The sequence below is a fragment of the Rhizobium sp. J15 genome (assembly GCF_002531825.1).
Taxonomy (GTDB): Bacteria; Pseudomonadota; Alphaproteobacteria; order Rhizobiales; family Rhizobiaceae; genus Rhizobium.
In genome coordinates this window covers 1-54,990 of the sequence record NZ_NWSX01000035.1, presented here as the reverse complement: position 1 = coordinate 54,990, position 54,990 = coordinate 1, and the positions used below count along the sequence as shown (strand labels likewise).

Annotated in this window: 57 protein-coding genes, 1 pseudogene and 1 riboswitch (1 of these 59 only partly in view); of the genes and pseudogenes, 27 read left to right on the top strand and 31 right to left on the bottom strand. The window is 64.0% G+C overall.

The genetic code is table 11. The features are described 5' to 3' along the window. Positions 1-836 carry the 3' portion of a chromate efflux transporter gene (gene chrA / locus CO670_RS24135; protein WP_097592535.1) on the top strand. The gene continues 586 nt to the left of window position 1, outside the view, so the window shows 836 of its 1,422 coding nt (coding positions 587-1,422); its start codon lies beyond the left edge, outside the window; the stop codon is at positions 834-836. Here chrA and CO670_RS24130 read toward each other — a convergent pair. After that, positions 833-2,164, bottom strand: coding sequence for a hemolysin family protein (locus CO670_RS24130; protein ID WP_097592534.1), 1,332 nt, complete (start codon positions 2,162-2,164; stop codon positions 833-835). The genes chrA and CO670_RS24130 overlap by 4 nt on opposite strands. Positions 2,165-2,589: 425 nt before the next feature. Here CO670_RS24130 and CO670_RS24125 point away from each other — a divergent pair, with 425 nt between their 5' ends. Beyond that, positions 2,590-2,916: an RcnB family protein gene (locus CO670_RS24125; protein WP_097592533.1), complete on the top strand. Its 327-nt coding sequence runs from the start codon at positions 2,590-2,592 to the stop codon at positions 2,914-2,916. A 329-nt stretch (positions 2,917-3,245) separates the two neighbouring features. Here the strand turns inward: CO670_RS24125 and CO670_RS33075 are convergent, their stop codons facing one another. The 3 genes from CO670_RS33075 to CO670_RS24115 form a co-directional block, all read right to left on the bottom strand. Beyond that, positions 3,246-3,422, bottom strand: coding sequence for a hypothetical protein (locus CO670_RS33075; RefSeq protein ID WP_176539011.1), 177 nt, complete (start codon positions 3,420-3,422; stop codon positions 3,246-3,248). Continuing rightward, complete coding sequence (gene zigA / locus CO670_RS24120; RefSeq protein WP_097592532.1) at positions 3,419-4,624, bottom strand: zinc metallochaperone GTPase ZigA; 1,206 nt, start codon at positions 4,622-4,624, stop codon at positions 3,419-3,421. Before zigA ends, CO670_RS33075 begins: the two co-directional genes overlap by 4 nt. A 113-nt stretch (positions 4,625-4,737) precedes the next feature. Next, positions 4,738-5,673: a zinc ABC transporter substrate-binding protein gene (locus CO670_RS24115; RefSeq protein WP_245425977.1), complete on the bottom strand. Its 936-nt coding sequence runs from the start codon at positions 5,671-5,673 to the stop codon at positions 4,738-4,740. A gap of 206 nt (positions 5,674-5,879) precedes the next feature. Between CO670_RS24115 and znuC the strand changes: the two genes are divergently transcribed. The 4 genes from znuC (at position 5,880) to CO670_RS24095 (ending at position 8,764) form a co-directional block, all read left to right on the top strand. Then, positions 5,880-6,815 carry a zinc ABC transporter ATP-binding protein ZnuC gene (gene znuC, locus CO670_RS24110; RefSeq protein ID WP_097592531.1) on the top strand — a complete coding sequence of 312 codons (936 nt, stop codon included), beginning with the start codon at positions 5,880-5,882 and terminating at the stop codon, positions 6,813-6,815. Then, positions 6,808-7,620 carry a zinc ABC transporter permease subunit ZnuB gene (gene znuB / locus CO670_RS24105; protein ID WP_088673387.1) on the top strand — a complete coding sequence of 271 codons (813 nt, stop codon included), beginning with the start codon at positions 6,808-6,810 and terminating at the stop codon, positions 7,618-7,620. The genes znuC and znuB overlap by 8 nt, the downstream gene beginning before the upstream one ends. Beyond that, entirely contained in the window at positions 7,617-8,015 is a 399-nt protein-coding gene (locus tag CO670_RS24100) for a Fur family transcriptional regulator (protein ID WP_088673388.1), read from the top strand. Before znuB ends, CO670_RS24100 begins: the two co-directional genes overlap by 4 nt. A 350-nt stretch (positions 8,016-8,365) precedes the next feature. Beyond that, positions 8,366-8,764, top strand: a complete 399-nt coding sequence (locus CO670_RS24095) for an ester cyclase (RefSeq protein WP_097592530.1) — start codon at positions 8,366-8,368, stop codon at positions 8,762-8,764. Positions 8,765-8,779: 15 nt separating this feature from the next. Here CO670_RS24095 and CO670_RS24090 read toward each other — a convergent pair whose 3' ends face one another. After that, positions 8,780-9,148, bottom strand: coding sequence for a hypothetical protein (locus tag CO670_RS24090; protein ID WP_097592529.1), 369 nt, complete (start codon positions 9,146-9,148; stop codon positions 8,780-8,782). Between the two features lie 290 nt (positions 9,149-9,438). Here CO670_RS24090 and CO670_RS24085 point away from each other — a divergent pair, with 290 nt between their 5' ends. Next, positions 9,439-9,840: a hypothetical protein gene (locus tag CO670_RS24085; RefSeq protein WP_097592528.1), complete on the top strand. Its 402-nt coding sequence runs from the start codon at positions 9,439-9,441 to the stop codon at positions 9,838-9,840. A 113-nt stretch (positions 9,841-9,953) separates the two neighbouring features. Continuing rightward, positions 9,954-10,654 (top strand): annotated as a pseudogene (locus CO670_RS24080) (isoprenylcysteine carboxylmethyltransferase family protein). Between the two features lie 350 nt (positions 10,655-11,004). Here CO670_RS24080 and CO670_RS24075 read toward each other — a convergent pair. Together CO670_RS24075 and CO670_RS24070 are read right to left on the bottom strand one after the other, a co-directional pair. Then, positions 11,005-11,535, bottom strand: a complete 531-nt coding sequence (locus CO670_RS24075) for a gamma carbonic anhydrase family protein (RefSeq protein WP_097592527.1) — start codon at positions 11,533-11,535, stop codon at positions 11,005-11,007. A 10-nt stretch (positions 11,536-11,545) separates the two neighbouring features. Further along, positions 11,546-12,241, bottom strand: a complete 696-nt coding sequence (locus CO670_RS24070) for a fumarylacetoacetate hydrolase family protein (RefSeq protein ID WP_088688324.1) — start codon at positions 12,239-12,241, stop codon at positions 11,546-11,548. A 272-nt stretch (positions 12,242-12,513) separates the two neighbouring features. Here CO670_RS24070 and CO670_RS24065 point away from each other — a divergent pair, with 272 nt between their 5' ends. Continuing rightward, positions 12,514-13,266 carry a nucleotidyltransferase domain-containing protein gene (locus CO670_RS24065; protein WP_097592547.1) on the top strand — a complete coding sequence of 251 codons (753 nt, stop codon included), beginning with the start codon at positions 12,514-12,516 and terminating at the stop codon, positions 13,264-13,266. A 39-nt stretch (positions 13,267-13,305) separates the two neighbouring features. On the opposite strand, the gene CO670_RS24060 is transcribed toward CO670_RS24065, so the two are convergent. Then, positions 13,306-14,286 carry an SDR family oxidoreductase gene (locus tag CO670_RS24060; RefSeq protein WP_097592526.1) on the bottom strand — a complete coding sequence of 327 codons (981 nt, stop codon included), beginning with the start codon at positions 14,284-14,286 and terminating at the stop codon, positions 13,306-13,308. A 161-nt stretch (positions 14,287-14,447) separates the two neighbouring features. Beyond that, positions 14,448-15,005: a DUF308 domain-containing protein gene (locus CO670_RS24055; protein WP_097592525.1), complete on the bottom strand. Its 558-nt coding sequence runs from the start codon at positions 15,003-15,005 to the stop codon at positions 14,448-14,450. A gap of 137 nt (positions 15,006-15,142) precedes the next feature. Here CO670_RS24055 and CO670_RS24050 point away from each other — a divergent pair, with 137 nt between their 5' ends. After that, the gene (locus tag CO670_RS24050; protein WP_097592524.1) at positions 15,143-15,730 is read left to right on the top strand and encodes a TetR/AcrR family transcriptional regulator; all 588 of its coding nucleotides are present in this window, start codon (positions 15,143-15,145) and stop codon (positions 15,728-15,730) included. Between the two features lie 331 nt (positions 15,731-16,061). On the opposite strand, the gene CO670_RS24045 is transcribed toward CO670_RS24050, so the two are convergent. The 3 genes from CO670_RS24045 to CO670_RS24035 form a co-directional block, all read right to left on the bottom strand. Further along, the gene (locus CO670_RS24045; protein ID WP_097592523.1) at positions 16,062-17,210 is read right to left on the bottom strand and encodes a hypothetical protein; all 1,149 of its coding nucleotides are present in this window, start codon (positions 17,208-17,210) and stop codon (positions 16,062-16,064) included. Positions 17,211-17,519: 309 nt separating this feature from the next. Next, on the bottom strand, positions 17,520-19,487 hold the full coding sequence (locus CO670_RS24040) for an adenylate/guanylate cyclase domain-containing protein (RefSeq protein WP_097592522.1): 1,968 nt from the start codon (positions 19,485-19,487) through the stop codon (positions 17,520-17,522). Beyond that, positions 19,487-23,248, bottom strand: coding sequence for a FecR domain-containing protein (locus tag CO670_RS24035; RefSeq protein ID WP_097592521.1), 3,762 nt, complete (start codon positions 23,246-23,248; stop codon positions 19,487-19,489). Before CO670_RS24035 ends, CO670_RS24040 begins: the two co-directional genes overlap by 1 nt. A 128-nt stretch (positions 23,249-23,376) precedes the next feature. Here CO670_RS24035 and CO670_RS24030 point away from each other — a divergent pair, with 128 nt between their 5' ends. Beyond that, positions 23,377-23,916, top strand: a complete 540-nt coding sequence (locus tag CO670_RS24030; RefSeq protein WP_097592520.1) for a Pycsar system effector family protein — start codon at positions 23,377-23,379, stop codon at positions 23,914-23,916. A 51-nt stretch (positions 23,917-23,967) separates the two neighbouring features. On the opposite strand, the gene CO670_RS24025 is transcribed toward CO670_RS24030, so the two are convergent. Together CO670_RS24025 and CO670_RS24020 are read right to left on the bottom strand one after the other, a co-directional pair. Continuing rightward, positions 23,968-24,456, bottom strand: coding sequence for a RidA family protein (locus CO670_RS24025; protein WP_097592519.1), 489 nt, complete (start codon positions 24,454-24,456; stop codon positions 23,968-23,970). Then, positions 24,450-25,175, bottom strand: a complete 726-nt coding sequence (locus CO670_RS24020) for an SDR family oxidoreductase (RefSeq protein ID WP_097592546.1) — start codon at positions 25,173-25,175, stop codon at positions 24,450-24,452. The genes CO670_RS24025 and CO670_RS24020 overlap by 7 nt, the downstream gene beginning before the upstream one ends. Before the next feature lie 189 nt (positions 25,176-25,364). Here CO670_RS24020 and CO670_RS24015 point away from each other — a divergent pair, with 189 nt between their 5' ends. Together CO670_RS24015 and CO670_RS24010 are read left to right on the top strand one after the other, a co-directional pair. Then, a complete protein-coding gene (locus CO670_RS24015; RefSeq protein WP_097592518.1) occupies positions 25,365-26,267 on the top strand; it encodes a LysR family transcriptional regulator in 903 nt (300 codons plus the stop codon). Between the two features lie 189 nt (positions 26,268-26,456). Continuing rightward, positions 26,457-27,230, top strand: coding sequence for a DUF1194 domain-containing protein (locus tag CO670_RS24010; protein WP_097592517.1), 774 nt, complete (start codon positions 26,457-26,459; stop codon positions 27,228-27,230). Positions 27,231-27,264: 34 nt separating this feature from the next. Here CO670_RS24010 and CO670_RS24005 read toward each other — a convergent pair whose 3' ends face one another. Beyond that, positions 27,265-28,200 (bottom strand): LysR family transcriptional regulator, encoded by a 936-nt coding sequence (locus CO670_RS24005; protein WP_097592516.1) that lies wholly within the window; start codon positions 28,198-28,200, stop codon positions 27,265-27,267. Positions 28,201-28,311: 111 nt separating this feature from the next. Between CO670_RS24005 and CO670_RS24000 the strand changes: the two genes are divergently transcribed. Beyond that, the gene (locus CO670_RS24000; protein ID WP_097592515.1) at positions 28,312-28,830 is read left to right on the top strand and encodes a polyketide cyclase; all 519 of its coding nucleotides are present in this window, start codon (positions 28,312-28,314) and stop codon (positions 28,828-28,830) included. A 70-nt stretch (positions 28,831-28,900) separates the two neighbouring features. Here the strand turns inward: CO670_RS24000 and CO670_RS23995 are convergent, their stop codons facing one another. After that, positions 28,901-29,590: a VOC family protein gene (locus tag CO670_RS23995; protein ID WP_097592514.1), complete on the bottom strand. Its 690-nt coding sequence runs from the start codon at positions 29,588-29,590 to the stop codon at positions 28,901-28,903. Positions 29,591-29,737: 147 nt separating this feature from the next. After that, positions 29,738-30,172, bottom strand: a complete 435-nt coding sequence (locus CO670_RS23990) for a 6,7-dimethyl-8-ribityllumazine synthase (protein ID WP_097592513.1) — start codon at positions 30,170-30,172, stop codon at positions 29,738-29,740. A gap of 80 nt (positions 30,173-30,252) precedes the next feature. Then, a riboswitch (FMN riboswitch) is annotated at positions 30,253-30,397 on the bottom strand. 572 nt (positions 30,398-30,969) lie between these two features. Between CO670_RS23990 and CO670_RS23980 the strand changes: the two genes are divergently transcribed. Next, complete coding sequence (locus CO670_RS23980; protein ID WP_097592511.1) at positions 30,970-31,416, top strand: SRPBCC family protein; 447 nt, start codon at positions 30,970-30,972, stop codon at positions 31,414-31,416. A gap of 184 nt (positions 31,417-31,600) precedes the next feature. Next, complete coding sequence (locus tag CO670_RS23975; protein WP_097592545.1) at positions 31,601-31,936, top strand: hypothetical protein; 336 nt, start codon at positions 31,601-31,603, stop codon at positions 31,934-31,936. A gap of 84 nt (positions 31,937-32,020) precedes the next feature. Here CO670_RS23975 and CO670_RS23970 read toward each other — a convergent pair whose 3' ends face one another. After that, a complete protein-coding gene (locus CO670_RS23970; protein ID WP_088673407.1) occupies positions 32,021-32,245 on the bottom strand; it encodes a hypothetical protein in 225 nt (74 codons plus the stop codon). A gap of 308 nt (positions 32,246-32,553) precedes the next feature. Between CO670_RS23970 and CO670_RS23965 the strand changes: the two genes are divergently transcribed. The 3 genes from CO670_RS23965 to CO670_RS23955 all read left to right on the top strand — a co-directional run bounded on the left by CO670_RS23965 (position 32,554) and on the right by CO670_RS23955 (position 35,616). Further along, positions 32,554-33,645: an adenylate/guanylate cyclase domain-containing protein gene (locus CO670_RS23965; protein WP_097592510.1), complete on the top strand. Its 1,092-nt coding sequence runs from the start codon at positions 32,554-32,556 to the stop codon at positions 33,643-33,645. 64 nt (positions 33,646-33,709) lie between these two features. Then, positions 33,710-34,351, top strand: a complete 642-nt coding sequence (locus CO670_RS23960; protein WP_097592509.1) for a helix-turn-helix domain-containing protein — start codon at positions 33,710-33,712, stop codon at positions 34,349-34,351. After that, complete coding sequence (locus tag CO670_RS23955) at positions 34,348-35,616, top strand: MFS transporter (RefSeq protein ID WP_097592508.1); 1,269 nt, start codon at positions 34,348-34,350, stop codon at positions 35,614-35,616. The genes CO670_RS23960 and CO670_RS23955 overlap by 4 nt, the downstream gene beginning before the upstream one ends. Here the strand turns inward: CO670_RS23955 and CO670_RS23950 are convergent. The 4 genes from CO670_RS23950 to CO670_RS23935 form a co-directional block, all read right to left on the bottom strand. Continuing rightward, on the bottom strand, positions 35,579-36,484 hold the full coding sequence (locus tag CO670_RS23950; RefSeq protein ID WP_097592507.1) for a LysR family transcriptional regulator: 906 nt from the start codon (positions 36,482-36,484) through the stop codon (positions 35,579-35,581). The two genes, CO670_RS23955 and CO670_RS23950, sit on opposite strands and share 38 nt — an antisense overlap. Before the next feature lie 270 nt (positions 36,485-36,754). Beyond that, positions 36,755-37,777, bottom strand: coding sequence for an LLM class flavin-dependent oxidoreductase (locus CO670_RS23945; RefSeq protein WP_097592506.1), 1,023 nt, complete (start codon positions 37,775-37,777; stop codon positions 36,755-36,757). Positions 37,778-38,143: 366 nt separating this feature from the next. Then, positions 38,144-38,401, bottom strand: coding sequence for a hypothetical protein (locus tag CO670_RS23940; protein WP_097592505.1), 258 nt, complete (start codon positions 38,399-38,401; stop codon positions 38,144-38,146). 5 nt (positions 38,402-38,406) lie between these two features. After that, entirely contained in the window at positions 38,407-39,204 is a 798-nt protein-coding gene (locus CO670_RS23935; RefSeq protein WP_097592504.1) for a DUF899 family protein, read from the bottom strand. Positions 39,205-39,318: 114 nt separating this feature from the next. Between CO670_RS23935 and CO670_RS23930 the strand changes: the two genes are divergently transcribed. The 4 genes from CO670_RS23930 to CO670_RS23915 all read left to right on the top strand — a co-directional run bounded on the left by CO670_RS23930 (position 39,319) and on the right by CO670_RS23915 (position 43,658). Continuing rightward, positions 39,319-40,539 carry a helix-turn-helix domain-containing protein gene (locus tag CO670_RS23930; protein ID WP_097592503.1) on the top strand — a complete coding sequence of 407 codons (1,221 nt, stop codon included), beginning with the start codon at positions 39,319-39,321 and terminating at the stop codon, positions 40,537-40,539. 27 nt (positions 40,540-40,566) lie between these two features. Continuing rightward, positions 40,567-41,196, top strand: a complete 630-nt coding sequence (locus CO670_RS23925; RefSeq protein ID WP_097592502.1) for a PQQ-binding-like beta-propeller repeat protein — start codon at positions 40,567-40,569, stop codon at positions 41,194-41,196. Positions 41,197-41,548: 352 nt separating this feature from the next. Then, the gene (locus CO670_RS23920; RefSeq protein WP_097592501.1) at positions 41,549-43,246 is read left to right on the top strand and encodes an ATP-binding protein; all 1,698 of its coding nucleotides are present in this window, start codon (positions 41,549-41,551) and stop codon (positions 43,244-43,246) included. Positions 43,247-43,256: 10 nt separating this feature from the next. After that, on the top strand, positions 43,257-43,658 hold the full coding sequence (locus tag CO670_RS23915; protein WP_088685310.1) for a response regulator: 402 nt from the start codon (positions 43,257-43,259) through the stop codon (positions 43,656-43,658). Between the two features lie 261 nt (positions 43,659-43,919). Here the strand turns inward: CO670_RS23915 and CO670_RS23910 are convergent, their stop codons facing one another. Beyond that, a complete protein-coding gene (locus tag CO670_RS23910) occupies positions 43,920-45,347 on the bottom strand; it encodes a PLP-dependent aminotransferase family protein (protein WP_097592500.1) in 1,428 nt (475 codons plus the stop codon). Positions 45,348-45,517: 170 nt separating this feature from the next. Between CO670_RS23910 and CO670_RS23905 the strand changes: the two genes are divergently transcribed. Beyond that, positions 45,518-46,381, top strand: coding sequence for a DMT family transporter (locus tag CO670_RS23905; protein WP_097592544.1), 864 nt, complete (start codon positions 45,518-45,520; stop codon positions 46,379-46,381). A 159-nt stretch (positions 46,382-46,540) separates the two neighbouring features. Further along, on the top strand, positions 46,541-46,993 hold the full coding sequence (locus CO670_RS23900) for a DUF4168 domain-containing protein (RefSeq protein ID WP_097592543.1): 453 nt from the start codon (positions 46,541-46,543) through the stop codon (positions 46,991-46,993). A gap of 93 nt (positions 46,994-47,086) precedes the next feature. Here the strand turns inward: CO670_RS23900 and CO670_RS23895 are convergent, their stop codons facing one another. The 5 genes from CO670_RS23895 to CO670_RS23875 all read right to left on the bottom strand — a co-directional run bounded on the left by CO670_RS23895 (position 47,087) and on the right by CO670_RS23875 (position 50,454). Then, positions 47,087-47,701, bottom strand: a complete 615-nt coding sequence (locus CO670_RS23895) for a 3'-5' exonuclease (RefSeq protein ID WP_097592499.1) — start codon at positions 47,699-47,701, stop codon at positions 47,087-47,089. A 56-nt stretch (positions 47,702-47,757) separates the two neighbouring features. Then, positions 47,758-49,188 carry a hypothetical protein gene (locus CO670_RS23890; RefSeq protein WP_141502366.1) on the bottom strand — a complete coding sequence of 477 codons (1,431 nt, stop codon included), beginning with the start codon at positions 49,186-49,188 and terminating at the stop codon, positions 47,758-47,760. Between the two features lie 275 nt (positions 49,189-49,463). Further along, complete coding sequence (locus tag CO670_RS33070) at positions 49,464-49,616, bottom strand: hypothetical protein (RefSeq protein WP_176539010.1); 153 nt, start codon at positions 49,614-49,616, stop codon at positions 49,464-49,466. A 263-nt stretch (positions 49,617-49,879) separates the two neighbouring features. Then, entirely contained in the window at positions 49,880-50,179 is a 300-nt protein-coding gene (locus CO670_RS33255) for a hypothetical protein (protein ID WP_210202693.1), read from the bottom strand. A 74-nt stretch (positions 50,180-50,253) separates the two neighbouring features. Continuing rightward, positions 50,254-50,454 carry a hypothetical protein gene (locus CO670_RS23875; protein ID WP_097592497.1) on the bottom strand — a complete coding sequence of 67 codons (201 nt, stop codon included), beginning with the start codon at positions 50,452-50,454 and terminating at the stop codon, positions 50,254-50,256. Positions 50,455-50,911: 457 nt separating this feature from the next. Here CO670_RS23875 and CO670_RS23870 point away from each other — a divergent pair, with 457 nt between their 5' ends. Both CO670_RS23870 and CO670_RS23865 read left to right on the top strand, forming a co-directional pair. Then, positions 50,912-52,546, top strand: a complete 1,635-nt coding sequence (locus tag CO670_RS23870) for a globin-coupled sensor protein (protein ID WP_097592496.1) — start codon at positions 50,912-50,914, stop codon at positions 52,544-52,546. 247 nt (positions 52,547-52,793) lie between these two features. Further along, positions 52,794-53,600, top strand: a complete 807-nt coding sequence (locus CO670_RS23865; protein WP_245425975.1) for a dienelactone hydrolase family protein — start codon at positions 52,794-52,796, stop codon at positions 53,598-53,600. Positions 53,601-53,615: 15 nt separating this feature from the next. Here the strand turns inward: CO670_RS23865 and CO670_RS23860 are convergent, their stop codons facing one another. From CO670_RS23860 to CO670_RS33250, 3 genes are all read right to left on the bottom strand, one after another. Further along, a complete protein-coding gene (locus CO670_RS23860; RefSeq protein ID WP_097592541.1) occupies positions 53,616-54,002 on the bottom strand; it encodes a cupin domain-containing protein in 387 nt (128 codons plus the stop codon). A 120-nt stretch (positions 54,003-54,122) separates the two neighbouring features. Further along, positions 54,123-54,389 carry a DUF2277 domain-containing protein gene (locus CO670_RS23855; RefSeq protein WP_097592494.1) on the bottom strand — a complete coding sequence of 89 codons (267 nt, stop codon included), beginning with the start codon at positions 54,387-54,389 and terminating at the stop codon, positions 54,123-54,125. Positions 54,390-54,501: 112 nt separating this feature from the next. Then, positions 54,502-54,990: hypothetical protein (locus CO670_RS33250; RefSeq protein ID WP_210202692.1), on the bottom strand; the 489-nt coding region annotated here is incomplete at its 5' end.

Below are 54,990 nucleotides of genomic sequence, written 5' to 3'. Positions count from 1 at the left end.
GTGGCCGCCTCGGGCTCGAAGCGTTTACCCCGGGCGGCGGCCACAAGGCCGCGGGCGGCCCGGTGCTGTCGGATGCCGAGTCGGCGCTCGGCGAGGGCATTCCCGACCATGCCCGCCCCAATCTCGTCTGGTCGCTCGGCGTCTCGGCGGCGCTGCTTGTTCTCTGGCTCGCGCCCGTCGCAGCGCTTTACGCCTTCTTCGGGCCGGGCGACGTCTTCAGCCAGATCGGCCTGTTCTTCAGCAAGATGGCGGTCGTCACCTTCGGCGGCGCCTATGCCGCGCTCGCCTATGTCGCGCAGGAGGCCGTGCAGCATTTCGGCTGGCTGAAACCGGGCGAGATGCTCGATGGCCTCGGCATGGCCGAGACGACGCCGGGGCCGCTGATCATGGTGCTGCAGTTCGTCGGCTTCATGGGCGCCTTTCGCAATCCCGGCTCGCTCGATCCGATGGTGGCCGCCACGCTTGCCGCAATCCTGACGACCTGGGTGACCTTCGTGCCCTGCTTCCTCTGGATCTTCCTCGGCGCGCCCTTCATCGAAAAGCTGCGCGGCAATGTGGCGCTCGCCGGGGCCATGTCGGCAATCACGGCGGCAGTGGTCGGCGTCATCCTCAACCTCGCCATCTGGTTCGGCCTGCACACGCTGTTTGCCGAGGTCGCGTCCGTCAGTGTCGGCAGCCTGCGGCTCGATATTCCGGTGCTGCAATCGGCCGTGCCGGCGGCAATGGCGCTCTCTGCCGCCGCTGCCATCGCGATCTTCCGCTTCAAGACCTCGGTCATCACGACGCTGATGGCCTGCGCCATCTCAGGCATGCTCTGGACGCTGGCAATGGGTTAGCTAACGGCCCCGTCCGCCGGGACGCGCGTCGCCAGGATCTTGTCGATGCGCATGCCGTCCATGTCGATCACCTCGAAGCGCCAGTCTTCGAAGAGGAAGATTTCGCCGGTTTCGGGAATATGCTGGAGCTGATGCAGCGCAAAACCCGCCAGCGTGTGGAAATCGGCGTCGGGACGGTCCTTGAGGCCGAGGCGCTCGAAGGCGTCGAAGGCCGGCATCATCGCGTCGATCAGCAGCGAGCCGTCGTCGCGGATGATGATGTCGGGTTCCTCGTCCGCCCCCGGCAGGTCGCCGGCGATGGCTTCCAGCAGGTCGGTCTGGGTGACGATGCCTTCGAGGCTTCCATATTCGTCGATGACGATGGCAAGGCGCACGGGCGAGGCCTTGAAGGCGTCGATCACGCGGACGACCTTGGTGCCCTCGTGCAGCACCAGCGGCTGCTTGATCACCTCCATCGGCCGCACCTTGCCGCCGTCCAGCACCTGGTCGAGAAGGTCCTTCTTCAGCACCATGCCGATCGGCTCGTCGATCGAGCCGCGGGCGACCAGCAGTTGCTCATGGCTGCATTCGCGGATGGTTTTCAGGATTTCGGCCTCGCTGTCGTCAGCGTCGAACCATTCGATATCGAGGCGCGGCGTCATGATGTCGGAAATCGGCCGGTCGCCGATGTTGAACACCCGCTCCACGAGCTGCTGCTGCACCGGGTTCAGAAGGCCGGCCTCCTGGCTCTCGGCGACGAGCAGCTTCAGCTCCTGCGGCGAGTGGAAGGAGGATTCGCCGGTTCCGGCGCGAAGGCCGACCGCCTTGAGAACGAGATTGCCGAGGCCGTTCAGCGTGAAGATCGCCGGCTTGAACAGCACGAGGAAGAGGCCGAGCGGGCGCACGACGGCAAGCGAAGTGGCTTCGCTGCGCTGAAGCGCCAGGCTTTTCGGCGCGAGTTCCCCGAGCACGATATGCAGCGCGGTGATGATGACGAAGGCGATGACGACGGCAACCGTATGCGCCCCGGTCGTCGCCCAGGGCTGAGGCAGGAAAGAGAGTAGGGGCTCGATCAGATGGGCAAGCGCCGGCTCGCCGACCCAGCCGAGCGCCAGCGAGGAGATGGTGATGCCGAGCTGTGTGGCTGCGAGGTTGGAGTCGAGATTGTCGACGGCGCGCTGCAGGGCGGTGGCATTCATCCGGCCTGCCGCGACGAGCTCGGCGACACGGCTGCGCCGGACGGAAACCAGGGCGAATTCAGCGGCGACGAAAAAGCCATTGGCGGCCACGAGAAAGAACACGGCGAATACCCCGACGAAGTCGAAGAGCCCACCCGCGGATTCGGACATGTTTTCCTTACCTCTGAATTGACGCGAGTCCGAAACTACACGCTCGCACACTGCTGACAAGGCGCAGCCGGTATTCTTTCCGGCGGGGAAGGGGTCGGCCTAGCCGTGTTTTGAGGCCTGGTGTTCCATTAGATATCGCTTCGGCGTGCCGCGCCACCGATCGCAGTTGCCGGCGCCCTGAGGTCTCCGGCGAACGAGGCTGCGACCTCTCTTCGACGTCATGCTGAGGTGCCCCGCAGGGGCCTCGAAGGACGAGGCCGGCCACCGGCGCCTGCGGTAGACATTGGGGTGTATAAGATTAATCTAAATTATAAACCGGGACCCGCAGGCCTCAGATTCCATTACGAAAGTTTAATTTAAATTTCAGTTTCGGTTCATCTTTCCGGCCCTAATTTGCTCCCGTGCCCCACACAAGGAACCCCCACATGAAAAAGATCTTTGCAGCTCTTCTGTCCGCCTCCTTCCTTCTCTCGCCGATCGTCGCCTCGCAGGCGAGCGCCGATGATTTCCGCCGTCCGCCGGTCGTCGTCAAGAAGAAGGTGATCGTCGAGAAGACGGTGGTTCGGCCGCATTGGAAGAAGGGATACCGCGTCGACGCCGGCGAGCGCCGCCGGTTTCACGACGTCAACGACTACCGTCGCTACCGGCTGGCGCCTCCGCCGCGCGACTATCGCTGGGTGCGCGCCGACAACGACTTCCTGCTGATCGGCGTCACCAGCGGCGTCATCTCCAGCATCATCGCCGGGCGGTGATGGCAGGATGAATGAGGGCGGCTTCGGCCGCCCTTTCCAGTTCCGGGAGAAAGATGGTCGCACCGTCCGGCATAAAGGTGCCGTCTAAAATAGACACTCCGTATCGATAAAGCACCGCCGTTCCCCACACACTCCTCATTCCTGTCCTCGGGCTTGACCCGAGGGATGTCACAGGAATCCAGCCACCGCGCGTCGGCGCGGTGAATGACGCTACGCGACTGAAGAAGAGTCTTCCGCGCCCAAGGACTTGGGCGCGCTGGATCCCTGTGACATCCCTCGGGCGAAGCCTGAGGCCACAGGGATGAGGGTGGATGGGGAGTGGTCAGCGCCTAATTTTGCCCCCGTACCGCCGTTACCCGCTTGTAAATCATGCCAAGCAATCCCTTTGGTGTTCGATCAACCTTAGCCTCCCGCTCATGCGTCAACGGATGCAGCCCCTCGATCGGCGGCAGCGGATCGCATTCCTCGCAGACGCAGCGGTAGCGCTTGATCGCCGTCGCCTTCATGCGGCCTGCCTGTTCCAGCTGGCGAATGGGTCGGGGAGGTTGCGCCAGCGTTCTGGCGTGAAGGCATCGCCTTCGATCAGACAGGCGTCGAGTTCGCTGCGGATCCAGGCCTCGTCCATCGGATCGGCGCCGATGAAGACGATTTCCTGGCGGCGGTCGCCCCAGACGGCGTCGAGATAGGGGCCGATGGCGTTGAGGAAGCCCGGTTCCCGCGGCCATTGTTCGCGCGGGACGGCCGCCCACCACAGGCCCATCTTGCCGGTGCGCACGATCGCACCCGCCTGGCTGATCTCGCCGACATGGTGCGGGCGGGTCGCAAGCCAGAAGAAGCCTTTGGCGCGCACCACGCCCGGCCAGCTCTTGTCGAGAAAGGCCTGGAGCCTGGCCGGGTGGAACGGCCGCTTCTCGCGGTAGACGAAGGAGCGGATGCCGTATTCCTCGGTCTCCGGCACATGGTCCCTGAAGCCGTGCAACTCCTTGTACCAGAGCGGATGGGTCTCGGCCTTGTCGATGTCGAAGCGGCCGGTGCCGAGCACCTCCGTCAGCGCCACCTTGCCGAAATCCGCCTCGATCAGCGTCGCATCCGGGTTCAGGCCGGTGATGATCTTGCGCGCGGCGTCGCGTTCATCCTCGCTTGCCGTGCCGATCTTGTTCAGCACCACGACATCGGCGAATTCGATCTGCTCGACCAGCAGGTCGACGATGGTTCTGTTGTCGCCGTCACCTGCCGTTTCGCCGCGGTCGGCGAGGAAATCGGCCGAGGCGTAATCGGCAAGCAGATTGGCGGCGTCGACGACCGTCACCATCGTATCGAGCCTTGCCATGTCGGACAGGCTTTCGCCGTTCTCGTCGCGGAATTCGAAGGTGGTGGCGACGGGCAGGGGTTCGGCGATGCCGGTGGATTCGATCAGCAGGTAATCGAAGCGGCCCTGGTTTGCGAGATCGCGCACCTCCTTCAACAGGTCGTCGCGCAGCGTACAGCAGATGCAGCCATTGGTCATTTCGACCAGCTGTTCCTCGGTGCGCGAGAGATTGGCGCCGCCATCGCGCACCAGGGCGGCGTCGATATTCACCTCGCTCATGTCGTTGACGATGACGGCGACGCGCATGCCCTCGCGATTGGCGAGCACGTGGTTGAGCAGCGTCGTCTTGCCGGCGCCGAGAAAGCCGGAGAGCACCGTGACCGGAAGTCTGTTGTCCATGGAAACCTCATTGATGATAATGTTATATCATTACATGCGTGGTGCCGAAAAAAGGCGGAACGGGGTCATCCGCCTCTTTCCGCCTCAGCTCTCTCTGCGAGATCGCACGGCAATCATGCGCTGGAGAGGCAGGCCTTCATGCTGTCGGCGATGCCACGCATGAGGGTGAAGTAGAGATCGGGGCCGGCCTTCAGCGTCGCCGCTTCCGGATCGAGCACGCCCGATTTGGCGCTCGTGCCTTCGATGACGACCTTGACGAGGCGCGGCTCGAATTGCGGCTCGGCAAAGACGCAGGTTGCGCCGAGTTCGCCGACCTTGCGGTGGATTTCCGAGACGCGCTCGGCGCCCGGAATGGTCTCCGGGCTGACGGTGATCGAGCCCGCGACGCGGATGCCGTAGCGGTGTTCGAAATATTGGTAGGCGTCGTGGAAGACGACGAAGGGCTTGTCCTTGACCGGGGCGACGGTGGCAGCGATCTCCTTGTCCAGCGCCGTCAGCCTGTCGTCCAGCGCCTTGGCATTGGCCTGATAGGTCAGCGCATTGGCGGGATCGGCGGCGACCAGAGTCGTGGTGATCACGGCGGCCATCGCCTTGGCATTCATCGGATCGAGCCAGAGATGCGTATCGAAAGCGCCGTGCTCGTGCTCATGTTCCTCATGATGGGCGTGCTTGTCCCCATGTCCGTGGCCATCGTCATGGCCGGAGCCGGCGGCCTCATGAACGCCGTCATCATGCGGCTCGAAGGCGCCGCCTTCGCGGAAGGGCAGCTTGACGAGGCCGGGGGCGTTGTCGAGCTCGACGACGCTGGCATCCGAGCCCAGCGCCTCGAGCGGCTTTTCGAGGAAGGCCTCGAGGCCCGGGCCGGTCCAGAAAACCACCTTGGCCTCCTGCAGCGCCCGCGCATTCGACGGCTTCAGGCTGTAGGTGTGCGGGGAGGCGGCGCCATCGACGATCAGCTCCGGTTCGCCCACACCCTGCATGATCGCCGAAACCAGCGAATGGATCGGCTTGATCGAGGTGACGACGACGGGCGCGTCCGCCGCCCGCATGGTGCCGGCGAAGAGCAAAGCAGGGACCGCCAGGGCCGGGATGGCGAGGACGGCCGGAATTCTGAGGGCCAGGGTTTTAAGGGTATGGCCGGGGGCGCGTTTCATCATATGCTCCGCTTGAATTGCAGATGTTATGTTATTACATCAATTGCGTTATGCTATAACGTGTGCAATAGCAGGATGCAACAGCGCTGTCGGAAAATTTGATGCTCTCTCCCGCAAATACGAAGGGCGAACGGTTGGTTTCGCTCGACAATGTCGGCGTTCTCAGGAACGGCCGCTGGCTGGTGCGCGGCGTCGAGTTCTCCGTTTCGCGCGGCGAGATCGTCACGCTGATCGGGCCGAACGGCTCCGGCAAATCGACGAGCGCAAAGGCCGCGATCGGCGTGTTGAAGCCGGATGAGGGCAGGGTGGAGCGGCTGGCCGGGCTGAAGGTCGGCTATGTCCCGCAGAAGCTTTCGATCGACTGGACGCTGCCGCTGACGGTGCGCCGGCTGATGACGCTGACCGGCCCGCTGCCGCAGCGCGACATGCAGGCGGCGCTGGAAGCCGCCGGCATCGCCCATATGATCGATGCCGAGGTGCAGCATCTCTCCGGCGGCGAGTTCCAGCGGGCGCTGATGGCCCGGGCGATCGCCCGCAAGCCCGATCTTTTGGTGCTCGACGAGCCGGTGCAGGGCGTGGATTTCTCCGGCGAGATCGCGCTCTACGATCTCATCAAATCGATCCGCAACGCCAGCGGCTGCGGCATCCTGCTGATCTCGCACGATCTGCATGTCGTCATGGCCGAAACCGATACGGTAATCTGCCTCAACGGCCATGTCTGCTGCCGCGGCACGCCGGAGGCCGTCAGCCGCAGTCCGGAATATGTGCGCCTCTTCGGCAGCCGGGCGGCCCAGACGCTCGCCGTCTATAGCCATCACCACGACCACACGCATCTGCCGGATGGCCGCGTGCTGCATGCCGATGGCTCCGTGACGGATCATTGCCACCCCGATGACGGTCATCACGCACATGACGGGCATGAGCACGCACATGCCGGGGATGGCCACACACATGCTCATGATCACGATGATCATCACGGGCACGATCATGCGCATGAACATGCCCATTCCCGCAGCGGGGAGGGCCGCCATGCTTGACGATTTCTTCGTGCGCGCCATCCTTGCCGGCGTCGGGCTGGCGCTGACGACGGGGCCGCTAGGCTGCTTCATCATCTGGCGGCGCATGGCCTATTTCGGCGATACGATCGCCCATTCGGCGCTGCTCGGCGTGGCGCTGTCGCTGCTCTTCGAACTCAACCTGACGCTCGCCGTCTTCGCGGTCGCCGCTCTCGTCTCGGTGCTGCTGCTCTTCCTGCAGAAGCGCCAGGCGCTGTCGGCCGATGCGCTGCTCGGCATTCTCTCGCATGCGACGCTGGCGATCGGCCTCGTCATGGTCGCCTTCATGAGCTGGGTGAGGATCGATCTCATCGCCTTCCTGTTCGGCGATATCCTTGCCGTCTCCACGACCGATATTGCGCTGATCTGGGGCGGCGGGCTCTTCGTGCTGGCGGCGATCGCCTGGCTCTGGCGGCCGCTGCTGGCGGCCACCGTCAATGCCGAGCTTGCCGAGGCCGAGGGGCTGCGGCCCGAGCGGGCGCGGCTCTTCTTCATGCTGCTGATGGCCGTCGTCATCGCGATTGCCATGAAGATCGTCGGCATCATGCTGATCACCTCGCTGCTGATCATTCCGGCCGCCGCGGCGCGGCGCTTCTCGGTCACGCCGGAGATCATGGCCGTGCTCGCCTCGCTGATCGGGGCGGCCGCTGTCGTCGGCGGGCTGTTCGGCTCGCTCACCTACGACACGCCGTCCGGCCCCTCGATCGTGGTGGCGGCGCTCGTCCTCTTCATTCTCAGCCTGCTTCCCGTCAGGCGCCGCGCGGTCATGCAAGGACAAGGCTCATGACAACACCGCAACTCACCAAGAACCAGTCGCTTGTTTTCGACGTGCTCGAAAAGGCCGAAGGGCCGCTCAGCGCCTACACCATCCTCGACAAGCTGCGCGACCACGGTTTTCGCGCGCCGCTGCAGGTCTACCGGGCGCTGGAAAAGCTGCTCGAATACGGCGTCGTGCACCGGCTCGAAAGCATCAACTCCTTCGTCGCCTGCGCCCATCCCGGCGACAACTGCCACAGCCACGGTATCGTCGCCTTCGCCATCTGCGAAAGCTGCGGCCAGGTGATGGAATTCCACGACCACGAGGTCGACCACCGGCTGATGGGCTGGGTGCGTGGGCAGAAGTTCAAGCCCGAGAAGACGACGATCGAGATCCGCGGACTGTGCGAGGCTTGTGCGGCGTAAGTGGCATATCCTATCGCGCCGATGGGGTTTCGTTCGGGGCGCTAACCTCACCGCCCTCATTCCTGTGCCCGTCACAGGAATCCAGCCACCGCGCGTCCGCGCGGTGAATGACTTCTCCCGTAGAAGAGTCTCTCGCGCCCAACGACTTGGGCGCACTGGATTCCTGTGACGAGCACAGGAATGAGGGCGAGTGGGCTAAGGTCGCCTAAAGATTTTCCGTCGGCGGATGGAGATGGTCTTTGCCCTTGTAAACTAGACGATCGCCTCGCGCTCGGGCGTACTCGCCACTGGCAAGCGCGATTCCAGCGCTATCTCTGCCGCGACGCTGTAGGCAAGCCAGGAGCGCGCCCGTGACCAAGACCGAACTCGAAGACATCTACCGCGGCTACATCGCCTGCCTCAACCGGCAGGAATGGGCGGATCTCGGCCGGTTCGTCGATGACGGCGCTGTCCACAATGGCCGCCGGCTCGGGCTTGCAGGTTACGTCGCCATGCTGGAGCGGGATTTCGACGAGATTCCCGATCTTCATTTCAATGTGCTGATGCTGGTTGCCGATCCGCCTTATCTCGCCTGCCGGCTCCAGTTCGACTGCCGGCCGAAGGCACAGTTTCTCGGCCTCGATGTCAACGGCAGGTGCATCTCCTTTGCCGAGAACGTGATCTACGAATTTCGTGGCGGCAGGATCGTCGAGGTCTGGTCGGTGATCGACAAGGCAGCGATCGAGGCGCAACTTGCTGGCGGAAACTGATGGCCCGTCGTCGTGTCAGATGATGGCGGTGCGTTCGCCGAAAGGCGTGTCGTCGTCGAAATTGCGGGTGCCGATCCGCTCGCTTTCACCTGACAGCAGGGGCCGTTCCGCTGGTTCGCCGGCCTGTTCGCCGTCTTCCGATGCTGAATGCCTGCGCCGCTTTTGCGCTTCTTCGTCATCGACGATCAGATCGGCATGCGGGATGAGATCGCTTGCGGTTTCTTTTTCCGCAGCCCGCTTCGACGCCAGCTGATCGGCGGTGATCTCAGACTGGCGGGCGGCGATCCAGGCATTGTCGGGTTCGGTCTCGATCGAGGTGCTGGTGCCGATCCTGGTCGGTTCGGAGGCGGCGGTAGAGGTGATAGGGCTGATGGCGTCGACCATGAAATTCTCCTGCCGGCGGTTCCCGGGGGCGGCGGCTTCGGCCGCCATGGAGACATATTGGGGCTGACGGGAAAACCGCAAGGGGAGGCGGTCGCCCCTCGAGAAGAGCCGAAAACCGGGTGCGGCTGGCCTAAATTCGACGAAGAATTGCATGTCCGATTCGCTGCGTGACGCGTGCAAGATGTAAGAATCAGAAACACTTTGTGACTAAGTCCCTACAAAAGCAGCGTTTTTCGACTTGCGGCGCAAGAAGAGATGACAGATATTGCTCAAATGTTGAGGACCCTGTCATGATCCGAATGATAGAAAACCCGGCCGAGCTCGCCGGTGAAGACATCACTGGCAAATATATTCTCCGCAAGCTCAACTATCATTGGTTCGCTTACGGCAAGGCAGCCATCGTGACCGCCTGCAAGGGAACGATCCTCCATCTCGATCGCGAGGAAACGGTCTATTCCGAGCGCTGGGGCCGCCGCGCCTATACCGGCACCGGCAAGCGCTATCCCGGCGGCATTTGTCCCATTTCGGCGGTCGCCTGTGTCTGCGATACGCCCGACGACGTCAACGCCGTCATTCAGCTGGATGTCGAGGCGCAGGACGAATTCTATCAGCTGATCGCCAAGACGGAGGCCAGGGTTCGTGCACTCGCCGCCTCGTCGGGCGCGACCCCGTTTCTGGAAGCGGCCGAGTAAGCCTGCCATTTCTTGCGTGCTAGCGGCTTGCTGTGCGCCTTTCACCTCCTAAATCCGGCCTGGGGCTGTTAGACCCGGACGAGATCTGCCGGCAGCGGGAGCGGAGAACGGTGATGACGCAGCAGCAGACAGGGTTCGGCCAGGCCGTCGCGCCTTCGCTCGGCTCGCTCGCCATAACAGTCATCATCATGTTCGCCGCGCTGTTCTGGCCGGCCGGCCGGCTCGACTGGCCACGCGGCTGGATGTTCCTCGCTTCTTCATCCTGCTGACGGCGGTTGCGATCGTCTGGATCTGGCGGACGAATCCGGAGCTGTTTGCGGCGCGCAGCCGATATCAGAAGGGCACCAAGCCCTGGGACGCCGTTGTGGCGACGCTGACGATCATCCTCTTCGCCGCCATCCTGCCGGTCGGCGCCTTCGACGACGGACGCTTCCATTGGGCGCCGCAGCCGGGCTGGATCGTGCTGATCGGCTATATCCTGATGACGGCGGGTTATCTCGGCCTCACCTGGGCGCAATCGGTCAACCGCCATTTCGAGCCGACGGTGCGCATCCAGACCGACCGCGACCACAAGGTCATCGATACCGGCCCCTATGCCGTCATCCGCCACCCGGGCTATGCCTTCGCCATCGTGCTCGCCGCCGGCATGGCGCTGTCGCTCGGCTCGCTCTATGCGCTGATCCCTGCGGGGTTGCTGGTCGTCGTGCTGTTCGGGCGGACGCTCGGGGAGGAGATGGAATTGCGCCGGGGGCTCGAGGGATATGTGGAATATATGGATCGGGTGCGGTGGCGCTGGGTTCCGGGTGTGTGGTGAGGGGTGGTTGTGGTATGTCTATCTTGCCCTTCGCTTGGGCTCAGGGCACTCGCTCCTCGCGTCGCTCACCCCCTCATCTGCCTGCCGGCATCGACCTGGGTCGAGCCACGCGTCTCGCCCCGTCCTTCGGACCCCCGCTGGGGAGAAGCGGAATCGCAGCGGCGTCTCGCCCTTATCGAGCGGATCCTCTGTGACGCGAAGCCCTCCGCTTGCTGCCTCTTCTCCCCAACGGGGAGAAGGTGGCCCGAAGGGTCGGATGAGGGGGGTGAGGAGCGAAAGCGACGAGCGCCTTGAGCGGCAAGCGAAAGGCAGACGGAGGATATATTTCCCGGGAAGGAGCCTCCGCCAGTTCACCCGATCTGCTTCAGATCCCGCGCGAACCGCTGCCAGTTCTTCACATAATTCTCCGCCGAGCGCCTGATGCCCGCGACGGCCTTCTCATCCAGCACCCGCACGACGCGCGCCGGCGCGCCGACGATCAGCGAATTATCGGGAAACTCCTTGCCCTCCGTCACCAGCGCATTGGCGCCGACGAGGCAGTTGTTGCCGATTTTTGCGCCGTTGAGGATGGTTGCGCCCATGCCGATCAGCACGTTGTCGCCGAGCGTGCAGCCGTGCAGGATGGCGTGGTGGCCGATGGTGCAGTTTTCTCCCGTCTTCAGCGGAAAGCCCATGTCGGTATGGGCCATGACGCCTTCCTGGATGTTGGTGCCGGCGCCGATGGTGATCTTCTCATTGTCGCCGCGCAGCACCGAGCCGAACCAGATGCCGACATTCTCGCCGAGTTCGATATCGCCGATGACATGCGCATCCGGCGCGATCCAGTGGAGGCCGGCGGGCGGCAGTTTCGGGGTCAGTCCGCCAAGCGCGTAGATGGGCATCGGCCTCTCCTCACACGACGTCGACCGACAGCGTCGCCACGCCGTCGATGCCGCAGGTGATGCGGTCGCCCCTCGCAACCGCGCCGACGCCGGCCGGCGTGCCGGTCATGATGATGTCGCCCGGCGCCAGCACGAAGAGCTTGGAGAGTTCGGCGATGATCTCCGGCACCTTCCAGATCATCTGGTTGAGGTCGCCGTCCTGCATGCGTTTGCCGTTCTGCTCCAGCCAGATCCGGCCGGCGGCGGGATGGCCGAGACGGCTTGCCGGCATGATCGCCGAGACCGGGGCGGAATGTTCGAAGGCCTTGGCGAGCTCCCAGGGCCGGCCGAGCTTCTTTGCTTCGCCTTGCAGGTCGCGGCGGGTGAAATCGATGCCGACGGCATAGCCATAGATGCAGTCGAGCGCATTCTCGGCCTTGATGTTCGCGCCGCCCGCCTTCAGCGCCAGCACGCATTCGACCTCGTAATGCACGTCGTTCGACAGCGGCGGATAGGGAAAGCCATTGCCTGCCGGCAGCAGGTTGTCGGCATTCTTCTGGAAGAAGAAGGGCGGCTCACGCGTCGGGTCGTGGCCCATTTCGATCGCATGGTCGGCATAGTTGCGCCCGACGCAATAGACGCGGCGCACCGGAAAACGATCGTCCCGGCCATCCACCGGCAACAGAACCGGGGCGGGAAGCGGGATGACGGTGGCGAGATCGGACATGGGCGAGCCTTCCTGTTGACGAGTCTTTGGCGCATCTTAGACGCAAAACGGCGGGGCGGGGAAGCATTCTTGCCGGATTGACGCTGCCGCGGCCGGGCGCTACGCTGACATCCATGAACAGGAATTTCGCAGTCTCCACGACGTCTACGACCACCGCCTGGCGGTGGGCTACGGACGCGTGAACTGAATTCAGTTCATTCTGCCGAGACCCAACCCGCCGGAAACGAGCGGGTTTTTTGTTGCCGCTCGTCTCCCCATTCGAGGACGAGATCGTGGACGACATCCAGAAACAGATCGTTGCCGAGCGGGCGTTTGCCGCCGCCCGCCGCGCCCTTGCCAGCCGCTATGCCGGGGCCGCCTTCGCCTATGTCTCCGGCTCGATCATGCGCGGCGAGGGCACCGTATTTTCGGACATCGACCTGGTCGTGGTGTTTCCGTCGCTGGAAAGAGCCTGGCGGGAATCCTTCACGGAAGAAGGTTTTCCGGTCGAGGCCTTCGTCCATGATGAAGAGACGCTGGCGCATTATCTTCATGCCGATGCCGAGAGCGGCTATCCCATCATGGTCAATATGGTTGCAACCGGCAGCATCGTCGGGCCGGAGAGCGGTCGCGCGCGCCTGATTCAGGCAAAGGCGGCTGAAGTGCTGGCCGCAGGGCCGAAGCCGCTTGCCGGCGCAAACTACGACATGCTGCGCTATCAGGTCACCGATCTTGCCGATGACCTGCGCGGCGACCGCCCGCCGGAAGAAATCGCCGCCATCGCCGCGGCTCTCCACCAGAAGCTTGCCGACCTGATGCTGCTCGGGCGCGGCGCATGGACCGGCCGCGGCAAATGGGCACCGCGCCTGTTGTGCAGGCTCGATGTGCAATTAGCGGACGATTTCGATGCTGCATTCAGGCTGGCGGCGCAGGGCGATGGCGGCCGGCTCCTCGCATTGGCCGACCGCGAGCTCGCTTCGCACGGCGGCCGCCGTTTCGACGGCTTCAGGCAGGAGGCTCCGCTGGAGGCGCGGCGGCGGGAATAATCATGCCGCCAGGGCGCCGGCGCCCAAGGGAGCCTCATTCTAACCAAGAGCCCCTTGCTCGGCGCAAATCCTGTCGATCAGGGCATCGAGCTCGCCCCTCGGCGGCCGGCTTTTGGCCAGGCGCTGCTTGAGGTGCATGATCGAGTCGGCGAGGATTTCGTCGAGGCTTTCGGCGCAGGTGAAGTCGCCTGCGACGCGCTTGACCTTGGAATTGTCGAAGATGGCGGTCCAGGCCTTGTCGCCGAGGAGCGGGCCGATCCATTCCTCGTTGTAGCGGATCAGCGTGTCGGTCGGCACATGGACGATCTTCGCCTCGACGCCGAGCAGCCTTGCGATCGTCTTCTGGATATCGTCCCAGATATGGGCGCGGTCGGAGGTGATGTGGAAAATCTCCTTCAGCGCCGCCTGCTTGCCGAACAGGCCGACGAAAGGCACTGCGAAATCGACCGAGCGGGTGAGCGTCCAGGGCGTGTGGCCGTCGCCGGCGACGATGATGGGCTCGCCGTCCAGCATGCGCCTTGCCATGATGTCGCTGTCGCCCATCATGATCGGCAGGCCGGTGCGCACCGTGTGGCTGGGGCGGACGATCGTCCAGGCGAGATTGCCGGACTTCTTGAGCAGCTCCTCGCAGGCGATCTTGGCCTGGCTATAGGGCCAGTAGGGATTGATCGCCGGCGTCTCCTCGGTGATCACGTAGTGACGCGGCGGCTTTTCATAGACCGAGGCCGAGGAGATGAAGATGTACTGGCCGCAATTGCCGGAGAAGACCTCGATGTCGCGGGCGACCTGATCGGGCGTGAAGGCGATGAACTGGCAGACGACGTCATATCCGGCCTTGGCGAGATCGGCGTAGGCGCTCGATCCCAGTTCGCCGACGATCGAGGTGACACCGGCGGGCAGGGCGGCATCTCTCAAGCCGCGATTGTAGACGCTGACATGGTGGCCCGCGGCCACGGCGCGTTCGACGCAAGGGTAGGAAATCTGGCCGGTGCCGCCAATGAAGAGAACGTTCAAAGCCATGGGGGTGACCTCGGGGTCTATGGGCGGGGACTGTGATCACCCTTCATAGCGCGAAAGAATGTCATCGTCTTGCGCAAATCTTGCGCATCGCCGAGATCTTGAATGGCCCGCATGCAGGCTTCGGCGGCGGCAAGTTTGCCGCCGCAAGAACCGGATAGCGCCTATGCATGCGCCTTGCGACGGGCCGCGACGGCAAGCCAGATCGAGGAGAGCAGGAAGTAGAATGCGCCGAAGCCCGCATAGGGCACGATATCGAGGATCGTCGGCGTGGCGGAGCCGAGCGATCGGCCGATCATGAAGCCGCCGGCAAGGGCGGATTGCGCGCCGCTCAGGATCATCACCCATTGGGCGCCTTCGCTGCGCCAGCGCCTCACGCCGGTATAGAGCTGCAGCAGGCCCGAGAGGATGGCCCAGGCCCCGAAGACGGCGAGGACGGCATGGGTGCTGACACCGAGCGCGATGATGACGGCGAGCGCCGTGACCGTGCTGACCGCGACATTCAGCGTCTGCGACGGATTGGCCCGCAGACCGCCGTTGACCCGGGCGTCGACTAGATTGGCGAGCGCATCCCACAAGGGATAGATCACCAGCAGGAAGGCCGCAGCGCCGGGCTGCCCGGCAAGGAGAATGGCGGCAGCAATCCAGACGAGCGAGAATGCGGCGCGGGTGAAATAATAGGATCGCAGCCAGTCGGACTGGTTCGAAGATTGAGCTTGCATGGACAGGTTCCTCGTTTGTCTACCTACTAGTAGGAAGGCAGTGAAAAGGAGTCAATGCGGTTCGCGGACACCTTCTTGTGAAGGGAGAGCGAAGCGCCAGGACTTGACAATCTTCCTACCAGAAGGTAGGCGGCACTATGAAATCAACGGCTTCGACCTCGGACAAGATCCTCGATATCGCCCAGTCGCTCATCGTGGCGGGCGGCTATAACGGCTTCAGCTATGCCGACATCTCGGACGCGATCGGCATCCGCAAGGCGAGCATCCACCATCATTTTCCTGCGAAGGCCGAGCTGGTCGCGGTGCTGGTCGACCGTTACACCAGGCAGGCGGCGGCGGGATTGCAGTCGCTGCGCGAGCAAGCCGCAAGCCCTGCCGATCAGCTGCAATTCTACATCGACTACTGGCGTTCCTGCATCGAAAACGCCTCGCAGCCCTTCTGCGTCTGCGCCATGCTCGCCAGCGAAATGCAAATGCTGCCCGACGAGGTGGCCTCACGTGTGCGCGCCCATTTCCAAGGGCTGGCGGCATGGCTGACCTCGGTGCTGCAGGCCGGAGTAGAGCAGGGCCTGTTCCGGCTGGACAAGCGGCCGGAGGAGCAGGCCCAGATGCTGATGGCCTCGGTCCATGGGGCGATGCTCTCGGCCAGGGCTCTCGGCGATCCCGGATTGTTTATCGCGGTGGTTGGGCCCGAGATTGTGAGGCTGCGGGCAGCGGGTTGTTAGGAACCGCCCTGTGAGTCTATGGTTTCGTTGCAGACCCAACAGCTGAATTCGGGCACACGTCGCTTCTTATAATTTGTCGGCCATAAGATCTGAAAGATTATAATGCAGGGCGATCGCAGTGCGCCTTGTTTGCGTTCATCGTCTAGATGCCAAGGGTCAGGTATGGGGACAGAAGCCGACGTCCTCGAGCGGGAGGCCGGTTGGCCGAAGTGGACATTCACCGGCGCTACCCCTAGGCCAGCCCTTTGCCTGCCTCTCCGTCAGTGCCACCACCCGATGAGCAGGCGTCATACTTATGCCGGCCGCAGGAGCATCGACCCGTCACTTAGGTTCATGCCTCGCTATCGTCTTCCTCAAACCATTTCGCTTCTCGTTCAGCCGCCCTTCGGCCAGGGTAAAAACCCGGGATGCTCATGTTCGCGAGTTCTAGGACATGCTGCCTGAGGGGTCTACGCACTTGGTCGCCCTTTATCTCGGTCAGAATGGCTGCTGTGAACGCTAAGTCCGCTGTTAGCGTCGGCGGAGCAACTCCTACAAGCGAGTGAGATGCACGCCATACCTGCTTATTTGGTTGGTAAGGTCCGAAGGTCAGCGCTTGCAGACTTCCGTTCCATCCAACGTTTTTTGCCTGTGAGTTCATGACTATGATTGCTCTTGTTGGTCTACCCTTGAGGGGGGCGACCTGCGCAGTAGCGACAAGCTCCGCATCGTGACCGAAGCGTCTAACCTTCATCGTGAGACTTGTGCGCTGCCCCACAGAGTAGTTCAACAGAATTGCGTACTGGTTTTCAGGAATGAGTTCGATAGGCAAAGCAAGTTCCCCACCAGCGCTCGCAGCGAAGATGAAGGACTTGCGTGTACCGTCATAGCGTATCGATCCAAACTTCTCCTGATCAAACAGGTACCAAGAGCGCAGTGCATTCGTCGCCACGTCAGCGTCAGGAATCACCTTAAGGAAGACATGACCATCAGCGCCGGTACCTTGACCAAAGATAGTTAGCTCTTGGTTCGGTCTATCTGCCGAGGTCAATGATAGTGCGACCTCGCGAAGGCTTCGTGCGTGTATTTGCGCTCTGTCTAGGTCGTACAGAAGTGGCAAATCCTCACTTACGATACCGGCATGGTATTCACACGCGACCGCAGCCAAGTGGTTGTCATGATCCGAAACCCCATGCACTACAGTAGTGGGCAATTTTGCCTGAATTTCTCCGTTGCTGAGTAGCAAATCTACTAAGGGCGACAAGTCGCACAAGCTCGCACGCCCACGCTTAAGTGTCCGCTTAACCTCTTCAATTGCGATCGTCGTCGTGAGCAGAGTGAAACCGCGTCGACGCAGGCCGCGCACCACAAAAAAACCAAGTCCATCAACAATTAACAAGAGGTCTAGCAACACGTTGGCATCCAGCACTAAACGGCCTGGGACACTGTCAAGTGGGCGAAAGAGCCAGTTGTTGGGAGAGCAATCACCGAAGTAGCGCATGAGATTGTTCGTTATCCGATAGATGACTGATGAGGTTAAGCCATCCGTAGCCAGCACTATCAAGTCGCGGTTGTCAGCTGTGTGAAATTATTGCCGCTTGTTTAGCGGGAGGGGCGCGATGTCTATGTTCCCCACTGATTTTGCTACTATAGCCTTGCATGGAACGGAAGTGCGGCGTGTCCGATTTCAGGAAGCCGCCACGGCCGGTTTGGTGGGATGAGGCGCGAAGCGGTCGTTCGCAAAGATGCAGCCGGACGGCTGGATTGGGCCGAAGTGGCCATCGGCGACATCGCTCTTTACAGATAACAATCATTCCCCGCCTTCTGTCAACGCATCCCGCACGGCGGCGTAATAGGCGGCAAGCTCTGGAATATCAGCAGCCAGCGTGTCGAAGACGGCATCGGATGGCGCCAGCGTCCCGGCATATTTCGCCTCGATGAAGGCCTGATGCGCGGCCAGTGCTGCGGCGTCGGCCTTGTGCACGACGGTGAAGACGGGCGAGGGGACGGTGCGGCCTTTGACGATGATGCGGTCGAGTTCGACGATGGTGTAGTTGGCGGCGACCAGCCTTGCGGTTTCTTCGCCGAGCAGCAGGGCCACGCCGTAATTCTTCGAGGCGCCTTCGAGGCGGGAGGCGAGGTTGACGCTGTCGCCGAGGCAGGAATAGTCGAAGCGGCGGGTCGAGCCCATGTTGCCGACGATGCATTCGCCGGTGTTGATGCCGACGCCCATCTTCAGGACGTGCGGCTTGCGGCCGAAGGCTGCCGCCTCCCGCTCCAGCTGGCCGTTCAGCCTCGAAATCGCCGACTGCATGGCGAGCGAGGCGCGCACGGCGTGGAGCGCGTGGTCGGGATCGTCGAGCGGCGCGTTCCAGAAGGCCATGATGCAGTCGCCCATATATTTGTCGATCGTGCCGCCGTGGTCCATCACCACGTCGGAGAGCGGCGTCAGCAGCCGGTTGATCAGGCCGGTCAGCTGCTCCGGATCGTCCTTCAGCGTCTCGGCGATGGTGGTGAAGCCCCGCACGTCCGAGAACAGCACCGAGAGCGTGCGCCGCTCGCCGCCGAGCTTCAGCTGCGAGGGGTCGTTCGACAGGCGCTTGACGAGATCGGGCGAGATATACTGGGCGAAGGCGCGGGTGATCTGGCGCTTGTTGCGGCGCTCCTCGGCAAAATCGAAGGCAGCCTGTCCGAAGACGACGGAGATATAGGCGACGGTCGGGCCGAGCGGCGAGACGAAGACATGGGCAAGCCGGATACCGGCGGCACTGACGGCCGCGAAGGCGAGGAGCGCCGCGGCACTGGTCACGATCGTCAGCCATCCCGTCGAGCGCCAGACGGTGGTGGCCGCCAGCAGCACCGATATCAGGATGCAGGCGGCGACCGTCGGCAGCCTGGCTTCGGCGATCGACAGGCCGCGGCGGATATTGTCGTAGATCGTGGCCTGGATCTCGACGCCGGAGACGAGCTTGCCGGTATGAACCGTATAGGGCGTCGCAAAGGCGTCGACGCCGCCCTTGTCGATCGCGGGCGCATTCTGCAGGCTGAGGCCGACGAGCACGACGCGATCCTTGAAATAATCCGGCGGCAGCAGGCCCTTCGGGTCGAGCGCCTGGTAATAGGAGACCGTGGGATAGCTGCGGGCCGGGCCGAAGGACTGGATGAGCCGGCCGGCCGGCAGGGCTTCGGGAGCCACGTCGGCGGCTTTCGCCAGCATGGCGGCAAAGCCGTCCTCATAGCCCGGAATGCGCCGGAAGATGCCGTCGCCGCTGAGATCGATCGAGGCGATGCCGGTCACGGCGCCTGCTTCGGTCAGCTGCGGCAGCGGCGTCGCGCGGATCAGCTGCGAGGCCTGCGGCGTCTCGATCAGGGTTTCGTCGCCGGCCAGCACGATGTCGGGGCCGACGGCCCTGGTGATCGCCGCGTCATTTTCCGGGTTCGAGGGCTCGGCCATGATGATGTCGAGGCCGATGACGCGGGCGCCGGCGGCGCGCAGCTGGCTGATGAGCTCGGCATGCAGGCTGCGCGGCCAGGGCCATTGCGCGTTGATATCGGCCAGCGAGGGTTCGTCGATCGCGACGATGACCGGGCCGCCGGGCGGCGGACGGGGATCGTCGACGGTCGAGAGATAGTCGAAGCTTCTGAGCTCCAGCAGCGACCAGGCGGGCAGGCGCGACAGAAGCGAGATGGCGATCAGCGTCGTCAGCGACAGCACCAGGAGCCGGAGATGGCGGCTGCCGGTCTGCCCTGCCTGCCGGGGCTTTTCCTGCGCCCGCATCAGAAGCGGACTTTGAGCGTGCCCTTGAAAGCGCGGCCCCAGCCGGGCACGCCGGGCGTGATCTCGAACTCCTCGTCGAGCAGGTTATAGGCGGCCGCCTCCAGCTCGATGCGCTTGTCGAACGGCTCCCAGACGAGGTGAGCGTCGAGGCTCCAGTAATCGTCGAGCTTGGTGCCGAAACGATCGCCGTCGCGTTCGCCGATATAGTTGGCGGCGAGCGTCGTCTTGATCTTGGCTTCGTTGACCCAGGTCAGCGCAATCTGCCCGGAATTCTGCGGTATGAAGGGAAGAGGGCCGCCATAGATCGGCTCAAGCGGATCCCGGTTTTCCGAATCCATATAGGCATAGGTGGCCGACAGGCCGAAGCCGTTGCCGAGCGCCACGTTGGCGGTGACGGCAGCGCGATCGATGCTGCCGCGCGAGATCGGCAGGCTGGTATCGGAGGGAAGCGAGATCAGCGGAAAATCGACCGAGAAATCATGCAGTTCCTGATGCTGGTATTCGACCGAAGTGAAGAAGCGGTCGGTCCATTCGGCATCCCATTGCAGGGCGACCGTATCCGTATAGCCCCGCAGGTTGTTGGAAAATTGATTGGCCTGCAGCCCGAGTATGCCGATCGGCGCAAGGGTCGGGACGGTGGTGTCGAAGCTTTGCCGCATGAAGGCGGCGCGCAGCCAGTGGTTTTGAATCGGCGTCCAGGCGAGGCCGAAGCGCGGCTCCAGGCGGCTGACATCGATGCCGTCACCCTCCAGGCGCGTGGCGAACAAGGCGTATTCGCCCTTGAGATCGGGGGTGATCTCGTGCAGCACATCGACGTAGGCGCGGCCGATATTGATGCGGTTGCTGAATGTGTCAGGGCCGTCAGTGGTTTCGGGAATGAGCGGCAAGAGCGGGAAGAGTTCGTGAAGGCGAGAGAAGGTGGTCGTGCTGGCATCGATCCAGCCACCTTCAATACCATACCGCCAGGTCAGTGGTCCGCTGCCAATGGAATGGCTGAGAGCGCCGATATAGGTCTTCGAGGACACTTCCTCGGTTGCATCCAAGAACGGAATAATGTCGGGGTCTGGCAGACCTAGAACCGGTGCATCATCGACCTGCAGGGAGTTTGACGTTTGCGACTTGCTCTCCGAATAAAGGAGGGCACCGTTCAATATGTTTTCGTAACCGAAGGTGTGGCTCCAGCCTAGGCCGGCATTCGTCGCCTCGTTGATAGAGCGTCGATAGCTATATTCCGAAGAGATTTCAGTCCGCACCCCGAAGCCCAAGAGGTTGAGAAAATCAGTCAGTGTCGAGCCTTGGGATAGCGCGTTCAGCGTTCCATCATTCTTGCCATGGTTGACGAAGGCCACCACGCGATCGTCAGGCGTGACCGTCGCGGTCAGATAAGCGTTGGCGCTCAGCAACTTGTTGTCCGTCTGAACGCCGCCGAAATCCCGATAGTCGCGATCGAGCGCCAGCTCTTCCCAGGTCAGATTTCCATAGAAGCTGATCGGGATCGTCTCGTTGGAATAGCCTTGGATATCGGCCTCGCCGATACGTCTCGTATGGCCGTCGACGCTATTGATGCCGCCGCCGAGCGAGCCTTCGATGAAGGGCACGTCGAACAGCGTTGCCGAGCGCGAACGGCCCGACAGCATGTGCGGAGAGAGCAGCAGGCCCTGGATGAAGGATGAGTAGCTCGACGCATTGCCGCGGTTCTGGATGATGTTGTCGTCGCTGAAGCTCGTCGCGTTGACGAAGGGAAAGATGCTGCCCTTGATCGACTGGTCGATATAACCGGTGCCCTTGAAGGGATCGAAGACGGCATCGCCGTAATAGCGGCCCCAGGCATCCAGGCCCTGCAGGCGGAAGGCGTTGTTGAGCGTCGAACCGGCGCTCGCATTGGCGCCGAGCGAGCCGTAATCGCCGCCGCGGGCGCGCGAACGGCGCAGATATTCCTGAGCGTTGCGGATCGCGCCGTCGGCGTCGTAATCGTCGATATCGACCGCAGTACGGAAGGCCGAGATTGCCGGGTCGTTGTCGTCGAGCCGGTCGGCATTGTCGAGTGCCTGCTGGGAGGGGATGCGGTCGCCTTTTTCGTAATGGGCGGCGGCGAGCATCATCTGCGACTGCGAATGACCGGGATTGGCGGTGCTGGCGGCGAGCAGATCGGCCAGCGCCTTTTCGCGCTCGCCGGTTTGCAGGTAATAACGGCCGCGGGCGAGCAAAGCGAGATCGAAGGAGGGATCAAGCGCGATCGCCGTGTCGATCTCGCGCTTGGCTTCCTTCATCCGCCCCTGGTCGAGATAGAGGATCGAGAGGTTTGCGTGCAGCAGCGGGTCCTGCGGATCGAGCTCGATCGCCTTCTTGAAGGCCTTTTCCGCTTCGCCATTGGCATCGCGCGAACTCTGCAGCAGGCCGAGCGAATTCAGGGTGCCCGACGCCCCGGGGGCTAGCGCGATGGCGCGGTTCAGGTCGGCAAGCGCGCCGTCGATGTCGCTTTCATAGGTCGCCTTGTAACCGGCACGGGCCGACAGCGCCATCGGATGATCGGGGTCGAGCGACAGCGAGCGTTCTATCGCCGCCTTCATCTGCTCGCGGTCATCGGTGAGCTCCGCCAGTTGGGCGCGGACCGCCGGCAGGGTCGGATCGTCGGGATAGCGCTGTTCGGCTTTTTTGATGATCTCGATCGCTGCGCGCGGGTCTTTCAGGAAGCCTGTCGTATAGGCTTCCATGATTGCGCCATAGGGGCCGCCGGTGGCGTTGGCCGGCGGCGGTTCGGCATGGGCGGGATCGGCGAGCGAGCGGGCGAAATAGCCGCCGAACTGCGCCATGTTGCGGCGTGTCGGGTCGAGATGAGGCAGAGCCTTCTGGAACAGCCTGGCGGCATCGGAATAGCGCTTCTCCGAGCCGGCGATGGTGGCGTCGATCAGGTCGACGCGCGCCTGCTGGGCCGCCGTCAGTTTGCGGCCGCGGATCTTCTGCAAGGTTGCGGCCGCGGCCTGGCGGCCGTCGAAGGCGCTCTGCACTTCGGCGAGCTCCAGCCAGTCCTCGGTCGTGCGCCGCTCCGGAGGCAGCGCCAGCAGGCGGCGGCGCTCCGTGGCCATGCGATCGGCCCGCAGCGGCGAGGTCGGCATCAGGTCGAAGCCGTCGCGCAGGTCGAGATAGAACAGCATCTGCTCGCGGTCGTCCGGATTGACGCTGATGATCTTGGTCGGCGCCTGGCCGATGGTGGCGACGGCCCCTTCGCCCTGGTTCACCTCGACGCTGCCCTGCGGGTTGGAGAGCGCGACGCGGCCTTCCAGCACGATCATCGAGGTCTTGGCGCCTTCGACCGTCATCGTCCAGTCGGTGCCGCGGATGGCGGCGGCTGCCGCAGGCGTCTCGACCGTCAGGCCCTGGCCGCCGCGCTCGGCGCGCGCCCAGATCGTGCCGGACTGCAGATTGAGGATCGTGTCGCCGCTCGCCGCCATCTTCTTGACCTGCAGCGAGGAATTGCGGCCGAGACGGACCTGGGTGTGATCGGAAAAGACGATGGCGAGCTGGCCGTTGGCATTGGTGCGCAGCACGTCGCCGGTCAAAAGATCCTGGTTGATGTCGACGACGCGCCAGTCCGACACGTCGATGAAACGGACTTCCTCGCCGGTCTTGCGGGCGATGACGGAGCCGGCCACAGGCGTTGCGCGCGGCACGGGATCGGCCATCGCCGGCAGCCCGAAACCAGGCACCGCAAACGCCAGCGCCACCCCGACGCGACAGATGTTACTGGAATAACCCCGCATGACTCCGCCCCATACCCCGCTTCCCCTTTGTCCGTGTAGAGTGGAAAAGTCAAGCATGTTGCACACGTGTTCTTGCTTTCGTTCCAAAGTGTACTATCAGGGATACACTTTGGGGATGGAGTATTCAGGTGAGCGAATTCGAAAGTGCCACGGAGGTTATGCTGAGCCGGCCGTCGACTGGTGACGTCAGCGCCGAGTATTTCGACCATATCAAGAAAATCAACGACATATTTTATGATCAGATCAAGATATCCGATCAAAAGGCCGCCTATATCTTTACTTTCATGCTCGCCTTTCTGGTCAGCTCCAGCGAGGTGAGGGCCGTCTTCAGCATGGCACGCTATACCGGCAGCACGTCGGGCAGCGTGCTGTTCTCCGGCCTGCTTGCGGCAGCCTCGGTCTTTTCCATCCTGTCGGCGATCCTCGTCGTGTTGCCGCGACGGCTCGGCACCTCCACCTCGCTCTTCTGGGGCGCCTGGCCGAAGCATCGCGACATGTTCTTCGACGCCGCCCTTCGCCGCGACGAGCGCTACCTCTTCGACCAGTATCTGGAAAACGCCAACATTCTCTCTGCCATCGCCCGCAACAAATACCGCTGCGTCACCTTCGCCTTTCGCGGGCTGATGGTGAGCGTGATCGCGTATGTCTTGCTTTTGATTGCGGGGTGAGGGAGCAGCGGCGGAAAAAATGCAGGGCGCGCCGAGGCGCGCCCTGTGTATTCAGTCCTCGACCTCAAGAATGAGCTCGAGCTCGATCGGCACGCCCAACGGCAGGCTGGCGACGCCGAGGACGACGCGGCCGGAAAGCCTGTCTTCGCCGAAGACCTGGAGCAGCAGTTCAGATGCGCCGTCGGCGACCGTCGGGTGGTCTCGAAAATCGCCTTCGGTGGCAATGTAGACACCGAGCTTGGCGACCTTCGCTACCCTGTCCAGCGAGCCGAGATATTCCCTGGCGGCCGCAAGGGCGCTCAGCGTCGCCGTCTCGGCCGCCTTGCGGCCGTCTTCGGCAGTCAGTGCGCCGCCGACGCGACCGATATAGCGGGGCTTGCGGTCGACGACCGGTAGCATGCCGCTGAAGAAAACCAGCTTGCCGGTCGTGACCGCCTCGACATAGGCGCCGAAGGGCGTCGGCGGCGGGGGAAGGGCGATGCCGAGATCCTGCAACCGGCGTTCCGCGCCGGCTGCCTTCGTTTCGAGCGGGTTTACCATTTGCCGAGATGTGCGCCGCCGTCGACGTGCAGCACCTCCCCGGTGACCCGCGGCGCTTCGGTCAGGAAGACCACCGCATCGACGATCTCATCGACATTGGAAATGCCTGCCATCGGCGAGAGCGTCTTCAGGAAATCCTTAGGGTTGTCCTTGTGCAGCGGCGTGTCGACGACGCCAGGAGCGACCGTGTTAACGCGGATTCCGTCACTTGCATATTCCATCGCGAGGTTCTTCGAGATGGCGTCGATGCCGCCCTTGGTCATCATCGAAACCGAGGCGGAGAAGCCGGCGATCGGATGGTCGATCAGCGGCGTGGTGATGCTGACGATGCTGCCGCCCGTCTTCTGCGCCAGCATCTGCCGGATGACCTGCTGGGTCAGGTGGATGAAGCCTTCGAGATTGGTCGAGGAGAGCTTGCGGAAATCCGTCATCGTGTAGTCGATGAAGGGCTTGGTCAGGAAGATGCCGGCATTGTTGACGAGCGCGTCGATCGAGCCGAAGCGGTCGATCGCGGTTTTGGCCACGCGCGCTGCGGTCTCGGCGTCGCCGATATCGCCGTCGACGAGGGCCAGCCTGTCGGAAGCCTCGAGAGCTTCCGAGGTGCTGACCTGACGCGAGGTGGCGACGACGTTGTAGCCGCGCTCGACGAAGGCGTTGACGAGGCCGGCTCCGATACCCTGGGAGGCGCCCGTGACGATGACAGTCTTTTGCTTGGTCATGTTGAACTCCATTAATCTGGTTCGGGCAACGCGGGCCATGCACAGGCGGGGTCGCTCGAGATGGGGTCGCCGCGATCGCGCCGCCATCGGGTTGTGGTTGTGTTCGCAAAGTGAATATGGCGAAAACTCGATTGCGCGATTAGATGGAAATATCTGGATTCTCTTTTGCGCTAATGCAAAAGTCTGGACATGGCCGATCTCAACGATATCGCTGTTTTCGTGAAGGTAGCGCAGTACGGCAGTTTCAGCCGTGCGGCGCGTTCGCTCGGAATGCCCGTTTCGACCGTCAGCCGGAAGGTGACGTCGCTCGAAGAGCAGCTTGGCGTCACGCTCATCCAGCGCACGACGCGTAAGCTCAGTCTTACCGCGCAGGGGCAGGCCTATTACGCCCGGTGCAGTGAGCCGCTCGCCCACCTGCTTGATGCCGAGCAGGCGCTTACGCAAACGCAGAGAAAGCCGGAAGGTCTGTTGAAGATCTCCGTTCCCGTCATCTTCGGGCAGGAAGCCTTTTACGAATTCGTCTCTTCCTTTCTGAAGGCCTATCCCGATATCCAGATCGATCTCTTCGTCACCAACCTGTTCCTCGACCTGGTGGCCGAGAATATCGATCTCGGCATCCGCTTCGGCGAACTGAAGGATTCCTCTATCGTCGCCCAGCGGCTCGGCAAGAGCGTCCGATATCTCGCTGCTGCCCCGGACTATCTGAAGGGCAGGGCACCTCCTTCGAAGCCTGAGGACCTCAAGGATCATGACTGCGTGCTCCTGAACGGCCGCAACGGCGAAGCGGAATGGCATCTGGTCAGCGGACGGAAATCGATCGACGTCAGAGTGTCGGGACCGGTCTCCAGCCGAGATTTCGATGCGGTCAGCGCGTTCACCCATCGCGGTCACGGCATCGGGCTGCTGCCTTCGACCTATTGCGACGAAGAGTTCAGAAAAGGCGATCTCGTCCGCCTGTTGCCGGACTGGTCGTCGGAGGAAATCTTCGTGCATGCCGTCTATCCCACGCGGCGGTTTTTGCCGCTGCGCCTGCAGGTCTTTCTCGCAGCGCTGAAGGAATGGAAAAGCCCCTTGTGGCTGCCGCTGCATTGATGGGTGCGGATTTGGCGCTTGGACAGGCAAGCCCCGGCCAACTCAGGGGCGCCCAGTTTATGACAGCCTCGAAATGGCGAGCCGAGCGCTTGTCCATCACCGAAAATTGAAGCCGTGCGCGTGGCGGTGCGTCCTTCCCAGGCCAAGCTGTGATAGAGTTGCGCGGCTTGAATGCGTGGGGATCTGCCGATGCTGACGACGCTTGCGGTGCTCATGGGTCTTTCCGGTGTCGCTCCGGCGGCGCAGGCTGCGGCAAACGAGGTCGATGTGACGCTGGTGCTTGCCGTCGACACCTCTCGGTCGATGGATTTCGAGGAGATCAGCATCCAGCGCGAGGGCTATGTCGAGGCGCTCAAGCACAAGGAATTCATCGCCGCGGTCCAGAGCGGGCTCACCGGGCGCATCGCCATCAGCTATTTCGAATGGGCGGGCTATGTCGTCCAGGATTCGATGATCGGCTGGCAGGTGATCGAGACGGAAGCGGACGCGATCGCCTTTGCCGACAAGCTCGGCGCCCGGCCGATCGCCACCCAGCGGCGCACCTCGATCTCCACCGCCATCGACCAGGGCGCCAGCATGATCGTCACCAGCCCCTTCGAGGGCCGGCGCGAAGTGATCGATATTTCAGGCGACGGCCCGAACAACTCAGGCGATCCGGTGACACCCGCCCGCGACAAGGCGGTGGCGTCAGGCATGGTCATCAATGGCCTCGCCATCATGCTGCGCCCTTCCGATGCGCCGGGCGGGCTCGACAAATATTACGCCGATTGCGTGATCGGCGGCCCCGGCGCCTTCGTGCTGCCGGTCCACAAGATCGAGGATTTCGCCATCGCCGTGCGCCGCAAGCTGGTGCTGGAGATCAGCGGCCTTTCCCCGCCGGCAACGGTGCAGAAGACCGCCGGACTGCCGACGACGGATTGCCTGATCGGCGAAAAGCAGTGGCGCGATATATTCGATCGGTGAGCGGGCGGCGGTGCCTTGCCGCTATCACCCGCGTTCAGTGCGAAGCGGGCGCGGCCGACAGGCCGTTTTCGCCGTCGCCGCAGACCTCGAACAGCAGCGAGCGGAACCAGCGGTGGCCGATGTCGCGGTGGGTGCGGTCGTGCCATGCGGCGATCTTGGTGAAGCCCCGTATTGCGAGCGGCGGGTCGGCCGGCTCCAGCCCCTCGGCCCCGGCCATCAGGCGGCGGGGAACGACGGCGACGAGGTCGCTGGCGCGCAGGACATCCAGCAGGATCAGGAAGCTCGGGATCGACGCCACCACCCGCCGCGAGCGGCCGAGCCGGGCAAGCGCCTCGTCCGTCGCGCCGTGGAAAACGGCGCCGCTATGGGACATCAGCGCATGGTCCAGCGCGCAGAACCGGTCGAGTGTAAGCCGTCCGGCCACGGCATCGGGATGGCCGCGTCGCATTGCACAGACGTAATCCTCATCGAACAGGCGCCTGCTGTGCAGCCAGTCCGGCGTCGTGTCGGGAGTGAGCAGGGCGAGATCGACATCGCCCTTCTCGAACTGCGCCGGCAGGCGGTCGCTCTCGACCGGGCGCACCGCCACGCGAATGCCGGGCGCCCGCTGCCGCAGCGCCGCCAGAAACGGCACGACCGCCGCCTTCATCGCATAGTCGGTCGCCGCCAGCGTCACGGTCAGCCGGGCATTCGCCGGGTCGAAGAGCGACGGCTGAAGCAGGGCCTCGATCTCGGCCAGAACCTGTTTGACGGGTCCCGCCAGTTCCAGCGCCCGGGGCGTGGGAACGATGCCGCGCTGGCTGCGGATGAACAGCGGATCGGCGAAATTCTCGCGCAGCCGGGTCAGCATGCCGCTGACGGCCGGCTGGGTGAGGCCGAGCCTTGCCGCCGCGCGGGTGACGTTACGCTCGTCGAGCAGGGCGTCCAGCGCCTTCAGCAGGTTGAAATCGAGGGTTCTGATATCACTCATTCTGATGACGGAAATACAGATTTGCGATTGGATTTATTTCTGGCGCGGCTTCATCTGTCAACCTTTCGAGGCTGTCGGTTTCGGCCGGCGGCGAGACAAGGAAGGAACAAGATGAGCGAAATCATTTGGCCCGCCGGCTATATCCCCGGCTTCACCGACAATTACTGCTCCAACGAGGTCATCGTTGCGGGGCTGACGGTCGCGGATCTGTGGCCCTGGCTCGACACCGCGACGCTGTGGCCGAGCTACTATGCCAATTCGGCCGATGTGGAGTTCGATGACGGCCTGGGGCCGGAGCTGCGCCAGGGCATGCGTTTCCGTTTCAAGACCTTCGGCTTTCCGGTGGAAGCCCGGGTGGTTGAGCGCGTTCTTCCTGTTGCCGGCCAGCCGGCGCGCCTGGCCTGGCACGGCTGGGCCGGAGACGAGGGCGACGCCGAACACCGCCTCGACGTCCATCATGCCTGGCTTCTCGAAGACCTGCCGGGCGGACGCGTGCGGGTTCTGACCCAGGAAACACAGGTCGGCAAGCCGGCGAGGGAGCTCGCCGCCGCCAGGCCCAACCCGATGATCAACGGCCATCAGGACTGGCTCGAAGGCATGGTGGCGGCGGCGAAGGCAGCCAAGGGGTAAACCCCGCAAGGAGCGATGCTGGAGCGTGTCCTGCATCCGCGAGCCTCAGCGGCGACAATCCCGCTGTTGCCTATAGCGGCAGCTCTCTGCCGGCCTGTTCGCTGACCATGTATTCGGCGTACCAGTCCGGCCAGTTCTCGTCGTGTTTGCCGCCGTTGCGTTTCTCGTGTTCGCCGTGGGCGGCGGCTGCGCGGCGGAGCGCGGAGGCGAGGTCGCTCGAGGTCGAGAAGGCCGTTTCTTCGGCGTCGATGCGGCCGGGCAGGCGGGTGGTGACTTCCTGGAACAGCCAGCCGTTGCCGTCGGGATCCTTGAAGGAGGCGAAGGAGCGGTAGCTGCGGTGCTCGGGATCGCGGCCGGCGATGCGCAGGCGCCCGAAGAGATAGGGTTCGTCCTTGCCGGCATAGACGCCCGATGCGTCGTGGAAGACCTCGCTCACCGCGACGCCGCGGGCGATGAGATCGCGGCGGGCGGCCTCGATGTCGGAGACGACGAGATAGAGGCCCTGGGCGGAGCCGGGGGCGGCGGCGGTCACGTTCCTGCCGAAGATGATGGCGCAGCCGGAGCCGGGCGGGGTGAACTGGATCACGCGGAAATCGGCGTCATTGGCGAAGTCGGCATCGAGCCGCCAGCCGAGGCCGTCGTAAAAACGTTTGGCGCGGTCGACGTCGGAAACGGGAATGACCACCACTTCGAGCTTGGTGTCGGCAGGCCGTGTTCCGATGGATTTCGTGGGGGTTTCACTGCGCATTGCATTGCTCATCTTCAGCTCCCTCAAGGTTTGGACGCGTTAAGAATGGCGATACATGTCGGGGGCGAGTGGACCACAGCGCCGGCAGGGCGTCGAATCAATTCTTCCCTTGGCAAGGAGAAGACGGCGGGCTGGTCCCGCCGTCAGCTGTGCAGTTCCTTACGCCGCAAGAGCGGCACGCGTTTTGCCGATCATCAGGGCGGCGCGGGCCGCCTCGCGGCCTTTCTCGACGAAATGCGCGCGGTAGATCTGCGTGTGGTGCTCGGTTTCCTGATAGTGATGCGGGGTGAGCGAGACCGACAGAACCGGGACGCCGGTATCCATGCCGGCGCGCATCAGGCCATCGACGACGGCCTGGGCGACGAATTCGTGACGGTAGATCCCGCCATCGACGACGAAGGCAGCGGCGATGACGGCGGCATAGCGGCCGGTCGCGGCAAGATCGCGCGACAGCAGCGGCATTTCGAATGCGCCAGGAACGTCGAAAACGTCGATCTGCTCGGCTGGAATAAGCTGCTGGAAACCTTCGAGCGCACGGTCGACGATATCGGCGTGCCAGCCGGCTTTGACGAAGGCATAACGGGTGGGTGTCATAGTAATCTCCTTTGGCGTACAGACACGTCACCCAAGGCGATCACGAACGTTCACCGGCTGCCGGCGAGGGCAGCAGGAACGCGCGTTCTCTTTCATCCGGACTATGACCGTCGGCTCAGGCATCTCACCTGATCTGCTGACCCTTCCCTGGAGAAGGCGCTCGCGGGCTCGCAATCGAAACTGCATACCGCCGGTAGGGACTTTCACCCCGCCCTGAGAACGGCGCGACAATAGGGGCAAGGCGGCGGGCTGGCAATAGGGGGAATTGGTTTGGTGGCGGGGGTGGCCGCAATCTCAGGGAGGCATGCTTCGGCTGATCGTCTTCCACCCACCTATCCATAGGCGTGATGGAAGCCGCTTGCCTTTCGCTTGCCGCTCAAGGCGTTCGTCGCTTCGCTCCTCACCCCCCTCATCTGCCCTAACGGGCATCTTCTCCCCGCTGGGGCGAAGGGGGAGCAAGCCGCACGGGTCTTCATTCCATTGCGAACGTTCCAAAGGGAGCGAGACGTTGCGGTGATTCCGCTTCTCCCCGGCGGGGAGAAGATGCCGGCAGGCAGATGAGGGGGTGAGCGGCCGAGCCGCGAATGCACGGAGCGGAAGCGAAGTGCACAATGACGAGTGGCGTTGCGACGTTTAGTAGCGGCACCGGTGCCGACGATGCGAGGAGCGGCTTCCATCGCCCTTGCTCAGCGCGCACCTCCGCCTACATGCCTCCATGAGGACATTCACGCCGAAACAGCATGACGCGCCGTTCCTGCATGAGGCGGGGCGGGCCGTGGCCATCATGGGAGGGAGGCATGCCAGAGTCTTTCGTCGTGCGCCGCGAGGCGCATATTGCGGCGCCGCCGGCGGCGGTGTTTGCGCTGATGACCGATCCGGAGAAGATTCTCCGCTGGATGGGAACGCAGGCGGAGATCGAGCCGGAGCCGGGCGGGCTCTATCTCGTCAATGTCACCGGCGCCCGCTTCGCCAGGGGCTCTTTCCGCGAGGTGGTGCCGGTGCATCGCCTTGCCTACAGCTTCGGATGGGACGGCAGCGAGGTGGTGCCGCCGGGCTCCAGCCTGGTCGAGATCGACCTGATCGAACAGCCGGATGGGACGCTGTTGCGACTCACCCATAGCGGCCTGCCGAGCGAGGAGCAGTGCGCCGGCCATGCCGAGGGCTGGGCGCATTATCTCGGGCGGCTCACCGCGGTCGCCGCCGGGCGCGATCCGGGTCCGGATCCTTTTTACGGCAGGACATGAACGATTTTCCGGGCGCGCGGGGCGCTTGCCAAGCGCTTGCCGCTGCGGGAAAAACGGCCGGACGGCGCTGCGATCGGCCGTCGAAAAGCACGGTTTTTTCTCCTGCAAACATGAATGCCCGGTTCATCTCCAGTTCAATTTGGCAGCCCTAAGGTGAGTGCGGCTGGATGAAATGGAGTTTTCGATGAAGGCACTTTCTATCGCGGCTGCCTTGCTCGCTGGCAGCCTCTCGATCGGCACAGCGCAGGCGATGCCGATGGGAACAATCGACGTCCCGAGCAAGATCGCGAGCGATGTCACGAAGGGCGATGTCACCAAGGTCGACTACGCCTGCGGCCGCGGCTGGCACCTGACGCGCTGGGGCGAATGCCGCCGCAACTGGCGCCGCCCGCCGCCGGTGGCTTTCTATGGTGGTCCGCCCCGCTGGGGCTGGGAACGCCGCCACCGCGACTGGGACGGCCCGCGCTGGCGCCATGAGCGGCGCTGGGATCGCGAGCGCCGTTGGCGGGACGACTACTAAAAGCCTCGGCATGAGGCTGACGAACGAAGGCCGGTGCGATGTTTCGCCCGGCCTTTTCTTTTGGAAACTGTAATTGCGCCCAGGTCAGATCCGGCTGACCAGCCAGTGCTTGCCGTCAATCAGCTCTTCGAGCTCGATCGGATCCTTGACGCCGAACTCGAACCATTCGACGAGTTCCTTCGCCTTCCGCTTGCTCTCTTCCGCGGTGAACTCGATCTCATAGCGCGCGCACCACCGCCGCAGGATCGTCGTCAGCAGCGTCATGTCATTCCCGTCCAGCGGATCTTTCGGCCAGAATGTCGTGCCCATAGCAACCCCTCAATCGCTAAGGACAGGCTGGCACATAATGAAACGAATGTCCCGCAATCCAAAGGTGTATATCTGGTTGTTTTCCACCGAAGAGGCGGGTTTTCAACAGGGTTTTTCGGTGGCGGGGTTGACAGGGGTGACGGGGTGACTCCGGGAAGAGATTCGGGGATGCGGGAGCGTCGCGGCGAATGGCCTGGGGCTGGCGCCGATAGGCCGCGGTAGCATCCGCCCGCGGATGCCTGGGCGCTGTCCTGCCGGGCTGCGGAGTGTTCACTTGCGAACACTCCATGGCGATGCGATGTTAACATATGGATTTGCCTTCCTCCCTTGCCTGGCTGGTTGACGAGGCTGCGGTGTCGCCCGGTCCCGAACGGTTTCTGGCCGAGCTCGGGCGCCGGCTGCTTGCCGAAGGCCTGCCGGTTTCCGGCGGCGCGCTGACGCTTTCGGTGCCGCATCCGATCATTGCCCGGCGCACCTGGCTGTGGCGGGCCGAGACCGGGGCGGTCATCGAGGCGCTCGCCTTTGCCGCAGCACCGCGCAGCGATGCCGGGCGCGAATGGCTGGCCGGGCTCGGGCCGGTGTGGGAGGAGCGGATCGGCGCTTCCGAGGACGGGCCGCTGCTCGGCTGGGCGGGCATAAGCAACGGGGCAGGGGCGGACGCTTTTACTCCTGACGCCGTCGCCCGGCTGCGGGAGGTCGCGCGTTTTGCCGCCGCCCCGCTTGCCGCGCTGGCGGCGCGGGAGGCGCGGACGGCGCTGCTCGAAGCCTATCTCGGCCGGCGCAGCGCGGCCCGGGTTCAATCGGGCGCGCTCGCCCGCGGCACCGGCGAAACCATCCGCGCCGCTCTTCTCTGCGCCGATCTGCGGGATTTCACCGCGCTTTCCCAGGTCACCGAGCCGCATGCGATGATTGCCGCGCTCGACGCCTATTTCGACCGCGTCGCCGGCGCCGTGCATGCCTTCGGCGGCGAGGTGCTGAAATTCATCGGCGACGGCGTGCTGGCGATCTTTCCCGTCACGACAGGCGCAGATGGGCGAGGCGATCACGAGGCTTGCGAGGCGGCGCTGAGGGCGGTCGCGGCCAGCCGCGCCGGCATGATTCATCTCGACCGGATGCGTGAGGCCGAGGGGCTGGCGCCGCTGCCCTTCGGCGCCGCACTGCATTTCGGCGAGATCCTCTGGGGCAATATCGGTGCGGCCGACCGGCTGGATTTCACCGCCATCGGCCCGGCGGTCAATCTGGTCAGCCGCCTGGAAGGGCTCTGCAAGCCGCTCGGCCGCAGCGTGCTGATCTCGGGTGCGGTGGCCGAAAACACCGAGGCCACGCTGGCGCCGCTCGGCGAGCACGCCCTGCGCGGCATCGCCGAGCCTTGCGCGGTCTTCACCTTGGCCGAGGTGTGAGGCCGAAACATATTTTCGCAAAGAAAGCTTTGCAAAGATATGTTTGCAGTTATATGCTTGGCGCATGAAACATCCGCACCATGAACCTGCCGCAGATGCCCGCGCCGTCAGCCGGGTCGTGCCCGAACCGACCGCGCTGAAGGCGCTGGCGCATCCCATGCGGCTGCGCATGCTCGGCATGCTCCGGATCGATGGGCCTGCCACGGCGACGCAGCTTGCCGCGCGGCTCGGCCTGAACAGCGGGGCGACGAGCTATCATCTGCGCCAGCTCGCCCAATACGGCTTCATCGAGGAGGCGCCGCATGGCTCGCGGCGCGACCGCTGGTGGCGCGCCAGCCACGAGCTGACCTCGGTGCCGCCGAGCGAGGCCGAAGGGGAGGCGCTCGATCTCGACATCGCCTTCAATCAGGCCGCACTCACGCTGCAGGTCGGCCAGATGCAGCAGGCGCTGGAGGAATATGCCGAGCTGCCGGCCGAATGGCGCAAGGCGACGGCTGCCGACGACATCATCATCCCGATGACGGCTGATCAGGCCGAGGCTCTGACGAAACGGCTGAGGGAGATCATTCTGGAGGCGATGCAGGCGGCTCCGCGGCTGGGGGAGGCGGCGTCGCAGGAAGCCGGCATGGTTCCCTTCTATGTCATGCTGCACGCCTTTCCCTATCCCGGTCGCCTGCCGCATCGCGAAGGCGAGGGCGAACCGTGAGACGGGGCGGGCCGTTCCTGGCGCTTGCCGCCGCCGAGACATTCTCGCTCTCCGGCACGCGGCTTTCGACCATCGCCATTCCCTGGCTGGTGCTGAGCACGACGGGCAGTCCCGTGCTGACGGGACTGACGGCGATGGTGGAGATGCTGCCCTATGTCGTCGCCAAGGCGCTCGGCGGGCCGCTGATCGACCGCGCCGGCGCCAAGCGCGTCGCCATCATCTCGGACACCGCCTCGGTGGCCGTGGTTGCCCTGGTGCCGCTTCTCGATCTCTTCGGCCTGCTTGGGATGCCGGTGCTGCTGCCGCTGGTCTTTGCCATGGGCGTGCTGCGCGGCCCTTCCGATGCCGCCAAGCAGGCGATGGTTCCCGATATCGCGACGCTCGCCGGCGTGCCGCTCGAACGGGTGACCGGCGTCGCCAGCGCCATCGAGCGGCTGGCCTCGACGGCGGGAGCGGCCGGCGCCGGCGCGCTGATCGGGCTGATCGGCCCCGGCCAGGCGCTGCTCGTCAATGCCGCCACCTTCGCCGCCTCCGCGCTGATCGTTGCCGTGGGCATACCCGGCACGCGGCGCGCGCCCGATACGCGACCGGCCGAACGGGCTTCCTATCTCGACGATCTTCGCGAGGGCTGGCGCTTTCTGCGCGGCGATGCCGTGCTCGTCAGCATCGTCGCCATGGTGGCGGTCACCAATCTCTTCGACCAGGCCTATCATGCGGTGCTGCTGCCGGTCTGGACACGCGAGAGCGGCCAAGGCCCCGAACTGCTCGGGGCGATGTTCGCCGCCTTCGCCGGCGCTTCGATCGCAGGTGCGGCGATTGCCGCGGCGATCGGCGAGCGCATGCCGCGCCTGACGGTCTATACCGTGGCTTTCCTGCTGACCGGCTTTCCGCGCTTTTTCGTTCCCGCGCTGGACGCGCCGATCGGCTTGGTCTTTGCGACGCTCGCCATCGCAGGCTTCGCGTCGGGCTTCCTCAACCCGATCCTGTCGGCGGTGATCTTCGAGCGCATCCCCAAGCCGCTGACCGGCCGCGTCACCGCCTTGAACACCGCCCTCTGCTTCGCCCTCATCCCCTTCGGCGGCCTCGCCGGCGGCGCGCTGATCAGCACGCTGGGCCTTGCCGCGGCGCTGTTTCTGATGGGGCTCGGCTATCTCGCGGCAACGCTTGCGCCGCTGGCGCTGAAGAGTTTTCGCGGGTTTGACAGGACCTTGCCTGAAGCATCCGGCTCTAGCTGCGCGCAAGCTCCTCAGCCATCAGGTCGATGAAGCCGCGCACGCGTGGTTCGAGCAGGCGCTTGTCGGGATAGAGCGCCACGATCCTGGCGTCATCGGTTTCGAGTTCGGGCAGGATCTGGCGGAGGCGGCCGGCGGTAAGGTCGCCGGCGATGAGGAAGTCGGGGAGGAGGGCGATGCCGAGGCCGGCGAGAGCGGCGTCGCGGATCGCCTCGCCATTGTCGAGCCGCAGCCGGCTGCGGCCCTGCGCCTTGACCCAGGCGCCGCCTTCGCCGCGAAAGCGCCAGCCCTGCCTTTGATTGCGGCTCACAAAGAACAGGCAGTCATGGGCGGCGAGATCGTCGAGATCGCGTGGCTCGCCGCGCTCGGCGAGATAGGCGGGCGAGGCGCAGAGCCGCGCCTTGTCGCTGGCGATGAGACGCGAGACCAGCCGGCTGTCTGCCGCCGCCGGGATCGCGCCGATCCGGATCGCCAGGTCGAAACCCTCCTCGACGATGTCGGCAAGGCGGTCGGTGAAGCTCACCTCTGCCTGCAGGTCGGGCCAGGCCCGGAGATATTTTTCGAGCAAGGGCAGCACGACGAGGCGGCCGAAAGCATCGGGAGCGGTAAGGCGGAGCACGCCGCGCGGCGCGCCGCTCTTGCCCGAGACACTCGCTTCGGCCTCGTCGACCGAGGCGAGGATCTGCAGCCCGCGCTCGTAGAAAAGGCGGCCTTCCTCGGTCAGGCTCAGGCTTCTCGTCGTGCGGTTGAGCAGGCGGGCGCCGAGGCGGTCTTCCAGCCGGATGACGGCTTTTCCCGCCGCCGAGCGCGAAAGCCCCATCGCCTGCCCGCCGCCGACGAAGCTCCCGGCATCGACGACGGCCATGAAGATCAGGATGTCATTCAGGTTCGTGCGCGGCATGAGGCAACTCGAGCGGTTCGGGCTACGCCTTAATTCGGTCGGGCTGCGGCCGATTCAAGGTTCGCACCATCAACGCCCAGCGAGGCAGGAAGGTCCCGAGGCTTGGTTTATGCGGTGGAGGGGTTGCAGATGGGCTCTTCTGCGCGCGTGATGAGTATGTGGGGCACAGGTGATGAGGAGAGGGTGTGCCGTGTCACACGGCACGTCCGCTCCTCGCCGTTCCGCGACTGGCGCTGATGCCTCGCTCGACGGTCACGCCTTGCGCAGCCGTCACCGCCAGCCGAGCGCCGGCGCGACGTGGGTCAGGATCGCTTCGATGACATGGGCGTTGTATTCGACGCCGAGCTGGTTGGGCACGGTGAGCAGCAGCGTGTCGGCCTCGGCGATCGCCTCGTCCTCGGCGAGCTGCTTGATCAGTCGATCCGGCTCGGCGGCGTAGCTGCGGCCGAAGATTGCCCGGGTCTTCTCGTCGATGAAGCCGATCTTGTCGCCTTCGTCGCCGCCATAGCCGAAATAGGCGCGGTCGCGCTCGTCGACGAGGGCGAAGATGCTGCGGCTGACGGAAACGCGCGGCTGGCGGGTATGGCCGGCCTCCTTCCAGGCTTCGCGGTAGGCGCGGATCTGGGCGGCCTGCTGGACGTGGAAGGGTTCGCCCGTCTCGTCGTCCTTCAGCGTCGAGCTCTGCAGGTTCATGCCGAGCCTGGCCGCCCAGACGGCGGTGGCGTTGGAGCTTGCGCCCCACCAGATCCGCTCGCGCAGGCCCTCCGAATGCGGCTCCAGGCGCAGCAGGCCCGGCGGGTTCGGAAACATCGGCCGCGGGTTCGGCCTGGCGAAACCTTCACCGCGCAGCACTTCGAGAAAGACTTCGGCGTGGCGCCGCGCCATGTCGGCGTCGCTCTGGCCTTCCGGCGGGCCGTAGCCGAAATGCCGCCAGCCGTCGATCACCTGCTCGGGCGAACCGCGGCTGATGCCGAGCTGCAGCCGCCCGCCGGCGATGAGATCGGCAGCACCCGCATCCTCGGCCATATAGAGCGGGTTTTCATAGCGCATGTCGATGACGGCGGTGCCGATCTCGATCCGCTTCGTCCTGGCGCCGACGGCCGACAGCAACGGGAAGGGGGCTGCGAGCTGCCGGGCGAAATGGTGCACGCGGAAATAAGCGCCATCGGCGCCGAGTTCTTCGGCCGCCACGGCAAGGTCGATCGATTGCAGCAGCGCATCACCCGCCGAGCGCGTCTGCGACTGGGGCGAGGGCGTCCAATGCCCGAACGAGAGAAATCCGATCTTCTTCATGCCGCGCCTTTATCCGTTGGGTTTGTGGTGGATCGGTCATGGCATGGTTTGGGGCCGCAAGACAATCGGGAGCGGAGGGATGCGGCTTTCTTGAGCGCGCGTGGTTGGATTCTTGCCTGCGTATCGCGTGCGGCCCCCTCATCCGGCTGCCGCCACCTTCTCCCCGCTGGGGAGAAGAGACTCGTGGCAATGCCGCATTCTCTCCCACCCCCTGCTATCCGAGGGACTGACGAGACCCCCCACGATCTCCCTCTTCTCCCCAGCGGGGAGAAGGTGGCCCGCAGGGTCGGATGAGGGGGCTACACGGTATGCCCTCTCTTCCGGTATCCTCGTGTCTCTAGCACAGAGGGGCGGGGTGAACCACCATCACCGTTTCATGCCCCACCCACCAACAAGCCGCAACCACGGCGCCAGGTGGAAGCCGGTCATCAGCAGGTACATCGATGTCATCCCGGTGAGCGGAAAGGCGTCTGACGTGGTCATGCAGAGCATATCCGGGCTCCCGGCCGTCAGCAACGCCATGATCGCGAATGTCGGGGCAGCGGCGAGCGACAGCCAGTTGGCGGCGTCGAGGGAGGGGCCGGCGTCGTCGGCCCGTTTCGAGGCGTGAGCGAAGAGCGCCATTGCCGTCACTCCTTGCCGTAGCGGTCGTGGTGGCGCCACCAGATGCCGGTTTCGTTGCGGCCCTTCGGGGCGCGGTCGAGCCATTGATACATGCCCCAGAGCCCGTCCAGCCCGCGTGCATAGCTGGAATAGCTGTGATGGACCGCGCCGTCGATCAGTTCGAAGGCGCTGACGCCGGGGCGGTCGCGGGTGTAGGTGGTGACGTCGGTGCCGGTCATGGACGCGATCTGGACGATCGGCGCTTCGCTGCCGCGCAGCTGCCATTCCTGCACGGTGCTGCCGGGCGCCGGTTCGGGGGCGGGCGGTTCGCGGCGGTAATTGTATTCGATGCCGCCGAGGCGCTGTTCTTCGGCGCTGAACCAGACGCTGAAATCGCCGTTGAAATCGCTGCCGGCCGAAGAGGCCCAGGGAAAGCTCCAGTCCATGCGCCGCTTGAAGGCGTCAAGCTTGGCAAGCGGCGCCCGCGAGACGGCCCAGAAGGCGACGTCATGGTTCTGCAGATGGACGAAGAAGCCGTTGAAGCCGTCGGCGATCGAGGAGCAGGAGGGGCAGCCGGCGCTGTAATCCGGCCCGAACATGAAGTGATAGATCAGAAGCTGCGAGCGCCCGCCGAAGAGATCCTTCAGCGAGACGCTGCCGCCGTCAGTATCGAAGCGATAGTCCTTGTCGATCCGCACACGCGGCAATTGCCGGCGTTTGGCCGCCAGCGCATCGCTTTGCCGCGTCAGTTCCTTCTCTTCCTCGAGCAGATCGAGTCTCGCCGCCAGCCATTGCTCGCGGGTTGCGTTCAGCATTGCCGTCATGGTCTTCTCCTTTGCCTGTCTCTCGTCGTAGCATCCGGCGCGGTTGCCTGAAGTCGAGGGAAGATTACGGCCGGGCGGAGGAATGGCGGGAGTGACAAGTGTGACGGGATTTGAATGGACTCGCTGATCACGGCCGCGGCACGGGCGCTGGCGTCGGGCGATGTGCTGGGTGCCCTGAAACGGGTGGCGCTGCGCGAGGATGCGGCGGGGCTGGCGCTGCGCGGCATCGCCATGGCGCAGCTCGGCGATCTCGTGCGCGCCAAGGCGCTGTTGAAGAGCGCCGCCCGCGCCTTCGGCCCGCGCGAGGCGGTGGCCCGCGCCCGCTGCGTGGTCGCCGAGGCCGAGATCGCGCTCGTCTCGCGCGATCTCACCTGGCCGGTCAAGGCGCTGGATGGCGCGCGCAAGGTTCTGGAGGCGCATGGCGACCGGGTCAATTCAGCCCATGCCGGCAATATCGCCATCCGCCGGCTGGTGCTGATCGGCCGTCTCGACGAGGCAGAGCAGGCGCTGGCGGCGCTCGATCCGGCGCCGCTGCCGCCGCCATTGCGGGCGGCCCACGAGCTTGTCGCGGCCGGCATCGCGGTGCGGCGGCTGCGCACGGAGGCGGCGCGTGCCGCCCTCGACCGGGCAGGGCTTGCGGCACGCCACGCCGATATGCCGGTGCTGACGGCGGAGGTCGAAGCCGCCGCCCGCGTGCTCGATCTCCCGGCGGCGCGGCTGGTTTCGCTTGGGAACGAGCGCCCGCTGCTGCTTGCCGAGGTCGAGGCGCTGTTTGCATCCGGCACGCTCGTCGTCGATGCCTGCCGCCATGTCGTGCGCGCGGCCGGCGCGGCGGTGCCGCTCGCAAGCCGGCCGGTGCTTTTCGCGCTTGCCCGCGCACTTGCCGAAGCCTGGCCGGCGGATGTGGCGCGCGGCGTGCTGATTGCGCGCGCCTTTCGCGGCAAGCATGCCGACGAATCCCACCGCGCGCGGCTGCGCGTCGAGATCGGCCGCTTGCGCGCCGAACTTGCGGGGCTGGCCGAGGTCTCGGCGACCAAGCGCGGCTTTGCACTTTCGCCGCGCGGCGCCGGCGAGATCGCGGTCTTGGCGCCCCTCGTCGAAGGGCCGCATGCGGCAGTGCTTGCCCTGCTTGCCGATGGCGAGGCGTGGTCGAGTTCGGCGCTGGCGATCGCGCTCGGCGCGAGCCCCCGCACCGTGCAGCGGGCGCTGGACAGGCTTGCTGGCGAGGGCAGGGTGCGAGCGCTCGGGCGCGGCCGGGCGCGGCGCTGGATGAGCCCGCCGCTCTCCTCATTCCCGACGATCTTGTTACTCCCCGGGCCGCTGCCGAGCGACTAATATGGTTCCATCGACAAGGAGGAAGAGATGAAGAATTCGGCTGCTCAGATCCTGCGCGAATATGGACCTTTTCCGGATGCCGAGCGCGTCCACGGCGTCACTTTCGACGGCCGGCACGTCTGGTTCGCCTCGGGCGACAGGCTGAACGCGCTCGATCCCGACAGCGGCGAGGTGGTGCGCGTCATCGAGGTCGCCTCCCATGCCGGCACGGCCTTCGACGGTGAATTCCTCTATCAAATCGCCGAGGACGTCATCCACAAGATCGATCCGAAGACCGGCAGGATACTCACCACCATCCCGGCCCCCGGCAATGGCGGCGATTCCGGCCTGGCCTGGGCCGAGGGCACGCTCTGGGTCGGCCAGCATCGCGGCCGCCGGATCCACCAGATCGATCCCGAGACCGGCAAGATCCTGCGCACCATCGACTCCAACCGCGTCGTCACAGGCGTGACCTGGGTCGACGGCCAGCTCTGGCACGGCACTTGGGAAGGCGACGACAGCGACGTCAGGCGCATCGATCCCGAGACGGGCGAAGTGCTGGAACGGCTCGATATGCCCGAAGGCACCGGCGTCTCCGGCCTCGAATCCGACGGCGGCAACCGCTTCTTCTGCGGCGGCGGCAGCAGCGGCAAGATCCGCGCGGTGCGCCGGCCGTGAGCATGGGCCATTGGTGAGCCCTTGCATCCGGCGATCGCGGAGCCTCGAAGCACGCGCTCCAACGCTGCTTCTTGCTTTCTCCGGGGTAGGGCGTCCAGCTTGCCTTTAGCGATGTGCCCGTGGCCCCCTCATCCGGCTGCCGCCACCTTCTCCCCGCTGGGGAGAAGGTGATGGGGCGCTGCTCCGAGTCTCTTCTCTTCTCCCCATGAGGGGGCTGCTTGGCGAAACGGCGAATGCAAGCACGCCAGCAATGACGAAAGATGGGCAATTTCTCTCCGAGAGCAATTCATCGTCCGTCAACCTTTGCGTGTCAACTTCTCCGGTAGCGAACGCCGTCAAAAGGTTGCGGGGATTGAAGGTCGGGCTCACATCGCACATCACGTTCGTCCTGGTGGCGCTCACCTCTGCGGCGGCGGTGTTGCTTTGCGGCTTTGCCTGGCTCGCCTCCGTCAAGGTCGATGACATCTCGCTGCGCCGCCAGTCCGATTTCGTCGGCCAGGGGCTGGAAGAGCAGATCAACGCGCTTCCGCGCGAGCAGGAAAGCATCACCAAGTGGGACGATGCCTTTCTTTACGCCAAGCAGCGCAACCATGATTGGCTGGTCGACAATGTCGGCCGGTGGACGAGCCAGTATTTCGGCCACGACCGCACCTATATTTTCGACGATACCAACCGGCTGATGTTCGCATTCCGCGACGGGGCCGACACCATGCCGCCGCGGCTCGGCAGCGACGACGCGGGCGAGATGACCGCGCTTGCCGGCGAGATGCGCGCCGCGCTCACCGACGGGGCCGGAAAGCCCGGCGCCTTGCCGCCCGGGCAGCTGGCGCACGTGCGCACGGTCATGATCGGCAACAGGCCGGCAATCGCCAGCGCCCGGCCGATCCTGCCGAGTTCGGCCAGGATGCAGATCGAGGCGGGCCAGGAGTTCATCGCCGTCTCGCTCAAGTTCATCGATGGAAAGGTTGCCGAAAACATCGCCCATTACGCCAGGCTCGACGGCCTGCGGTTTTCGCTTTCGAAGGGCCCGGACGCGCGGGCGCAGGTGCCCGTTGCCTCGCATGAGGGCGGCACGATCGGCTATCTCGTCTGGCGGCCGATCCGGCCCGGCTTCATGCTGCTCAAGCAGATTGCGCCGGCCGGGCTCGGCTGCCTGGCGATATTGATCACCGCCGTGTTCTGGCTCGGACGCGGGCTGCACCGCACATCGCTGACCCTGCTCGACAGCCAGGCCGAGCTCACCCATCACCGCAGCCATCTGGAAGAGATGGTGGCCGACCGCACCGCCGAAATCGAAAGGCAGAGGGAGGAGCTGGACCGGCTGCTCGCCCACGAACGCCACGTCAACGCGCTCCAGCGCCAGTTCGTCGCCATGGCCTCGCACGAGTTCCGCACGCCGCTTGCCATCATCGACGCGGCCGCCCAGCGGCTCTGCCGCTCGACCACCAATGTCAGCGGCGATTACGTGCTGGAAAAGGCGGGCGTGATCCGCAGCGCGGTTGTGCGCATGGTCGGCCTCATGGAAAGCATTCTTGCCAGCGGCAGGCTGGAAACCGGCCAGATCATCCTGAAGCGCAGCGAAGGCGACCTGAAGGCGCTGCTCGTCGAGTGCTGCGAGAAGCAGCGGCCGCTCAGCCGCGCGCATGTGCTGCATCTCGATCTCGCGCCGATCCCCGAGCGCCTGAGCTTCGACCGCAGCGCGATGGAGCAGGTGTTCACCAACCTGATCTCGAACGCTGTCAAATATTCGCCAAATGCGGGAGATATTCATATCCGCGCGCGAGCGGACGAAAAGACGGTGGAGATTTCGGTCGCCGACAGCGGCATCGGCATGGATGCCGAGGATCTGCCGAAACTCTTCCAGCCCTATTACCGCGCCCGCAGCGCCACCGGCATTGCCGGAACCGGCATCGGCCTCAACGTCGTCAAGCAGGTCGTCGAACTGCATGGCGGCAAGGTCGAGGTGGCGAGCGAGCTCGGCAAGGGCACCACTTTCACCATTCTCCTGCCGATAGAGCGTCTATTGCAGGATCAACAATTTGCAGCTTGAGGAATAGCTTATGGTCACTGTCCTGTGCATTGAAGATGAAGTCGAGATCCGCAACCTCCTCGTCGAGGAACTGAACGAAGCCGGATACAGGACGCTCGAAGCCGCAAACGGCGCCGAGGGGCTGGAAATGATCCTGTCCAAATGGCCCGACATCGTCATCAGCGATATCTCGATGCCCGTCATGGACGGCCACCAGCTGCTGGCGGAAATCCAGATCAACCACCCGCAATTCTCCAACATCCCCTTCATCCTGCTGACGGCACTGACCGACCGTGAAAACACGCTCGCCGGCCTGCGCGCCGGGGCCGCGGATTACCTGACGAAGCCGCTCGATTTCGATCTGCTGCTTGCCAAGCTGGAGGGCTGCGTGACGCGGCTGGAGAATGACAAGGCGGTCAACCGGTCGTTTTGATGGGGTGGTGGCGAGAAGGGCGAGGGCGTGCCGTGAGGCCCCCTCATCCGGCTGCCGCCACCTTCTCCCCGCTGGGGAGAAGGGGATGTGGCGAGGCCTCGCCCAGCTTGAGACTCGTGCTGTGGGACGGTGGCTGGGCGGCCTGCTCTCTCTTCTCCCCAACGGGGAGAAGGTGGCCCGAAGGGTCGGATGAGGGGGCTACACGGCACGCCTTTCATCATTGCCCTTCGCTTCCGCCCCATGCATTTGTGGCGTTGCTGCTCACCTTTCCTCCGGCCGCTTTCGCAACACATCCCCCAACACCTCGAACACCCGCGCATCCAGCGTCTGCGACACATTGAACCGCATGAAACCCGTTGCCGTCTGCGACAGGCTGAAGGCATTGCCGGGCGCCAGCACGATGCGCCTTTCCAGGGCCGCCCGCGCCACATCAGCCGCGTCGATGCCCTCCGGCAGGCGGCACCAGAGGAACATGCCGGCCTGGGGTTCCAGCCAGGGCGTGATGCCGAGGACCTTCAGACGGGCCGAGACTTCGGTCATCGCGCGGGCGAGGCGCTGCCGCAGCGTTTCCATGTGCTTGCGGTAGCCGCCGTCGCTTAAGACGGCGAGCACCAGTTCGGCGGTCATCCGGCCGCCGCCGAAGGCGGTGGCGATCTTGAGGTCGGTGAGGCCGTCGATCCATTCCGGCTTCGCCGCCACGAAGCCGCAGCGAGCCGACGCCGAAAGCGTCTTCGAAAAACTGCCGATATGGATGACGCGGTCGAGCCCGTCGAAGGCTGCGAGGCGAGGGGCCGCCGCATATTCGAAATCGGCGAAGATATCGTCCTCGATGATGGTGAAATCGAACTGGTCGGCGAGTTTCAGAACGCGGTGCGCCGTTACGGGAGAGAGCGCGGCGCCGGTCGGGTTGTGGATGGCGGAGTTGGTGATGTAGAGCCGCGGCCGCTGTTCGGCGACGACCTGGGCGAATTGCTCGATGTCGGGACCGGAGGGCGTATAGGGCACGCCGACGATCTTGGCGCGGTGGGCGCGCAGCAGCGCATGGAAATTGAAATAGCAGGGGTCGTCGACTAGTACGGTGTCGCCGGGTTCGAGCAGGAAGCGGCAGATGAGGTCGATCGCCTGCGTGCCTGACTCGGCAAGCATGATCTGATCGGGCGAAGCCTCGATGCCGTGTTCGCCCATGCGCCGCGAAATCAGCTGGCGCAGCGGCGGCAGGCCGAGCGGCGAGCCGTAATCGGCAAGGGCCGCCCCATCGCTGCGGGCAAGCGTTCGGAGCGCCCGGCGCATGCCGTCGCCCGGCAGCCAGGAGGGCGGCAGCCAACCGCAGCCGGGCTTGAGATCGGCTTCGCCGGCTTCCAGCGACTGCCGCGAGATCCAGAAGGGATCGACGGCGCGGTCGAGCTTCGGACCGGCCTCGGTGAGCGCGAAGGGTGCCGCTTGGTTGGCGACATAGAAGCCCGAGCCCGGCCGCGACAGGATCGCGCCCTCGGCGACCAGCCGCTCATAGGCATCGACGACGGTCGAGGTCGAAAGCTTCATGCTCGCCGCCAGCCCGCGCACCGAGGGCAGCTTTGCCCCGGGCGTCAGGCTGCGCCCGGCGATGCGCTGCCGGATCGTCGCGATCACCATCTCGACGCGCGTGCGTCCCGCCAGTTCTTCATCCATCCGTACTGCTTTCCGCACCATAACAGTTTTGCGAAATCGTATCAGACCGTCACTGTCATGGCCATCCGTACAGGCCGATAAAGGTGAGCGGCGCGCCGCTTGCGAATTTGATTCAAGGGGCGCGCTTAGGTCGTTGTTTTTATGCATGTCGTTCTTCCCAAGGCCGGCATGGACTTTGGAAGGAGTGCATGATGGAGCGCATGACGGCGGGATGGATCAATGGCTTGATCGGGGTGGTGATCTTCAGCGGTTCGCTGCCGGCGACCCGCGTTGCGGTGGCGCAGTTCGATCCCGTCTTCCTGACCGTTGCGCGTGCGGCAATCGCCGGGCTTCTTGCGCTCTGCCTGCTGATTGTCTTTCGCGAGAAGCGGCCCTCCGGGCGCGATATCCTCTCGCTTGCCGTCGTCGCGCTCGGCGTCGTGGTGGGCTTTCCGCTGCTGACGGCGCTGGCGCTGCAGCATGTCACGTCAGCCCATTCGATCGTCTTCGTCGGCCTGCTGCCGCTCGCGACCGCGACCTTCGCCGTGATCCGCGGCGGCGAGCGGCCGAAGCCGGCCTTCTGGCTTTTCTCCGTTCTCGGCAGCGCGCTGGTGGCGGGTTTTGCTCTGGCGCAGGGGCTGACCGCCTCGCCGGTCGGCGACCTGCTGATGCTGGCGGCAATCCTCGCCTGCGGCCTCGGCTATGCCGAAGGCGGCCGGCTGTCGCGCACGCTCGGCGGCTGGCAGGTGATCTCCTGGGCGCTGGTGCTGTCGCTGCCGCTGATGGTCACGGTCGCGTTTCTCTACCGCCCGGCCAGTTTTTCCGGCATCGAAACGCCGGCGCTCGTCGGCCTTGCCTATGTCTCGCTGTTCTCCATGCTGATCGGCTTCATCTTCTGGTATCGCGGCCTCTCCCAGGGCGGCATCGCCGCCGTCGGCCAGCTGCAACTGCTCCAGCCCTTCTTCGGCCTGGCGCTCGCAGCCACCCTGCTGCACGAGCCGGTGACCTGGGCGATGCTCGGCGTAACGGTCGGCGTCATCGCCTGCGTGGCCGGGGCGAGGCGGTTTGCGCGGTAGCGGCCGAACTCCCGCCGCCGGTCACAAAGCAGCCGCTCAATCGTCAGCAAATGGCCCCGTTACTGCCGCATCGTGCCCTTTTCAGGCTTCATCGTCGCGACCTCGCCAGCCTTTTCAGTGGCTGAGCGATCGACCGAAATCACCGGAAAAGGAATGAAGATGATCACTCGTTACACATCCCTTGCAACGATGACCGCCGCGGTTTTCAGCCTGCTTGCTCTCAGCCCGGCATCCGCTGTGGAGATGGCCCAGGCGCAGCAACAGCCCGCACAGGGCGAGGCGCCGATGCAAGGACAGGGCGGGGGCAGCGGTGCGGCCGCACCCGTCAGCGATCAGAAACTCGAAGCCTTTGCCGTCGCCTATGTGCAGGTCGACAAGGTGCGTCAGGAATATTCGGCCAAGATCGACGCGACGAAGGATCAGGCCGCAAAGCAGAAGCTGCAGGAGGAGGCCAAGAAAGAGATGGTCGACACCGTCCAGGCCTCCAAGGATATTTCCGTCGAGGAATATTCCTCGATCCTGACGGCGGCGCAGAGCGACCCGGCTCTCGCCAAGAAGGTTCTGGAAAAGGTCGGCAATTCGGCGCCGGCGCAGCCGCAACAGCAGCAATAGACAGCCTGCCCAGGCGCGGCGCAGCGGCGCGATGCGTTCGCTCCGGCAATGCTCGCCCTTTGGCAGGGCATTGCCGGAGCGTGCGGTCTTCCCTCAGAGCCGGTCGAAAGCCTCGGGGCTCAGTTTCCCGATGCGGAGCAAGTGCTGCAGCGTGTAGGTCAGTGAAAGCGCATCGTCGAGGCCGTCATGGCCCCGCAACGGCGGATGTTCGACGCCGTAATAATCGGCCAGTTTGCTGCTCGGCGTCCTTGCCAGATCCTCGATCGGCATGCCGGCGGCGAGCAGCAGCTTGACGGCATTGTCGAACCTCTGGGCCGGGATGGGGGGCTGGATGCCGGCGACGTAGCAGCTGATCGCCATCATGTTCATCTCGTCCTTGCCCCAGGACCAGAACCGGGCGCTCTGCGAGAAGCGGTCCATACTCGACAGAGCATCCTCCAACGCCACGCCATGAGCGTCGATATCCGCTTCGGTAATGCCCGTCAGATCGGTGAAATAGGGATCGAGCGGATATCGTCTGCCGAAGCGGTCGGCGGGCCTGATGTAGATCCTGCGCGTATCGAGGATCGGAAATTCGCCTTCGAGGCCGAGCTTGACTGCGCCGATCTGCGCTATGACGGGATCGGGGTCGTGTGCTGCAGCCCAGAATCTGCGCTGCGATCCTTCGCGGCAAACATATTCACAGTCGAATAAGATGGCGGTCTTCATCTTCAGTTCTCCGAGGATTTGTCAGGGGCGACCGTTGCGGGCTGTATTAGTTGCCCTCACTCCGTATCGAATTTGAAGATCGGCCGGCCGCTGAGCGTGAAGGCTTCGCCCGGATGATAGAGATAGGCGGCGCAGGCACGGTCGAGGCGCATGGCGAAATCATTGGCGACGGAGAGGCGGGCTTCACCGCTCGGCGCCTGCCGGACGAAGGCCTGCAAAGCCGCGGGATCGCCCTTGGCAAAGAGCAGCTCCGTCACGATGCCGAAGGTTTCGAGATCGGCGGCGAGGATCGGCGAGACAGTGCCATCGCGCACCTTGGTCGCCATTTCAGTCCAGCGTGGCCAATCGATCTTGTCGGATAGATCCTCGGGTTTGGACGGCATGGCGTCCGTCTTGCCTATCACGTAAGGCTGCAGCGCCGCGACGGCGAGCAGGCGATCCATGACGTCGCCGATGGTAAAGACGTCGGATGTCCTGACATAACGGTCGCCGGAGTAGGCCCTAGTCAGATCCTCTTCCAGAGCCGGTCGCCCGGCCAACTTTACGGCAGCTCGATAGGAAAACAGCCAGGCGACGTCCATCGTGCCGCTTCTGTTGATCGCACCGCTCTTGACCTGCTGCGTCAGTTGTTGGGCAACGAGATCGCCGATCTCGAAACCACTCTCGAGCATCAGAATATGCTCTAGAAAACTCTGCTCCGGTTCGAAAGACGTGCCGATAACGTTGCTGTGGAGTTGCGCCTTTTCAGGCGATCCGCCTCCCTTTACTCTGGGTTGGCCCACCATGGCTCGGGCAAAATCGGCGTTGAACTCCGGCCGAAGTTTGCTGCCTTTCGTGCTGCCGCGCTGAATGAAGCGGTCCCATGCCGCAGGGTCGTTTTCGCTGGCTGCCACGTAGTTTGCGATATCGGGCAAGCCATTGGCTTCCGCGGCGCGGACGATCCGTTCCTTGAATTCGTCCGATTGGTCGACGATCGATGCCGAAATCACGCCGCCGGCATTGGTGAACGGGCCGGCGGTATTGTCGAGCGGCACGAAGGGAAAAGCGGCGAACCGTTTCATCAGCAGGTCTTCGCCTCCATCCAGCAGCAGCGCGCGGATGCCGGATATGCGAAGCCCCGACATTATCTCATCGAACTTTTCGGCGCCGGCCGCGCCACGGAGCGCCTTATGACCCAGGCGGTGGAGATACCAGGCTGAGACAAGGTCGTTCGCAGCCTGAGATCTGGGACTCCGTTTAAGCACCGTGGCCAGCAGAATGCGGGTTTCGTCATCGCCAAACCCAGCATAGCGGATCTTGAGATAGGCCGCCTCGGGCCCAAACCTATCGGCAACCGACGGCGTCAAGGCGTCGTCGCCGGCAAGCACGATATCGCTGAAAGCGAGGATTGTTTCCCTTTGCGGGCAGAACTTATCCGCGGCAAGGGCCGGGGAGGCGAGGCTGGACAATAGAAGAAGGCTGAAGAAACCGGTCACTCTGCGAAACATCGTCATTCCTTTGCGATGCAAAGCATCGTCAAATCCTCGGCGGTCCCCCAACGCAACCCCTGACTCGGAGCGCGGCCGCCGGCCGGAGGATAGGCGGCAGCCGGGTGCGCGGCAAGGGGATGACACGGGAAGGTGGTGGGTTTCTTATGGTTCGGCTTTCGAAAGCTGTGCCGCAGAAAATGACCAGTTGCTGTGGCGCGCCAGGAGCGAGGTGACCGGCGTTGATGGGGCACGTGGCAGATGGTATTGCATGCCGGATGAAGCGGCTCCAAATTTCAAATATTGTAGCTCCCGACTTGCCTTGCGATGCCTGGATGGTGGATGTTGATGCCGCCGATAGCCACATCGGCGTCAGCAATGTCTGCTTTGAGATTCAATTCGATGTCGGGCCTGTCGACGCCGATTGGGCCGAGCACTTTTTCGTGCAAATCGTCACTCCCGACAGGCGTAACTCACGCGGACAGGGGAAGTATCTTGTCCTTCGCGAGTAAAGCGTCGCCAACCTTAAGCAATATCTGTGTGCCGCGGTATCAGCTTGCGAAATGGAAGACTGGGAGCGGTCCTTGATGGAGTTGCGAAAGCGATTTCGGTGGGAATGGGATTTGCCCAACGGCTGACTGGCCCCGCAGCAGTTGGCTGCGAAAGTGTGCTCCTAGTGCGAAAACCTCCTGATGCAGCGCACCGATTCTCATCAACTGCTGTCGATGCTGCCTTCACGGATTATTCTGAGCAATTTGAGGACGAATCCAACGCATGGAGCGCTCCAGACAAAGGCTACGAACCAAGCCATCGCCGTCGCTCCCAAACACTCCTCCTCATTGATCCGGCAACTCGGCTCAAGAGCGAAGATGTATAAGAAGATTGCACCAGCTAAAACTGCCGCACCTGCGATGGCGATGGATATCCAAAGCCTCGCCCCTTGCGCCATGATCAAGGCGGCAACGAAGACCGCTGCGAAAGGCAGGGCCATCAGCCAAAGTACCAATGTCATTTGCCTTTAGTGCCTCCGGAACAGGAAATTATCAACGAAGTCGAAAGATGCAGATGAATTGTTCTTTGCCCCTCTCACTCCGTATCGAACTTGAAGATCGATTGACCGTCAAGCGTGCCGGCTTCTGTCGGATAGAAGAGGTAGGAGGCGCAGGTGCGGTCGAGACGGATGGCGAAATCGTTGGCGACGGTGATACGGGGCTCGCCGCTCAGGGCTTGGCGGACGAAGGTCCTCGGAGCCTCCTGATCGCCTTTGGCGAACAGAAGTTCCGTCACGATGCAGAAGATCGCGGGATCGGCGGGAATAGTGAGGCGAGGGAGACGGTGGCCGGGTGCGCGGCAGGGGGATGACGCGGGGGAGTGGTAGGTTTCTTATGGTTCGGCTTTCGAAAGCAGTACCGAACGAAAAGGATGCGCTGCTACGATCGGATGGCGTCGGCCGAAACCGTTGAAATATCATCGGTGTCCGCGTTCAGTTGCGGCACCCTGGCGGACAGTCATCCGCTATAGCGTCAGCGTTGCGCGCGGCGGCATCCGAAACCCGCACTTGTATCCATTCTGCGCTGGATAGTCGTGGCCCGGCAAAGGCGTTTACCCTCTGTAAACCATGTGGCTATCAATTCGAGTTTATCCGAGGGGCGCGGGCGCTGCACGACAGGCTGCTGCAAATGGGATTCTGAGGCAGATCCCGCGCCCGCACCGTTTGCGACATTGTGTTTTCAAGAGGTTATTCATGCAGAACTTTTCCCATGCGCATAAGGGTCAGGCCGATGCTCGCTCGAGCAATCAGCATATCGAGCGCCGGCTCGATTTCATGGGGCTCGACGAGCAGGGCCGCGCCGGCATCCGTTCGCTGAAGGGCCTGATCGAGCGGGAGCTGCCGCATGGTCTCGACAAGTTCTATGCGCAGCTGCGCAACAGCCCGGAGGTCAAGCGCTTCTTTTCCTCCGACGAGCATATCGCCCGGGCCAAGGGCGCCCAGATGGGGCATTGGGTCAATATCTCAGACGGCAATTTCAGCGAGGATTATGTCGGGAAGGTCCGCACCATCGGCTCGGTGCATGCGCGCATCGGCCTGGAGCCGAGATGGTATATCGGCGGCTACGCGATCATCGTCGACCATCTGATCAAAAGCGCCGTCGAGGAAATGTTTCCGCAGGGGATGTTTTCGCGCAAGAGCATGAAGCCGGCCGAGTTCGGCAAGGCGCTGGCAAGCCTCGTCAAGGCCGTCATGCTCGACATGGATCTCGCCATTTCGGTCTATATCGAGGAAGCGGAAGTCGCCAAGCAGAAGGCGCAGGCCGAAGCGATCGAAAGCGAGCAGAAGCTGGTCAGTGACTGTTTCGGCAAGGCGATGGCCGCGATCGTCGCCAAGGATGTCAGCTACCGTATCACCGACGAGCTGCCGGCCGCCTATCACCGGCTGCGCGACGATTTCAACCATGCGCTCGAACAGCTGACGGGCACGATCCGCGAGATCGATTCCGCGGCCTCCGAGATCAATGCCGGTTCGCAGGAGATCCGCTCGGCGGCCGACGACCTCGCCAAGCGCACGGAGCAGCAGGCCGCCTCGATCGAGGAGACGGCGGCGGCCCTCGAAGAGATCACCACGACGGTCAAGGATTCCAGCCGGCGCGCGGAAGAGGCGGGCCAGCTGGTCGCAAGAGCGCGCATCGGCGCGGAAAGATCCGGCCAGATCGTCGAGCGGGCAGTGACCGCGATGGGCGCGATCGACAGTTCCTCACGCGAAATTTCCAGCATCATCGGCGTCATCGACGAGATCGCCTTCCAGACCAACCTCCTGGCGCTGAATGCCGGCGTGGAAGCGGCACGCGCCGGCGAGGCCGGCAAGGGCTTTGCCGTCGTCGCTCAGGAAGTGCGCGAGCTCGCCCAGCGTTCGGCGAAGGCGGCCAAGGAGATCAAGGGCTTGATCAACACCTCCGGCGAGCACGTGAAGACGGGCGTGTCGCTGGTCGGCGAAACGGGCGAGGCGCTGAGCGTCATCGTCGACGAGGTCAAGGAGATCGATCGCCACATCGGCTCGATCGTGGAGGCCGCGCGCGAACAGGCAACCGCGCTCGCCGAGATCAACATCGCCGTCAACGCCATGGACCAGGGCACCCAGAAGAATGCCGCCATGGTGGAGGAATCCACCGCCGCAAGCCATGCGCTGGTGCGCGAGATCGGCCGGATCGCCGCCATGCTCGGCGAATTCAACATCGAAAAGACCAGCGCGTCCCAGGCACGGCGGCAGGCGAAGCCCGCGGAGACCGGCTCTCCCGCGCGCGATCTTCGGGCCAAGGTCGCCAGGGCCTATCAGACCCAGGGCAATGCGGCGCTGGCCGGCGGCCAGTGGGATGAGTTCTGAGGGTATGGTTCGGGGCGGATCGGTTTGCGTTAGTTAGGGACGGGTAGCCGAGGGGTGCCACACGGCACCCCTTTGCGGATGATATTACGTCGCGGCCGCGTCACGGCCAGCTCCTGGCCGATAGCGCATTTACGGATATTGGGCTAACCTGCCTTGAGGCGATGTCGAACGTATGTCCGCTCGCCGGGCAATACATTTGGTCGAGGGTAGTTCAGTGCAGATCGCGAGATTTTGCTTCTGTTTTGCCATCTGTCTCGGCATCGTGCCGCAGGCCGGCCCGGTGCATGCCGAGGAGTTGGTGCGCTTCGAAGGCGCTCCGGTAAAGCTCAGCCCCTTTCGAATACGCAAGGCGAAAGAGCAGGCGGAAACTCTCCTTGAACCGCAAGGGACGCCATTGCTCGGATACTTGTCTCGCCCGCGAGGGGACGGCCCGTTTCCGGCAGTCGTGCTGCTGCATGGATGCGAGGGCATGCGTTCGAGCGTCAAGGAGCTTTGGCCGAAACGGCTGGTTTCCTGGGGTTACGTGGTGCTGGTGGTCGACAGCTTCACCACCCGCAACATCGCGGACGCGTGCCAGAGCTTTCTTCCCGAGCGTGTCTTCGATGCCTATGGCGCCCTGGATTATCTGTCGAAAGCGCGCTTCGTCGATATCGGGCGCGTCGCCTTGATGGGCTTTTCAACGGGCGGCACCGTCACGCTGGACGGGACGAAAATCCAAGGCAACGAACAGCTTATGGACCGGAAATTCAAGGCGGCGGTTGCCTATTATCCGCGCTGTGCCGCAACTCAGGGCGAGGCGACGGTGCCGACCCTGATCCTGACCGGCGATCGGGACAATTGGAGCCCGGCCGACCAATGCCGCAAGAGGCTCGCCTCTCTTGGCGACGACGGCGCGCCAATCGAGCTCGAGATCTATCGGGGCACCTACCACAATTTCGACGCGCCGGAATTCAGGGCCGGAAAGAGAGTGCTGGGCCATATCGAAAAATACAATCCGAACGCCGCCTTAAAATCGATCGGCAGCGTTCGCACCTTCCTGCGAAAATACCTCTAGCACGCCGCCCAAGGCTCACTTGGCGGGCACGACCAGCGCCTCGTCCTTGCGCACGATATAGGTCGCCAGTTCCGACGCTTTGCCGCTGCCGACGTTTTTGGCCGAGTGCACCACGCCGGAGGGAATGAACAGGGATTGGCCGGCTTGAAGCGTCACCGGTTCCCTGCCGTCGAGCTTGTATTCCAGCGTGCCTTCGAGAACGTAGGCGATCTCTTCGCCCGGATGCGAGTGGTTCGGCGCAAGAACGCCGGGCGCGAAATCGACGCGCACCTGCACGGCCTCGTGGCCGGGCACGTCGATATCGCTGCTGACGAGATCGGTGCGCTGCAGCGGCTGTTCCGCATGCGCTGTTGCCGCGCCGCCGATAGCGAGCGCGAGCGCCATAGCCTGGATCATTTTCATCATGTCATCCTTCCTGAATTGACCATTGCCGGCTCGTTGGCCGCGATGACATTTCAGTCGATGATTGAACCAGGGATGTGTCTGGAAACTCCCGTTTTTGTAAGCGAATGTATCTGCGGGTTACGCGAACCGGACCGCGCTTTTGGCGCGCGCCTTCGCCGCCACTTCCTCGCGATCGCGCGGCGGCTGGGATGTCTCCAGTGAATCGATCAGTTCGCGGGCGCAGGCAGCGATCGAACCGACCGCACGCTCGAACGCGGCCTCGTTGCGCTTCGACGGCTTGGTTGCTCCGCTGAGCTTGCGCACGAACTGCAGCGCGGCATCATGAATCTCTTCGTCCGTCGCCGGGGGATCGAAATTGAACAGCGGTTTTATGTTTCGGCACATGGCTTGCTCGCGGTCGTTTTTCTGGGGAGTGGCCTGATACCGCAGAGGTAGTTGGGCGGGCGTGAATTGCAACGGGCAGGGGGAGCGGCGCGTCAGTATTCAATGAGCGTTGTCAAACGCTCTCGGCGTCGCGGGGAATGGCCGGCTTCGTACTTCTCGACAAGATGAACGCGGCACGTTCTCTCACCGAAGGACTACGATCAGTGCTCAATGTCGAAGCGAGTTCCTCCGCCTCACAGCTTCCATGCCAGTGCTGAATGAGGACCGTCAGGGCGGCGCGCCGGACGATTGGTGACGTATCGGACGCAGCGGCTCTGACAACAGCGAGTTTGTCGAGTGGAAGGTCGACGTTTCGGAAATTGAATTTAGGTTCCCGTGCCCGTCTTCCCATGGACTTGTCTATCCACTTCCACTCCCAGCCAACCTGCCAGCCTGCCCGCGCATCAGCGATGGCTTTGACCGCCACGGCGCGGACCCAGGGTTGTCTCGCGGTTGCAGCCAATTGCGGCGTTGAAATGCTGGTATGAGATTCGACAGCAACCGTGGCCCCCTCATCCGGCTGCCGCCACCTTTGTAACTTCCCTTTACCCGCTATTGGCGT

Coding starts and splice junctions, on each gene's coding strand:
- CO670_RS24130 (WP_097592534.1), bottom strand. CDS start 2,164: ATGTCCGAATCCGCGGGTGGGCTCTTCGACTTCGTCGGGGTATTCGCC.
- CO670_RS24125 (WP_097592533.1), top strand. CDS start 2,590: ATGAAAAAGATCTTTGCAGCTCTTCTGTCCGCCTCCTTCCTTCTCTCG.
- CO670_RS33075 (WP_176539011.1), bottom strand. CDS start 3,422: ATGAAGGCGACGGCGATCAAGCGCTACCGCTGCGTCTGCGAGGAATGC.
- zigA (WP_097592532.1), bottom strand. CDS start 4,624: ATGGACAACAGACTTCCGGTCACGGTGCTCTCCGGCTTTCTCGGCGCC.
- CO670_RS24115 (WP_245425977.1), bottom strand. CDS start 5,673: ATGCGGGCGGCGGACGCGCCCGTCGTCGTCACCTCGATCAAGCCGATC.
- znuC (WP_097592531.1), top strand. CDS start 5,880: ATGCTCTCTCCCGCAAATACGAAGGGCGAACGGTTGGTTTCGCTCGAC.
- znuB (WP_088673387.1), top strand. CDS start 6,808: ATGCTTGACGATTTCTTCGTGCGCGCCATCCTTGCCGGCGTCGGGCTG.
- CO670_RS24100 (WP_088673388.1), top strand. CDS start 7,617: ATGACAACACCGCAACTCACCAAGAACCAGTCGCTTGTTTTCGACGTG.
- CO670_RS24090 (WP_097592529.1), bottom strand. CDS start 9,148: ATGGTCGACGCCATCAGCCCTATCACCTCTACCGCCGCCTCCGAACCG.
- CO670_RS24085 (WP_097592528.1), top strand. CDS start 9,439: ATGATCCGAATGATAGAAAACCCGGCCGAGCTCGCCGGTGAAGACATC.
- CO670_RS24075 (WP_097592527.1), bottom strand. CDS start 11,535: ATGCCCATCTACGCGCTTGGCGGACTGACCCCGAAACTGCCGCCCGCC.
- CO670_RS24070 (WP_088688324.1), bottom strand. CDS start 12,241: ATGTCCGATCTCGCCACCGTCATCCCGCTTCCCGCCCCGGTTCTGTTG.
- CO670_RS24060 (WP_097592526.1), bottom strand. CDS start 14,286: ATGGCTTTGAACGTTCTCTTCATTGGCGGCACCGGCCAGATTTCCTAC.
- CO670_RS24055 (WP_097592525.1), bottom strand. CDS start 15,005: ATGCAAGCTCAATCTTCGAACCAGTCCGACTGGCTGCGATCCTATTAT.
- CO670_RS24050 (WP_097592524.1), top strand. CDS start 15,143: ATGAAATCAACGGCTTCGACCTCGGACAAGATCCTCGATATCGCCCAG.
- CO670_RS24045 (WP_097592523.1), bottom strand. CDS start 17,210: ATGCGCTACTTCGGTGATTGCTCTCCCAACAACTGGCTCTTTCGCCCA.
- CO670_RS24040 (WP_097592522.1), bottom strand. CDS start 19,487: ATGCGGGCGCAGGAAAAGCCCCGGCAGGCAGGGCAGACCGGCAGCCGC.
- CO670_RS24035 (WP_097592521.1), bottom strand. CDS start 23,248: ATGCGGGGTTATTCCAGTAACATCTGTCGCGTCGGGGTGGCGCTGGCG.
- CO670_RS24025 (WP_097592519.1), bottom strand. CDS start 24,456: ATGGTAAACCCGCTCGAAACGAAGGCAGCCGGCGCGGAACGCCGGTTG.
- CO670_RS24020 (WP_097592546.1), bottom strand. CDS start 25,175: ATGACCAAGCAAAAGACTGTCATCGTCACGGGCGCCTCCCAGGGTATC.
- CO670_RS24015 (WP_097592518.1), top strand. CDS start 25,365: ATGGCCGATCTCAACGATATCGCTGTTTTCGTGAAGGTAGCGCAGTAC.
- CO670_RS24010 (WP_097592517.1), top strand. CDS start 26,457: ATGCTGACGACGCTTGCGGTGCTCATGGGTCTTTCCGGTGTCGCTCCG.
- CO670_RS24005 (WP_097592516.1), bottom strand. CDS start 28,200: ATGAGTGATATCAGAACCCTCGATTTCAACCTGCTGAAGGCGCTGGAC.
- CO670_RS24000 (WP_097592515.1), top strand. CDS start 28,312: ATGAGCGAAATCATTTGGCCCGCCGGCTATATCCCCGGCTTCACCGAC.
- CO670_RS23995 (WP_097592514.1), bottom strand. CDS start 29,590: ATGAGCAATGCAATGCGCAGTGAAACCCCCACGAAATCCATCGGAACA.
- CO670_RS23990 (WP_097592513.1), bottom strand. CDS start 30,172: ATGACACCCACCCGTTATGCCTTCGTCAAAGCCGGCTGGCACGCCGAT.
- CO670_RS23980 (WP_097592511.1), top strand. CDS start 30,970: ATGCCAGAGTCTTTCGTCGTGCGCCGCGAGGCGCATATTGCGGCGCCG.
- CO670_RS23975 (WP_097592545.1), top strand. CDS start 31,601: ATGAAGGCACTTTCTATCGCGGCTGCCTTGCTCGCTGGCAGCCTCTCG.
- CO670_RS23970 (WP_088673407.1), bottom strand. CDS start 32,245: ATGGGCACGACATTCTGGCCGAAAGATCCGCTGGACGGGAATGACATG.
- CO670_RS23965 (WP_097592510.1), top strand. CDS start 32,554: ATGGATTTGCCTTCCTCCCTTGCCTGGCTGGTTGACGAGGCTGCGGTG.
- CO670_RS23960 (WP_097592509.1), top strand. CDS start 33,710: ATGAAACATCCGCACCATGAACCTGCCGCAGATGCCCGCGCCGTCAGC.
- CO670_RS23950 (WP_097592507.1), bottom strand. CDS start 36,484: ATGCCGCGCACGAACCTGAATGACATCCTGATCTTCATGGCCGTCGTC.
- CO670_RS23945 (WP_097592506.1), bottom strand. CDS start 37,777: ATGAAGAAGATCGGATTTCTCTCGTTCGGGCATTGGACGCCCTCGCCC.
- CO670_RS23940 (WP_097592505.1), bottom strand. CDS start 38,401: ATGGCGCTCTTCGCTCACGCCTCGAAACGGGCCGACGACGCCGGCCCC.
- CO670_RS23935 (WP_097592504.1), bottom strand. CDS start 39,204: ATGACGGCAATGCTGAACGCAACCCGCGAGCAATGGCTGGCGGCGAGA.
- CO670_RS23930 (WP_097592503.1), top strand. CDS start 39,319: ATGGACTCGCTGATCACGGCCGCGGCACGGGCGCTGGCGTCGGGCGAT.
- CO670_RS23925 (WP_097592502.1), top strand. CDS start 40,567: ATGAAGAATTCGGCTGCTCAGATCCTGCGCGAATATGGACCTTTTCCG.
- CO670_RS23915 (WP_088685310.1), top strand. CDS start 43,257: ATGGTCACTGTCCTGTGCATTGAAGATGAAGTCGAGATCCGCAACCTC.
- CO670_RS23910 (WP_097592500.1), bottom strand. CDS start 45,347: ATGGTGCGGAAAGCAGTACGGATGGATGAAGAACTGGCGGGACGCACG.
- CO670_RS23905 (WP_097592544.1), top strand. CDS start 45,518: ATGGAGCGCATGACGGCGGGATGGATCAATGGCTTGATCGGGGTGGTG.
- CO670_RS23900 (WP_097592543.1), top strand. CDS start 46,541: ATGATCACTCGTTACACATCCCTTGCAACGATGACCGCCGCGGTTTTC.
- CO670_RS23895 (WP_097592499.1), bottom strand. CDS start 47,701: ATGAAGACCGCCATCTTATTCGACTGTGAATATGTTTGCCGCGAAGGA.
- CO670_RS23890 (WP_141502366.1), bottom strand. CDS start 49,188: ATGTTTCGCAGAGTGACCGGTTTCTTCAGCCTTCTTCTATTGTCCAGC.
- CO670_RS33255 (WP_210202693.1), bottom strand. CDS start 50,179: ATGACATTGGTACTTTGGCTGATGGCCCTGCCTTTCGCAGCGGTCTTC.
- CO670_RS23870 (WP_097592496.1), top strand. CDS start 50,912: ATGCAGAACTTTTCCCATGCGCATAAGGGTCAGGCCGATGCTCGCTCG.
- CO670_RS23860 (WP_097592541.1), bottom strand. CDS start 54,002: ATGAAAATGATCCAGGCTATGGCGCTCGCGCTCGCTATCGGCGGCGCG.
- CO670_RS23855 (WP_097592494.1), bottom strand. CDS start 54,389: ATGTGCCGAAACATAAAACCGCTGTTCAATTTCGATCCCCCGGCGACG.